The sequence below is a fragment of the Neobacillus sp. plas4 genome (assembly GCF_057221695.1).
The window spans coordinates 2192447-2250117 of the sequence record NZ_CM170152.1 but is presented as its reverse complement, the minus strand read 5'-3'; the positions used below and the strand labels follow the sequence as shown (position 1 = coordinate 2250117).

The 57671-nt window shown below is 37.0% G+C and carries 60 protein-coding genes and 1 pseudogene (2 of these 61 running past the window's edge); 14 read left to right on the top strand and 47 right to left on the bottom strand.

Going from position 1 to position 57671, the window contains the following annotated elements:
- The 9 genes from AC2TFD_RS11185 to AC2TFD_RS11145 form a co-directional block, all read right to left on the bottom strand.
- Positions 1–446, bottom strand: partial view of an exonuclease SbcCD subunit D gene (locus tag AC2TFD_RS11185; RefSeq protein ID WP_484675647.1) — the 5' portion only. 760 nt of this gene lie to the left of the window's left edge; 446 of the gene's 1206 nt are visible here — the first part of the coding sequence; its start codon is at positions 444–446; its stop codon lies beyond the left edge, outside the window.
- Positions 447–615: 169 nt separating this feature from the next.
- Positions 616–816: a cold-shock protein gene (locus AC2TFD_RS11180; RefSeq protein WP_007083969.1), complete on the bottom strand. Its 201-nt coding sequence runs from the start codon at positions 814–816 to the stop codon at positions 616–618.
- A gap of 248 nt (positions 817–1064) precedes the next feature.
- Positions 1065–2879 carry a TIGR04190 family B12-binding domain/radical SAM domain protein gene (locus AC2TFD_RS11175; protein ID WP_484675646.1) on the bottom strand — a complete coding sequence of 605 codons (1815 nt, stop codon included), beginning with the start codon at positions 2877–2879 and terminating at the stop codon, positions 1065–1067.
- 133 nt (positions 2880–3012) lie between these two features.
- On the bottom strand, positions 3013–3369 hold the full coding sequence (locus AC2TFD_RS11170) for an ArsR/SmtB family transcription factor (RefSeq protein ID WP_335515449.1): 357 nt from the start codon (positions 3367–3369) through the stop codon (positions 3013–3015).
- A gap of 22 nt (positions 3370–3391) precedes the next feature.
- Entirely contained in the window at positions 3392–5140 is a 1749-nt protein-coding gene (locus AC2TFD_RS11165) for a SulP family inorganic anion transporter (RefSeq protein ID WP_484675645.1), read from the bottom strand.
- Between the two features lie 435 nt (positions 5141–5575).
- Entirely contained in the window at positions 5576–7036 is a 1461-nt protein-coding gene (locus AC2TFD_RS11160; protein WP_484675644.1) for a DUF4153 domain-containing protein, read from the bottom strand.
- A gap of 70 nt (positions 7037–7106) precedes the next feature.
- Positions 7107–7745 (bottom strand): HAAS signaling domain-containing protein, encoded by a 639-nt coding sequence (locus AC2TFD_RS11155; protein ID WP_335568275.1) that lies wholly within the window; start codon positions 7743–7745, stop codon positions 7107–7109.
- Positions 7726–8073 carry a PadR family transcriptional regulator gene (locus tag AC2TFD_RS11150; protein ID WP_335568276.1) on the bottom strand — a complete coding sequence of 116 codons (348 nt, stop codon included), beginning with the start codon at positions 8071–8073 and terminating at the stop codon, positions 7726–7728. Before AC2TFD_RS11150 ends, AC2TFD_RS11155 begins: the two co-directional genes overlap by 20 nt.
- A 102-nt stretch (positions 8074–8175) precedes the next feature.
- A complete protein-coding gene (locus AC2TFD_RS11145) occupies positions 8176–8343 on the bottom strand; it encodes a hypothetical protein (protein WP_335568277.1) in 168 nt (55 codons plus the stop codon).
- Positions 8344–8853: 510 nt separating this feature from the next.
- Here AC2TFD_RS11145 and asnA point away from each other — a divergent pair.
- A complete protein-coding gene (asnA, locus tag AC2TFD_RS11140) occupies positions 8854–9843 on the top strand; it encodes an aspartate--ammonia ligase (RefSeq protein ID WP_484676296.1) in 990 nt (329 codons plus the stop codon).
- Between the two features lie 75 nt (positions 9844–9918).
- Positions 9919–10272 (top strand): hypothetical protein, encoded by a 354-nt coding sequence (locus tag AC2TFD_RS11135; RefSeq protein ID WP_335520041.1) that lies wholly within the window; start codon positions 9919–9921, stop codon positions 10270–10272.
- 84 nt (positions 10273–10356) lie between these two features.
- On the opposite strand, the gene aspA is transcribed toward AC2TFD_RS11135, so the two are convergent.
- The 12 genes from aspA to AC2TFD_RS11075 all read right to left on the bottom strand — a co-directional run bounded on the left by aspA (position 10357) and on the right by AC2TFD_RS11075 (position 25202).
- Positions 10357–11781, bottom strand: coding sequence for an aspartate ammonia-lyase (gene aspA, locus AC2TFD_RS11130; RefSeq protein WP_335520043.1), 1425 nt, complete (start codon positions 11779–11781; stop codon positions 10357–10359).
- A gap of 196 nt (positions 11782–11977) precedes the next feature.
- Entirely contained in the window at positions 11978–12868 is an 891-nt protein-coding gene (locus tag AC2TFD_RS11125) for a YitT family protein (protein WP_335519631.1), read from the bottom strand.
- A gap of 153 nt (positions 12869–13021) precedes the next feature.
- A complete protein-coding gene (locus AC2TFD_RS11120) occupies positions 13022–13966 on the bottom strand; it encodes a 5-oxoprolinase subunit C family protein (protein ID WP_335519634.1) in 945 nt (314 codons plus the stop codon).
- Complete coding sequence (locus AC2TFD_RS11115; protein ID WP_335519637.1) at positions 13963–14730, bottom strand: 5-oxoprolinase subunit PxpA; 768 nt, start codon at positions 14728–14730, stop codon at positions 13963–13965. Before AC2TFD_RS11115 ends, AC2TFD_RS11120 begins: the two co-directional genes overlap by 4 nt.
- A 4-nt stretch (positions 14731–14734) precedes the next feature.
- Positions 14735–15469: a 5-oxoprolinase subunit PxpB gene (pxpB, locus tag AC2TFD_RS11110; protein ID WP_335519640.1), complete on the bottom strand. Its 735-nt coding sequence runs from the start codon at positions 15467–15469 to the stop codon at positions 14735–14737.
- A 93-nt stretch (positions 15470–15562) separates the two neighbouring features.
- Positions 15563–16246 (bottom strand): TVP38/TMEM64 family protein, encoded by a 684-nt coding sequence (locus AC2TFD_RS11105; RefSeq protein ID WP_335519644.1) that lies wholly within the window; start codon positions 16244–16246, stop codon positions 15563–15565.
- Positions 16247–16369: 123 nt separating this feature from the next.
- Positions 16370–18157: an oligoendopeptidase F gene (pepF, locus tag AC2TFD_RS11100; protein WP_484675643.1), complete on the bottom strand. Its 1788-nt coding sequence runs from the start codon at positions 18155–18157 to the stop codon at positions 16370–16372.
- Between the two features lie 143 nt (positions 18158–18300).
- Positions 18301–20256 carry a lipoteichoic acid synthase gene (gene ltaS / locus AC2TFD_RS11095; protein WP_484675642.1) on the bottom strand — a complete coding sequence of 652 codons (1956 nt, stop codon included), beginning with the start codon at positions 20254–20256 and terminating at the stop codon, positions 18301–18303.
- Positions 20257–20512: 256 nt separating this feature from the next.
- A complete protein-coding gene (locus AC2TFD_RS11090) occupies positions 20513–22393 on the bottom strand; it encodes an AlwI family type II restriction endonuclease (RefSeq protein ID WP_484675641.1) in 1881 nt (626 codons plus the stop codon).
- Positions 22394–22476: 83 nt separating this feature from the next.
- Positions 22477–23331, bottom strand: coding sequence for a DNA adenine methylase (locus AC2TFD_RS11085; RefSeq protein ID WP_484675640.1), 855 nt, complete (start codon positions 23329–23331; stop codon positions 22477–22479).
- Positions 23332–23391: 60 nt separating this feature from the next.
- The gene (locus tag AC2TFD_RS11080) at positions 23392–24471 is read right to left on the bottom strand and encodes a DNA adenine methylase (protein ID WP_484675639.1); all 1080 of its coding nucleotides are present in this window, start codon (positions 24469–24471) and stop codon (positions 23392–23394) included.
- A gap of 98 nt (positions 24472–24569) precedes the next feature.
- On the bottom strand, positions 24570–25202 hold the full coding sequence (locus AC2TFD_RS11075) for a LysE family transporter (RefSeq protein WP_484675638.1): 633 nt from the start codon (positions 25200–25202) through the stop codon (positions 24570–24572).
- Positions 25203–25420: 218 nt separating this feature from the next.
- Between AC2TFD_RS11075 and AC2TFD_RS11070 the strand changes: the two genes are divergently transcribed.
- Positions 25421–25933, top strand: a complete 513-nt coding sequence (locus AC2TFD_RS11070) for a DUF3231 family protein (RefSeq protein WP_335519373.1) — start codon at positions 25421–25423, stop codon at positions 25931–25933.
- A gap of 52 nt (positions 25934–25985) precedes the next feature.
- Here AC2TFD_RS11070 and AC2TFD_RS11065 read toward each other — a convergent pair whose 3' ends face one another.
- From AC2TFD_RS11065 to AC2TFD_RS11025, 9 genes are all read right to left on the bottom strand, one after another.
- Positions 25986–26843, bottom strand: coding sequence for a manganese catalase family protein (locus AC2TFD_RS11065; protein WP_335519364.1), 858 nt, complete (start codon positions 26841–26843; stop codon positions 25986–25988).
- A gap of 98 nt (positions 26844–26941) precedes the next feature.
- Positions 26942–27115 (bottom strand): hypothetical protein, encoded by a 174-nt coding sequence (locus tag AC2TFD_RS11060; RefSeq protein WP_335519367.1) that lies wholly within the window; start codon positions 27113–27115, stop codon positions 26942–26944.
- Positions 27116–27162: 47 nt separating this feature from the next.
- Positions 27163–28374, bottom strand: coding sequence for a GNAT family N-acetyltransferase (locus tag AC2TFD_RS11055; protein ID WP_484675637.1), 1212 nt, complete (start codon positions 28372–28374; stop codon positions 27163–27165).
- Positions 28375–28490: 116 nt separating this feature from the next.
- Positions 28491–29300, bottom strand: a complete 810-nt coding sequence (locus AC2TFD_RS11050; protein WP_484675636.1) for an ABC transporter ATP-binding protein — start codon at positions 29298–29300, stop codon at positions 28491–28493.
- Positions 29301–29312: 12 nt separating this feature from the next.
- The gene (locus tag AC2TFD_RS11045) at positions 29313–30080 is read right to left on the bottom strand and encodes an ABC transporter permease (RefSeq protein WP_335520403.1); all 768 of its coding nucleotides are present in this window, start codon (positions 30078–30080) and stop codon (positions 29313–29315) included.
- Positions 30081–30115: 35 nt separating this feature from the next.
- The gene (locus AC2TFD_RS11040; protein WP_484676295.1) at positions 30116–31150 is read right to left on the bottom strand and encodes an ABC transporter substrate-binding protein; all 1035 of its coding nucleotides are present in this window, start codon (positions 31148–31150) and stop codon (positions 30116–30118) included.
- 26 nt (positions 31151–31176) lie between these two features.
- A complete protein-coding gene (locus AC2TFD_RS11035) occupies positions 31177–31500 on the bottom strand; it encodes a 4Fe-4S binding protein (protein WP_335520405.1) in 324 nt (107 codons plus the stop codon).
- 12 nt (positions 31501–31512) lie between these two features.
- Entirely contained in the window at positions 31513–33138 is a 1626-nt protein-coding gene (locus tag AC2TFD_RS11030) for an FAD-dependent oxidoreductase (protein WP_484675635.1), read from the bottom strand.
- Between the two features lie 120 nt (positions 33139–33258).
- The gene (locus tag AC2TFD_RS11025; protein ID WP_335520411.1) at positions 33259–33474 is read right to left on the bottom strand and encodes a Fur-regulated basic protein FbpA; all 216 of its coding nucleotides are present in this window, start codon (positions 33472–33474) and stop codon (positions 33259–33261) included.
- A 373-nt stretch (positions 33475–33847) separates the two neighbouring features.
- On the opposite strand from AC2TFD_RS11025, the gene AC2TFD_RS11020 reads away from it, so the two are divergent.
- On the top strand, positions 33848–34636 hold the full coding sequence (locus tag AC2TFD_RS11020; protein ID WP_484675634.1) for an alpha/beta hydrolase: 789 nt from the start codon (positions 33848–33850) through the stop codon (positions 34634–34636).
- A 23-nt stretch (positions 34637–34659) separates the two neighbouring features.
- Here AC2TFD_RS11020 and AC2TFD_RS11015 read toward each other — a convergent pair whose 3' ends face one another.
- The 5 genes from AC2TFD_RS11015 to brnQ form a co-directional block, all read right to left on the bottom strand.
- Positions 34660–35619, bottom strand: a complete 960-nt coding sequence (locus AC2TFD_RS11015; protein WP_335568294.1) for a 2-hydroxyacid dehydrogenase — start codon at positions 35617–35619, stop codon at positions 34660–34662.
- 106 nt (positions 35620–35725) lie between these two features.
- Positions 35726–36574 carry a tryptophan 2,3-dioxygenase gene (gene kynA / locus AC2TFD_RS11010; protein WP_335520562.1) on the bottom strand — a complete coding sequence of 283 codons (849 nt, stop codon included), beginning with the start codon at positions 36572–36574 and terminating at the stop codon, positions 35726–35728.
- Between the two features lie 36 nt (positions 36575–36610).
- Entirely contained in the window at positions 36611–37882 is a 1272-nt protein-coding gene (gene kynU / locus AC2TFD_RS11005; protein ID WP_484675633.1) for a kynureninase, read from the bottom strand.
- Positions 37883–37995: 113 nt separating this feature from the next.
- Positions 37996–38241, bottom strand: a complete 246-nt coding sequence (locus AC2TFD_RS11000; protein WP_335518702.1) for a hypothetical protein — start codon at positions 38239–38241, stop codon at positions 37996–37998.
- Positions 38242–38377: 136 nt separating this feature from the next.
- Positions 38378–39703 carry a branched-chain amino acid transport system II carrier protein gene (gene brnQ / locus AC2TFD_RS10995; RefSeq protein WP_335518705.1) on the bottom strand — a complete coding sequence of 442 codons (1326 nt, stop codon included), beginning with the start codon at positions 39701–39703 and terminating at the stop codon, positions 38378–38380.
- A gap of 219 nt (positions 39704–39922) precedes the next feature.
- Here brnQ and AC2TFD_RS10990 point away from each other — a divergent pair, with 219 nt between their 5' ends.
- The 4 genes from AC2TFD_RS10990 (at position 39923) to AC2TFD_RS10975 (ending at position 41040) form a co-directional block, all read left to right on the top strand.
- A complete protein-coding gene (locus AC2TFD_RS10990) occupies positions 39923–40201 on the top strand; it encodes a ferritin family protein (RefSeq protein ID WP_335518708.1) in 279 nt (92 codons plus the stop codon).
- 27 nt (positions 40202–40228) lie between these two features.
- A complete protein-coding gene (locus tag AC2TFD_RS10985) occupies positions 40229–40573 on the top strand; it encodes a spore coat protein (RefSeq protein ID WP_335518710.1) in 345 nt (114 codons plus the stop codon).
- A gap of 25 nt (positions 40574–40598) precedes the next feature.
- Positions 40599–40736, top strand: a complete 138-nt coding sequence (locus AC2TFD_RS10980; protein ID WP_335518713.1) for a hypothetical protein — start codon at positions 40599–40601, stop codon at positions 40734–40736.
- Positions 40737–40887: 151 nt separating this feature from the next.
- Complete coding sequence (locus tag AC2TFD_RS10975) at positions 40888–41040, top strand: hypothetical protein (protein WP_335518716.1); 153 nt, start codon at positions 40888–40890, stop codon at positions 41038–41040.
- A 250-nt stretch (positions 41041–41290) separates the two neighbouring features.
- On the opposite strand, the gene AC2TFD_RS10970 is transcribed toward AC2TFD_RS10975, so the two are convergent.
- Together AC2TFD_RS10970 and AC2TFD_RS10965 are read right to left on the bottom strand one after the other, a co-directional pair.
- A complete protein-coding gene (locus AC2TFD_RS10970; RefSeq protein ID WP_335518719.1) occupies positions 41291–41758 on the bottom strand; it encodes a PTS sugar transporter subunit IIA in 468 nt (155 codons plus the stop codon).
- 183 nt (positions 41759–41941) lie between these two features.
- Positions 41942–42295, bottom strand: coding sequence for a hypothetical protein (locus AC2TFD_RS10965; RefSeq protein ID WP_335518722.1), 354 nt, complete (start codon positions 42293–42295; stop codon positions 41942–41944).
- Between the two features lie 491 nt (positions 42296–42786).
- Between AC2TFD_RS10965 and AC2TFD_RS10960 the strand changes: the two genes are divergently transcribed.
- Both AC2TFD_RS10960 and AC2TFD_RS10955 read left to right on the top strand, forming a co-directional pair.
- Complete coding sequence (locus AC2TFD_RS10960) at positions 42787–43713, top strand: DMT family transporter (RefSeq protein ID WP_335518728.1); 927 nt, start codon at positions 42787–42789, stop codon at positions 43711–43713.
- Positions 43714–43725: 12 nt separating this feature from the next.
- Complete coding sequence (locus AC2TFD_RS10955) at positions 43726–44283, top strand: cysteine dioxygenase (protein ID WP_335568305.1); 558 nt, start codon at positions 43726–43728, stop codon at positions 44281–44283.
- A 79-nt stretch (positions 44284–44362) separates the two neighbouring features.
- Here the strand turns inward: AC2TFD_RS10955 and AC2TFD_RS10950 are convergent, their stop codons facing one another.
- Both AC2TFD_RS10950 and AC2TFD_RS10945 read right to left on the bottom strand, forming a co-directional pair.
- On the bottom strand, positions 44363–44629 hold the full coding sequence (locus tag AC2TFD_RS10950) for an HPr family phosphocarrier protein (RefSeq protein ID WP_335518734.1): 267 nt from the start codon (positions 44627–44629) through the stop codon (positions 44363–44365).
- A gap of 168 nt (positions 44630–44797) precedes the next feature.
- Positions 44798–45490, bottom strand: coding sequence for a hypothetical protein (locus AC2TFD_RS10945; RefSeq protein WP_335516636.1), 693 nt, complete (start codon positions 45488–45490; stop codon positions 44798–44800).
- 166 nt (positions 45491–45656) lie between these two features.
- On the opposite strand from AC2TFD_RS10945, the gene AC2TFD_RS10940 reads away from it, so the two are divergent.
- Together AC2TFD_RS10940 and AC2TFD_RS10935 are read left to right on the top strand one after the other, a co-directional pair.
- Complete coding sequence (locus AC2TFD_RS10940) at positions 45657–46448, top strand: ABC transporter ATP-binding protein (protein WP_335568388.1); 792 nt, start codon at positions 45657–45659, stop codon at positions 46446–46448.
- Between the two features lie 168 nt (positions 46449–46616).
- Positions 46617–47186 carry a biotin transporter BioY gene (locus AC2TFD_RS10935; RefSeq protein WP_335568307.1) on the top strand — a complete coding sequence of 190 codons (570 nt, stop codon included), beginning with the start codon at positions 46617–46619 and terminating at the stop codon, positions 47184–47186.
- A 63-nt stretch (positions 47187–47249) separates the two neighbouring features.
- Here the strand turns inward: AC2TFD_RS10935 and AC2TFD_RS10930 are convergent, their stop codons facing one another.
- Complete coding sequence (locus AC2TFD_RS10930; protein WP_335568308.1) at positions 47250–48506, bottom strand: coiled-coil domain-containing protein; 1257 nt, start codon at positions 48504–48506, stop codon at positions 47250–47252.
- A 308-nt stretch (positions 48507–48814) separates the two neighbouring features.
- Between AC2TFD_RS10930 and AC2TFD_RS10925 the strand changes: the two genes are divergently transcribed.
- Both AC2TFD_RS10925 and AC2TFD_RS10920 read left to right on the top strand, forming a co-directional pair.
- On the top strand, positions 48815–49399 hold the full coding sequence (locus AC2TFD_RS10925) for a uracil-DNA glycosylase (RefSeq protein WP_335568309.1): 585 nt from the start codon (positions 48815–48817) through the stop codon (positions 49397–49399).
- A 40-nt stretch (positions 49400–49439) separates the two neighbouring features.
- Positions 49440–50024, top strand: a pseudogene (locus AC2TFD_RS10920) (hypothetical protein); the annotation flags it as partial.
- Between the two features lie 81 nt (positions 50025–50105).
- Here AC2TFD_RS10920 and AC2TFD_RS10915 read toward each other — a convergent pair.
- The 7 genes from AC2TFD_RS10915 to AC2TFD_RS10885 all read right to left on the bottom strand — a co-directional run.
- Entirely contained in the window at positions 50106–51863 is a 1758-nt protein-coding gene (locus tag AC2TFD_RS10915; protein WP_335568310.1) for an SMP-30/gluconolactonase/LRE family protein, read from the bottom strand.
- A 234-nt stretch (positions 51864–52097) separates the two neighbouring features.
- The gene (locus tag AC2TFD_RS10910; protein WP_484675632.1) at positions 52098–53021 is read right to left on the bottom strand and encodes an AEC family transporter; all 924 of its coding nucleotides are present in this window, start codon (positions 53019–53021) and stop codon (positions 52098–52100) included.
- An 84-nt stretch (positions 53022–53105) separates the two neighbouring features.
- Positions 53106–53243 (bottom strand): hypothetical protein, encoded by a 138-nt coding sequence (locus AC2TFD_RS10905; RefSeq protein WP_335568312.1) that lies wholly within the window; start codon positions 53241–53243, stop codon positions 53106–53108.
- Positions 53244–53285: 42 nt separating this feature from the next.
- Positions 53286–54692, bottom strand: a complete 1407-nt coding sequence (locus AC2TFD_RS10900; RefSeq protein ID WP_335568313.1) for a CitMHS family transporter — start codon at positions 54690–54692, stop codon at positions 53286–53288.
- 68 nt (positions 54693–54760) lie between these two features.
- The gene (locus AC2TFD_RS10895) at positions 54761–55444 is read right to left on the bottom strand and encodes a response regulator (protein ID WP_335568314.1); all 684 of its coding nucleotides are present in this window, start codon (positions 55442–55444) and stop codon (positions 54761–54763) included.
- Positions 55437–56945 (bottom strand): ATP-binding protein, encoded by a 1509-nt coding sequence (locus tag AC2TFD_RS10890; RefSeq protein WP_335568315.1) that lies wholly within the window; start codon positions 56943–56945, stop codon positions 55437–55439. Before AC2TFD_RS10890 ends, AC2TFD_RS10895 begins: the two co-directional genes overlap by 8 nt.
- 142 nt (positions 56946–57087) lie before the next feature.
- A protein-coding gene (locus AC2TFD_RS10885) for a response regulator (RefSeq protein ID WP_335568316.1) crosses the window boundary here: on the bottom strand, positions 57088–57671 show its 3' portion. 127 nt of this gene lie beyond the right edge of the window; the window shows 584 of its 711 coding nt (coding positions 128–711); the start codon falls outside the window, past its right edge; its stop codon occupies positions 57088–57090.

Below are 57671 nucleotides of genomic sequence, written 5' to 3'. Positions count from 1 at the left end.
GACTTAACTTCCTCATCTTCAAACACATAGCGAATAACACTTGGGTCCGCATACGGTATTAAATGAAAATGTACCTCACCATGCTTATCTTTTAGAACAACGGGTTCTAACTGCTTAGAAATCTGACCAACCATATGGTAACCGTTCGACTTCATGATTTTGCTGCCGAAATGAAGCCGGCTCGGACTATCATGATTCCCTGCAATCGCCAATACGGGCGTGTTTAATTTTAAAACGATAGTCTCTAGTACTTCATCTAATAAATTTACCGCCTCTGTAGGGGGCACTCCACGATCATACAAATCCCCGGCAATAATAACTGCATCGGGCTTTTCTTCTTCAATTGCTTTAACAAACTCCCCAAGAACGTGCCGTTGATCTTCCGTCATATACACATTTTGAACCAGCTTTCCTAAATGCCAGTCCGCCGTATGAAAAAATTTCATTTTATTCACCCCATCTTATTAAACTCATACATACTATTATAGCAAAATACCAACTTTTGTGAGATTGGAAAACGAAGAAATAACAGGTAATAGTGGGAGAGTATTATCGTATAAAAAGCAAAAAACAGCCTGACACATTGGTCAGGCTGTTAATAATTAGTTTCATAGATTATTTTTTTGTTACGTTAGCAGCTTGTGGTCCACGAGCACCTTCAACAACTTCAAAAGATACTTCTTGACCTTCTTCTAGAGTTTTGAATCCTTCAGTTTGGATAGCAGAATAGTGAACAAAAACATCGTTTCCGTCTTCAGCTTCGATGAATCCGAAACCTTTTTCAGAGTTAAACCATTTTACTTTACCGTTTTTCATGAAAAAAATCCTCCTATTGGCTTATAAAAGCCATTGTAATTCACCAAATTACAACGTGATAGCTTTACTTTCTCTTTCTCATCCAAACTTCATTTATAACTTTGAACAAGCTTTGTAGCATAAATCTAATCTCGTGCAACGGCTGACTAAAATTTAACATTTTTAAGCGGTTTAGTCAATAAATCACTATAGACAAAAGCCTACAAAATCCGGGCGTTTTCTAGGTGTTTCTGCTGTTATCTGGGGTCTTACTTTTGTCTTTGATGTCCGCTGGTATCAGCAACCATAACCTGATTTCTGTCGATTATTCCTCTTTTACATTTAATGTCTTTTATGACATCTTTAATTAGTAATTCAAGACCAATATAAGTAAGGGATGGAAAGTTCTCAAATAGTTTTTTGACCTCCCATTTTAGTTCATTTTCACCGCAAATACTATGTCGATTAATATGTTCCACTTCGTACTTAATCTTGGAAAGCTCCTCTTGTTTTTTATCTGGCGACAAGGACTCAAGCTCATCGAGTCTGGCAAGGAACTCGACAGACTTTTCTATTTTCAGTTGTACCTCATCGTGTACGTCTTTGGTAATAATTTGATGATTGTATTTAAATTCATTTAATCTTAGTGCTGAATCATAGGTAGCTTGAACAATTTCCTCTCTTGTCATACTGTTCGTTTCATAGCTTAGCATATTTTTCCATGAAGGCTGCCTCATTGCTTCACGAAAGTCCTCTAGTTTGTGACAAAACTTTTTGTAGCCATATTTCTCTGGATTTTCAAAAGCTGGGCTGCCTGGATCTAGGAAAGGAGACAATGGTGCCACAAAATACGAAATGCGAGAATTTCCATCGCATTCTTTGTGAATTATTTCACAAAAATCCACATTCCTCATCGCACTTTCATACGTTTGATTGGGGATACCCGTCATGAAAAACAAATCAATTTTAGCGCAACCATGCTTTAATGCAAATTGAAGCATTTCGATGACTTTGGCATTTGTGCATGGCAGCTTTCCGTTATATTTACGAATATCTTCATCAGCCGATTCTAATGTAAGCTCGATGCTGTATTTAGACATTGACCTGTTTAATTTTTCAAAAAACTTCTCATCTGCATAATTAAATAACTCAAATACGATTTCATTCTTTATCTTCATTTTTGCTAATCCATCCAAAAACTCATCAACGTACTCTTTTCCCCCTTGCCTGATATCATTTAACAGAAAGATTGGAGCCCGAGTGAAACGTTGAATCAAAGCAATATCCTCAAGCATTCTTTTTGGGGAACGCATAACCAGCTTTTTTCGGTTGCAGTTTAATTCGTAGGCATCTCTAGAACCCCCACAGATTAAACAGTTATAATTACACCCCTTAGAGGTTAAGATCGCTGTGTTAGGATACTGCAGCCATCCATTGTAAGGCAATGCATCTAATAGATTAAAATATTTAAAGACTGAACCGATGATATAACGATACCCTGGTAAGTTAAACTCATCGAGACTGTCTGGTACATAGGTTATTTCGTTATAAAAATATTGATTATTTCGTTTCCAGGTTAAATTTGGAATTTCCGAAAATTCCGTTGCATCTTTGCTCTCTAATTTATTAAGCAGCATTAATATTAATTTTTCTGTTGTATCACCACGGACAACAAAATCAATACAAGGGTATTCAATTAATTCCTTGTGAAAATAAGTACTAGACAGCCCTCCGAACATAACAGGAGTTTCAGGGTGGTATTTCTTAATGATTTTGGCTAATTCTACACTGCCATGTGCATGTGGCAGCCAATGGAGATCAATCCCAAATGCCTTCGTTTTAATTTTCCTGATTTTCTTTTCCACATCAAAGTTTTGATTTAGCAACATTCTATTCGCAATATTAATAATTTTTACTTTTAAACCAAAACGTTCAAGATAATCCCCAATACTAGTTAAACCAATGGGGTACATTTCAAAAACAGGAGATGATGGAACAACATCGCTGATTGGACCGGTAAAAAGCATTTCCTTCCTGAAATCATAAACAGTAGGTGGATGCAGCAATACCAAGTCGTATAACATAAGATCACTTCCTAAGTTCTTATATTTGTTCACATCTTTATAGTAATATAAAAAATAGGCAAATGATGGATCAAATTTTACAAATATAATAACAATATTTTCCTAATTAAAAACGTAAAAATACCGAAGAACGTTAATTCTTCGGTATGGTTTCTACCTCTTCATCTTCATCTTTAAATTTATCTAATATCGTAATAGTATTAACAAGATGATTATTAAATATTTGCCGTGCTACCGCTAATAATTCAATGATCATTGGATCATTTAAAGTATAAATCACCTTATTCCCATCTTTTGTACCCGAAACAATATTTTTAGCTCTTAATATGGTTAACTGCTGCGAAACAGCAGATCCTTCACTGCCCACAAGGGTTTGAATTTCATTCACATTCTTATCCCCTTCTGCTAACAGCTCCAAGATGCGGATTCTTAAAGGATGAGCAAGTGCTTTAAAAAATTCCGCCTTAAATTGCTGCATTTCAAGATTCAATCCATTCACTTCCTTAACCAATTTAGTAAGTAGCTGAAAGCTTCGTTTGGCTTCTTTCCATAACACCTGAGGCCGATAGCTTCTTACATTCTCTAAACGCAAAATGTTTACAGCCTAGACATTTATTACGATCCAGCTCCCCAAGGGCGAACTGAATGGCTTCTCCTGTGTGTTCAAAAAAATGTTCCCGGCCAATTACATCATATAATCCTGTTTTCATCATTACATTTTTAGGCTGTTCATTTATTCCTGATATAATAACTATACCATTTTTGGAAAAGTGATTCACAATACTAGCTAAATTGGCTTCACCTGTTGTATCCATAAAGGGAACCCTGCTCATTCGTAATAAAAGAATCTTTGGATGATAGTTAATGGTGTTCATAATGGATGTTTCAAACGTTTGAGCTGCTCCAAAAAACAATGGACCTTCGACGTTAAAAATACTTACCTGCGGACAATCATGTGAGTCAGATACCATTTGAGTTTCAATTTTTTCATTTTTATGCTGGAGGTTCGGCAATGCTTTTGACGTCTTCATCACATCGCTCATTCTCTTTGTAAAAAGAATTGCTGCGAGCAGTAATCCCACTTCAACTGCTGTGGTTAAATTTACAAAAACGGTCAATAAAAAGGTAACCACCAAGACCAGGGAATCAGTAGATTTTGTTTTTAAAATATGGGCAAATACTTTTCGTTCACTCATATTCCAGGCGACAACCATTAATATCGGTGCCATGCTTGCAAGTGGAATATAGGAGGCGAAGGGAGCGAAAAATAATAAAACGAGCAATACGACAACTCCATGGATAATACCTGAAAACGGTGACACCGCCCCACTTTTAATATTGGTAGCCGTTCTAGCAATCGCCCCAGTGGCTGGTATCCCTCCAAAAAGCGGAGTAACCATATTGGCAATCCCCTGACCAATCAGTTCTTTGTTGCTGTTATGCTTGCTATTTGTCATACCATCGGCAACCACTGCTGAAAGCAAGGATTCTATTCCGCCAAGCATCGCAATGATGAATGCCGGTTTTAATAGCGTAATGATCATATCAAGACTCAAATCTGGTATCTTAATCTGTGGCAACGAACTCGGAATTTCCCCATAGGCTGTTCCGATCGTCGCAACGTGGTTTGGGAAAAATAGTGTGGCAATGATCGTTGAAACCATTAATCCAATGAGTGGTCCTGGAACTTTAGGCGCAATCTTTGGGGTTACAATAATAATTGCTAAACAGATAACCGCTGTTAAGATGCTAAAAAAGTTAATGGTATCCAAATGGATGATAATTTCTAGAAGATTATTAATAAATTCTTCATGTTTCTCAATATCCGACAATCCTAGGAAACTAGCAATCTGTCCTGTGAAAATGGTGATAGCAATCCCCGTTGTAAAACCAATTGTTACTGGTCTAGGAATAAATTTTATTAACGATCCGAGTTTAAATATTCCCATTAAAACCAGCATAATCCCGGCTAAAAAACCCGCAATTAATAGGTTTTCATATCCGTAGGTCATAACGATACCAAATAGGATTGGAATAAACGCACCAGTTGGACCGCCAATTTGGTACTTGGATCCTCCAAAAAGCGAGATGAGAATTCCGGCAACAATCGTTGTGTAGATTCCATACTCCGGTTTTACCCCTGAAGCAATCGCGAAGGCCATCCCTAAAGGTATGGCGATGACACCGACAATTAGTCCCGAAAGGACATCTTTTGGCACATTACTTAAGGAATATTGATGGAATCTTTTATCACTAAACATATTCACCCTTCTTATCTTATTAATTTGTATATCTGATTATTTGAATATAGAGGAATTTGAAGTAATAATCAAGTCTTTTGTTTGTATATATTTTTCCAGTTGTAATCTTTTAATCTCTGTGTTATATTAATTGAGCGATGAGCTGAGTTGTGTAAGTCGAGAAACATTCCTTTATGGAGCACACTATGTGGAGTGTGGTTTTTCGCCTCAATACGCAAAGACGTCTGTGTATGCAGACGTCTTTTTTATTTTTATCTACGATAAAAGGAAGGCTCCGAGAGGATGATGAAGACTCTTACACCGTAAAACATCGCTTAAAAGTGTCATCATCACGCTTATGACCCCAATCTGACTTTAACCTCCATCACCGCTGCACCAGAAAGATCTAATATTAGCGGCTTCATCCTGTTCTCTACTTGTTACAACGCACACTACCTATTCCAGAGGTAATTTCTTTAATTCCTGATTTACTTGGACTTTTTTCAAGTTATAGGACTGCCATGGAATGGTATCTAAGTTGACTTCGTTTTTTCGTTCTAGTAAAAGATTCTTTAACCCGGGATGATGACTATTTTTCTCATATAAATCAATTAAACCGATTATTCCGGTGTAAGATAAGCTATTTAAATAGTGGATGTCAATTTTCCCGGTTTCCTCATAGCGTTCAATATTCTTTGTTACAATGATTTTCTCCACATCTATCACATTCATTACAGTATAGTAGAGTAACCCGCTGATAAAATAAAAGTGGAATAATGACAGTTTTTCAATCCATATTTTTAATAATGTATACATAAAAATAACGACTAAAAAAATCATAAACGAATGTGCCATCACTCTGATAAAGGTAAAGCCGTAGGCCTCCTCATACATGCTTAACCGTAAGAAAGCTGAACTTAATAAAACAGCACTGGCCATAACAAGGATTGTCAGGAGCGTTTGCATTACTCTTTTTAAAATACCTTTCGTCTTATCGGCAAAGGTTATTACAAAAACAGTTATCGTTAGATTGATGATGGTCACAAATAATAGTTCAAAAAATCCCTTTCTTGCGTATTCCGCATACGTCAAATTATCTTGCAGTGTCCCGCTAAAAAAGTATTTAAATTGGACAATGGTAAAGAGAACGTACACGGCGTTTATTAAAACAAGAACGGTAATGATAATAATGGCGTCCATTCTAAATTTCTCTTTATTGCTGCTCTCAACCATTGCATTTATTTGTTTCTTCATAAGAGCCTGCATGAGAGCAAAGAAGGCAAGGGTATAGAACAAAACAGCAAGGGTTCGAATGACACTTTCTCCATCGAGTAATTGAAACCACTGTGGAATTCCCCCTAACATCCGTTCAAATTGCGAGTCAGCTGACATTAATAACTGCAAAACCACAAAAAGAACCGGAACAGAAATCAACACCCCAACACTTACTTTTTTCCAAATTTGAAACTTATTTTCGTCGACCCCTTGTTTTAGGAATTTCCCCACTAAAGAAACAAATATAAAATTATACTTTATTACTGCAGCTACTTTTATGAGTAAATAGGTTATAAAGGCTGGGTGGTTCCAACGCATTTTTTTCTGACTCGTAATCAGGACCAAATGAAAAAAAACAAGAGCTGGAATCACGAAAATATTTAATGCATAAAAGAAAAGATTATCGTTCAAAAAATAACTTGCTGCCATTACCCAGATGCAGATTAGCAGTAGATAACCAAATCGCTGGTGGGAGAAGGAAAATCGTCGATAACGATAAAAAAATAAAGCGTAAAAAGCGATTGTAAAAAGGAGATAAGAAATTCCAATTTCAGCGCGAAAAAAGGCTTCCTCTGCTATAATTCCTAATACCAAACACAACAACAAAAAGATCCAATCAGACTTACCAATTTTTACTTCCATGTTTATCCCTCTTTCTATATAGAATATCTATATACATAGTTTTACTAGGTACATAGGTAAAAAAAGCTGCTTATATCGATGCCTTCCTTCCCCATCTATATCCTAGCCAACTAATTGGATATAAGAGCATGGTAAAAATGATACAAGCAAGTATAAATGTTTTTGTTAATAATGGTTCGAACCAAGAATGGGGAATAATTTCAAAAACAGTTAAGACCATTAACAATAAATTTGGTATAAGCGAAAGTAAAAAAGTCTTATTTAGAAGTCTTCTTCCCCCGTGTCCAAAGCCTTTTCCAATTTCGTATCCTAGTAAAGCCCAAAAAAACATATAAATAAAGGCAATCAAGGTAGGGATGGCTGTTATATGAGTCCAAACAATCGAAAGCCATTTCCATTGAAATAAATTATGGAATAGTGTTAATAAGCTTCCTCCCCCAAAGAAGATGATATTGATAAGGATAAAGAGCCATTTCATATTACTTGGTGTTACAGAAAGCTCTTCTCTCCACATTTCTGCTATTTCCTTAGGTGTCCCCAATCTGGAAATAATCAGCTCCATCCTTTCATTCTCATCTTTACAGTCAAAAGACTCAATAAGAATTTCTTCAATATGCGCTTCATATTCCATCAGGATACTAGTCTTATCTTGATGGTTTCCAAGACCTTTTTCCAGCTCTTCTAAAAACTTATTCTTCGGCGGTACCATGCTTTGATCTCCCTATGACCTTGTTCATCACCTTCACAAAATCCTGCCATTCTCGTGTTTTTTCATTCAATAGTTCTTTTCCTGCGTCAGTAATTTTGTAATATTTTCGAGCTGGACCCTTATCCTGCTCCTGCCAATAACATTCAATGTACTCTTGTTTTTCAAGCTTGTGCAGTGCTGGATATAAGGTACCTTCTTTGACACTTAAACCATTATCACTTCGCTGCTCAAGTTCTTTTACCAGTTCATAGCCGTACATATCTCTTTCATTTAGCAATTGAAGCAAAATTAATGATGTACTACCTTTAACCAATTCGCGATTAAACATTTTCTCACCTACCTAGAATTATTAGGTACATAGAAATTCTACACTATGAAAATCATTTTGTAAATTAAAAAAGTGACGATTTATCGATCGCCACTATGTTGATTATTTCTTTATTTTTTTCTGATGTTGGATAAAGTCATTACGTTCCCCACCATCTGATAATTCCTCTGAAAATTCGTGATCAACTTGTTGATCACGGCGTTCAAAAGGTCTGACAATTCTTGGGGGAATATTATTATTAGGAGCTGCTTGTTCATTCCAATCACTCATCGTATCACCTCACTATTAGTTTGGGAATCAAGAGAAAAAACATACACCAATCATTGCTTGCATAAATATTCCATTTTTTCGGCATAATAAGTAAAAATATGGCGAGGTGATAAACATGGGATTAATTAACTCCTTTAACCAATGGCGAGAAACTAGATATCAAAGTCATGTCTCGCACATGAAAACACAGGATAAATGTCCCGATTGCTACGGGAGAGGCTTTACCGTGTATCCGTACAATGAATTTGCTTTTTATAACTCTGTTGAATGTCCTGGTTGTCAAGGCAGCGGAGCCTTTTCCGCTTGGGAGCAACTGAAATAATAAAAAAATTCCTTCATCAGTGAAGGGATTTTTTTTAGTTTGGAACAAAAATTGTGGTAAGGACAGTATAGTTTTGTTATAATTTCAGAATATTCGACTGAGATACGATTGATTGTATAAATAAACATGAACAATACTTAAATTATTTTTACGGAGGTTTTTTTATGTCACATTCACTTTCTACAACAATGAACTACACTTCAAAATTAGAACTACTCCAAACGGAAGTGGCTATAAAACAAACGAAAGACTTTTTCGAAAATTCACTAGCAAAGTCGTTAAATTTAACACGCGTTTCTGCTCCAATTCTTTTAAAATCAGGAAAAGGTTTAAATGATGACTTAAATGGTATAGAAAGAATGGTTTCCTTTGAGGCTTTGGATATTAAAAATTCAAATATTGAAATCGTTCAATCATTAGCAAAATGGAAAAGGATGGCATTAGCAAGGTACGGTTTTGATCTCGGTGCTGGACTTTATACGGACATGAATGCTATTCGAAGAGATGAAGTTTTGGATCATCTGCATTCCATTTATGTCGATCAATGGGATTGGGAAAAAATCATTTCAAAAGAATTGCGGAACTTGGAAACATTAAAAGCAGAAGTGGAAAAAATCTTTCAGGTTTTTAAAAACACAGAATCCTATTTATACGAACTTTATCCTGTTCTGGAGCCAATTTTGCCTGAGAAAATTCATTTCATTACGACGCAAGAGCTTGAGACACTATATCCAGACCTTTCACCAAAACAAAGAGAAGATGCCATTGCCAAGGAATATGGAGCTGTATTCATTATGCAAATTGGGGGTACCTTGCTCTCTGGTGAAAAGCATGATGGACGTTCACCAGATTATGATGATTGGACATTAAATGGTGATATTATTTTCTATTATCCTCCATTGGAGCAATCGATCGAGGTTTCCTCAATGGGAATTCGGGTAGATGAAGAGGCACTAAAGCAACAATTGGCAATCGCTCAGCTTGAGGATAGATTATCCTTAGAATATCACCAAGCAGTTGTCAATCGTGAGCTTCCATATACAATCGGCGGAGGAATTGGCCAATCAAGAATTTGTATGTTTTTCCTTAAAAAAGTCCATATTGGTGAAGTTCAGGTTTCTGTCTGGAATGATCAAATCATCGAGGACTGTAACAAAGCGAACATTACCCTCCTGTAAGTTTTAAGAATAAATTACACCCTTTGCGGAGATTAATAATGCTATGTATGCTGTAAAATCTCTGGGGGTGCTATCATGTCTGTTTTTGTTTATCAGACGTTTATCATTAAGCAAGATAAATTTAAAGAAGCTATAGACAATTTAAGAGAGATTAAAAAGTTTCGAAATGAAAATTATAACCATCACGTTGAGATCCTTACTCCTATTTCTGGGGAAGACCATACCTTTGCACTGCTTACCACTTACGATGGTTTGGGAGAAATGGAATTAGAAAATAAACGGCTATTTGACGATGAAGAATATATAGAGTTAATCGGTCCTTTTTTCCTAGAAAACATCAAAGAAGGCAGCATGTATACGCAAATATATCGGGGATTAAATGATAAAAAGAGCGATAAAAAGGACGACGAGAAAAAGAAAGAAAAATAATATGGTTAATAACACAGAAAGAGGGTTCCGGTTTGACTGGTACCCTCTTTCTGTGCTTTTTATACGATTTAAATTTAATCAACATTAATTCCTATCCAGTAGTTCTTCTCCTGCAATTCCGGGCTCAGTCATTTCATAGACATTCAAAATAATATCTAATTCCTCTTCTGTTAATACATCATATTGTAAACATAATTCCCTAACAGATTTTCCCGTGATAGTTGCTTCCCTGGCAATCCTTGCTGCCACTTCGTAGCCGAGGTGAGGATTGACTGCGGTAATGATTCCCACACTTTTATCGACATATTCCTTTAAGCGCTCTTCATTCGCTTCAATACCTGCTAAGCAATGGTCCGTAAAGACACGGAAGCCATTGTTCATGATACTAATGGATTGAAGGAGGTTAAAGACTAAAACTGGTTCCATTACATTTAATTCTAGCTGTCCAGCTTCAGATGCAAGACAAATGGTATGGTCGTTACCAATTACTTGAAAGGCAATTTGATTAATTAGCTCTGGCATAACTGGATTTACCTTACCAGGCATAATGGATGAACCTGGCTGACGAGCAGGGAGTCTAATTTCTCCCAGGCCAGCGCGAGGTCCCGATGCCATTAATCGAAGATCATTTGCTATTTTCGACATATTCATCATACAAACTTTCAACGTAGCCGATACCTCTGTGTATGCATCCGTATTTTGAGTGGCATCCACTAGGTGCTCTGCATTAACAAGTGGAAAGCCAGTAATTTCAGAGAGCTGTTTTACTACATCTTTAATATATTTTGGATCAGCGTTTAAACCTGTTCCTACAGCTGTAGCTCCCATATTAACTTCCAATAAGTGCCCCCGAGTATGTTTAATACGATTTATATCACGGGTAAGGACCCGGGAGTATGCCTCAAACTCTTGTCCCAAACGAATAGGAACTGCATCTTGGAGATGGGTGCGTCCCATCTTGATTACCTTCTCAAACTGAACAGCTTTTTGTTTGAATACCCTCTGCATATCGTCCATGGTTATTAATAATTTTTCTAAAAGTGTTAATGTGGCAATATGGATAGCAGTTGGGAAAACATCATTCGTGGATTGCGACATATTCACATGTGTGTTTGGACTTAAATGGAAGTAATCGCCTTTTGCCTTGCCCAGCAGTTCAAGTCCACGGTTGGCAATCACTTCATTCATATTCATGTTCATGGAGGTTCCTGCACCACCTTGAATCGGATCCACGATAAATTGATCATCCCACTTACCATCAATTATCTCATCTGCTGCTTTGATAATGACATTTGCTAAGTCTTTATACAATCTTGTTGTATTCATATTTGCAATGGCAGCCGCTTTTTTCACCATTGCAAGCGCTTTAATAAGAGAATCATGAATTCTATATCCAGTTATCGGAAAGTTCTCCACTGCTCTCATCGTTTGAATACCGTAATATGAATCAAACGGTATTTCTTTCTCCCCTAGGAAATCCTTTTCGATTCTTTTCTTATTCGTCACCATATGAATCCCCTTTTCTGATGTCTTTTATTTCTCCACCTAATGTTATAGCATAAAATATAGAATTGTTGTTCTTCTAAATCATAACATGTCTACAAGCTTTTTACTGTATTGGAATATTAAAATCCTGAAATCTTTAAACCCTTCAACTTAAAAAAATCTCAAGGATTTTATTCCATGAGATTTATTATGATATGAATTAATGGATATCTCTTTTCTTGAAGCGTCCGCCTCGAACTTCGGATATATCCGCGATCGCCAAGAAGGCATTAGGATCTATTTCCTCAACAATGGTGGTCAGTTTCGATTCTTCTAGTCGAGTGATAACGCTAAAAATAACCTTCTTATCTTCACCCGTATAAGCACCTTCTCCATTAAGATAGGTAACACCGCGGCCTAAGCGCGCATTTACTGCATTGCCTATTTCTTCTGCAAGATCACTAATAATCCAAACAGATTTTGATTCCTCAAAGCCATCTACTACCGTATCAATGGCTTTAGCAGCAATCACATAAGCCAATAAGGAATACATTGCCCGATCCCAGCTAAAAACAAACCCAGCTGCACCTAAAATAAAGATATTGATAAACATAATAATTTGACCAACCGAAAATGGTACCTTTTTGGTGATTACCAGCGAAAGGATTTCTGTTCCATCTAAAGCGCCGCCATTCCGAATAACAACTCCAACTCCAATGCCCAAGATCATCCCGCCAAAAATAGTTGCTAGAAGGATATCATCTGTAAATGCTGGTATAGGATGAAAAAGTGTAGTAAAAACCGATAAAACAATAATTCCATATACCGTTGAAATAGCAAACGTTTTTCCCATTTGTTTATATCCCAAATAAACAAATGGCAGGTTTAAAATAAATAGGAATATACCAAGTTCAAGCCCCGTTAAGTGTGATAGCATAATGGATATACCCGTTACGCCTCCGTCAATTACTTTATTAGGAACTAAAAATATTTCCAGACCGGTAGCCATTAGAATAGCCCCTAGTGTTATGAAAATTGCCCGAATGATTATTTTACTTAGAGGCAGTTTCCTATGCTGTACCTTTACATGTTCATTTACTAACTCTGTCACAAAACCACACCTTATTAAAAGTTTATTAAAAAAGGACTAAAATGTGTACGATAAGGATTTTCAGATTACGTTATTATTACCAGCATAATAAATATTATTAACATTAGCATTATACCATATAATCTATTGAAACATGAACTTAAGTTCATATTTTTAGTATCTAGATACCATATGTAAACAATTTATCCTCCGCCTATTTTCTATTAGCTCTTTTTGAGCAGATAATAGGGAGGTTTCACTGAATCTTATTTCTGACCCAGGAAGTGCTTGAGCAAGAAACGGTATATCTGTTGAAATCACCGTACCTATTCTAGTATAACCCCCGGTTGTTTGGTGTTCAGCCATTAGGATAATCGGCTGTCCACTGGCAGGTATTTGAATACCGCCTAATGGGATTGGGTCAGAAATGATATCAGCACCACCACGATGTTGAACTTTCGGGCCCATTAGCACGCACCCCATCCGATTTGATTGTGGGGATAGGATATAAGGCTCATTCAGAAATGTCTTGATACCAAAAGAAGTAAATTTATCTTTATGGGGTCCTAATACAACTCTAACTGATATGTGCTTCTGGTATACAGGTATTAAATGATTGTCCAGGTATCTGTTCCTTCTAATTACTGGATTCCCAAACAAAATATCTCCCACTTTTAGTGCTCTGCCTTTATAACCGCCAAATTTTCCTGTCAAATAAGTAGATTTACTGTTAAGGACGGATGGAACATTGATTCCTCCAGCTATGCAAATATAAGACCTAGATCCTTCTTTGATCTGTCCAAACGAGAGAGTCTGACCCTTTTTAATTACCATACTTTTCCAAAGAGGAATCTCACTCTCATCAATCATGGGTGTAAGATTGCCTCCGCAAATCGCTATCGATACGTCCGTTAATGCCAACAGTGCTGGTCCGATTATCGGTGCTTCAAGCCCTGCTTCACACAATTCGTTTCCAACTAATAAATTTCCCATCTGTAAAGAATAGGAATCCATAGCCCCTGACAGACTGACCCCGAATTCACGGAATCCATTTCTGCCCAGATCCTGAACGGTTGTTTGCATTCCTGGTTTAATAACTCTAAAGATGGGAGTCTTCATTTTTTAGACCAGCTCTTACCGATCACTATATTTTCTTTTGTCAAAGCCGACTTTAATTCCATTATGAATTCCAATGCGGCAGGTTCATCGCCATGAACACAGACTGTATCTGCTGTTATATCAATATCCGTTCCATCTGTTGCAGTTACCTTCCCTTCTTGTACCATCCGAATAATTCTCTTTACAGCAAATTTCACATCATGAATCATCGCGTTAGGATCGGTTCTAGAAGTTAACGTTCCATCTGACTGATAGGTTCGGTCAGCAAAAACTTCAGAAGCTGTCAGTAAACCCTTTTCTTTTCCTGCTCGGATTAGTTCACTTCCCGATAAACCAAAAAGGATCAAACTTGGATTGTAATCGGTTACTGCCTGGGCAATAGCACCTGCGATTGAACGACTTCTTGCTGCCATATTATAAAGTGCACCATGTGGTTTAACATGCACCAACTGTGTTCCGTGTGCTTGAGTGATCGCAGCTAAGGCACCGATTTGATAGAGAGTAAGATGATAGATTTCCTTTGGAGAGATGTTCATTTCCCTCCGGCCAAACCCTAGTAAATCTGGTAGTCCTGGGTGTGCACCAATGTAGACGTTATTTGTGTTCGCCAATTTCACTGTTTCGACCATAACATTATGGTCCCCGGCATGATAACCACAAGCAATATTGGCAGATGAAATATGCTTTATGACTTCCTTATCATTCCCTATTTTATATAGCCCGTAACTCTCTCCGATATCCGAATTAAGGTCAACACATTTCATGCATTTACCCTCCCTTTTTGTATGTAACGACTTCATACTTATTAGCGGCTAATTGTTCTTTTATTGAAAGGTACTCTTCGTATTCAATAGGTAAAAAGGAAACATAATTTCCTGAGGATAATAAAGATGGTTTTTTATTATTAATATTAAATAGCAGCAATGGTGTAATGCCAATAATTCTCCAGCCTGAAGGGACCTCTGCAGGATAAATCCCTGTTTGTTGACCGCCGATTCCAACCGATCCCGCTGCAATTTTAGTTCGCGGCTTTTCTAAACGAGGAGCTGCAAGTTTTTGCGGAAGTCCACCAAGGTATGGAAAACCTGGAACAAATCCTATCATATGGATTAAATATTCTCTGTTTGCATGTAAGTCTATTACTTCTTGTTCAGTAGAATGACTATACTCCGCAATAAATGGTAAATCTGGTCCTGTTTCTCCACCATAATACACAGGAATTCTATAGACAATTGCTTCTATTTTAGGAGTTTCCATAGCAGATTGATAAATGGAAAATACCTTTTGCTCTAATTGGCTATATGGTATCAGCATAGGATTATAAAAAATGGCTACAGATGTATAGGCTGGAACAAATTCAATAATCCCAGCGATTTTTGACTTTCTAAAAATATGTAAAAATTGATTGATTTGTTGATGTATATGTTCATGAATCTCATCGCCAAAAGTAATCGTGATCGCAGAATCCCCTAATGGACTGATTTCAACACTTATATCCCTCACCCTTTTCCTACCAAACTTGTTCTATATTTACTTTATTTAATACATCGCTATAATGCAATAAAAAAATACTCTGATCTACATAGACCAGAGCCTCTAATTTTCAAACTGTCTATTCGCCTCATCTACTTGTTTCATTCTCTTCCGTTTTTTCTTAACTCGGTAGAAAAATACTAAGCCTACCAGGATGATCGCTATACCGAAGAGAATATTTTGCTCCATATTCCCTTCCATTAATCCTGCAGGTATAAGTGATAACACAAAGAAAAAGATTAGATTTCCAAACATCGTACCCATAATAAAATGTTTAAATGTAATTGAACTTAATCCACTAAGAATATTGATTAAACTTGTAGGAACGAATGGAATAATTCTTGCTTGGAACACAAAAAGTAACCCATTTTGCTCCATCTTCTTTAAAATTTCAGGATTTGCCTTCTTCTGAACCCAATCATTAAAGAGATATCGGCTTCCAAAAAACCAAATACCAGCAGCCATAATACTTGTGAACCAACTCCAAATAAGTCCATTTACAAAACCAAATAATGCAAAATTTACAGTTATAATAATAATAAGAGGAATGATTGTAAATGAATTTTGAATCAACATGATGATAAATGTAAAGAAGAATTTTGAGAATGTGGTATCCTTCAATGAGAGAATAATTGAATCTATATCCCCATTTCTAAGCAGTTGAAATACTTCGGAGTTTTGAACAACTAAAAAAATGACCACGATGATTGCGATGAGAGAAATTAATTTTTTCCAAATTGTAATCACCTATTTTCTTTTAAGGTAATCTCATGAGAGTAATTATATTCCTATCCCAATCATACCATGCAAAAATAATCTGGGATTAAAAAAAAGATGCCACAAGATAGATTTTGTGACATCCTTGAATCATTATAATCTTGAGAACTCCTCAACCAGCTCGCCAAACTTTTTCATAGCATTTTCAATTGGTAATGGTGTGGTCAAATCTACACCCGTCTTCTTTAACAACTCCAATGGGTAATCGCAGCTGCCACTTTTTAAAAATTGGAGGTATGTTTGGAGTGTTTCCTTGTCACCTTCAAGAATTTTCGCTGCCAGATGAATAGCGGAGGCAAAACCTGTTGCATATTTATAAACATAAAATGGACGATAAAAATGTGGAATTCTAGACCAGCCAAACTTTACTTCGTCATCAAACTCCACTACTTCTCCGTTATATTCCCTAAACAAAGATTCGTAGGTTTGGTTGAATATCTCCACGTTTAATGGTATACCCTTCTCTGCCAGCTCATGGGTGATTTTCTCAAATTCTGCAAACATCACTTGGGTGAAAAATGTCCCCTTAAATTGGTCAATAAAATGATTTAATAAATGTTTTCGCGCATCTGGATTTTTTTCATGATTAAGCAAGTAGTTAATTAATAGCACTTCGTTAACAGTCGAAGCAACTTCAGCCACAAAAATACTATACCTTGCCGTAATCTGCGGTTGATGCTGTGAGCTTAATTTGCTGTGAACTCCATGGCCACACTCATGGGCGAGGGTAAATAAACTATCTAAATCATCTTGATGATTTAATAAAATAAATGGATGGACCCCATATATGCCCAAATTATAGGCCCCTGAGCGCTTGCCAGGTGTCTCCCGGACATCAATGTATCTTGCGTCTTTGAACTCCTTTAGAATGGCTGTATATTCCTCTCCGAGAGGTGCTAGAGCTTTTATCATGGTTTCATACGCTTCCTCATAAGGAATAACCTGTTTTACTCCCTGCACCAAAGGAACAGACATATCGTATTGCCTTAGTTCATCTACCTGAAGCTTTTTCTTGCGGATTTCAGAGTACCTGTGAAGTGCTGAGATATTTTCCTTTGTTGTAGTGATCAGGTTTTCATAAACTTCTTTTGGTACCATGTCACCAAATAGAGCTTTCTCTAATGCAGAAGGATATTTGCGAATTTTAGCTAAGGTAACATTATTCTTGATCGCTGCGGAAAGGGTGCTTGCAATCGAATTCTTCCATTCAACATATGGCTTATAATAGGCTTTATAGGCCTCCCTGCGTTTTTCGCGGTCTTCATCCTCGACTAATTTTGCGTACATCCCTCTTGTCAATGGAACCTTTTCACCATTGGCAGTTGTGACTTCACCAAACTTAATATCTGCATTATTCATCATACCAAAGGTTGTGCTGGGTGCAGAAAATGCTTCCCCTAATTGGGATAACACTTCTTCCTGGTCTTTTGTAAGTACATGGGCTTTGTACCGGAATGATTCAAATAAATCCTCCTCAAAGTACTTCAGGCCTGCCTCTTCAGCAATATAGCTGTTTAATGTTTCTTTATCTAATCCCAATAAATAAGGCATAAAAAAAGATGTTGAGGCACTTACCTTCACACTAAGTCCCTTAGCACGGTCTAATAGTGATTGAGAACCTGCGTCTCTCGTATCTTCATCAACCCTTAGCATGGCATAGGCGTAGACATGATTGAATTTATAAGATAATTCCTCTCGTTGTTTTAAATAGTGATAAAGACTTTTCCCATCGTGGATTGCACCATCAAATTCCTTCAACTTTCCTGCCATATCCTCAACAAGCTGAAGATCGCTCTCCCATTTGCTAACATTAGAATATATGTCTTCAAGGTTCCATTTTTCATTTTGTGGTACTTCGTTTCTGGAAGTATAGGCAGTCATTGTTACCCCTCCTTAAAAAATAATCATAATTAGAAATTATTCCTAATTTTTAGGTTCTAGACCTTAACTATAGCACAAGATTACAACATAAAAATAGAAAAAGGCTGCTTAGGAATTTTCCTAAACAGCCTTTAATTTATTGCCTATTCTTTAGATTCTCCACTAATTGGAGATAAATTATAGTTGTATTGTGTTCGGTCAATAGGAGTAAAGTTTTCAGGTGTGTAAAAGCGTAATAAGTCTCCATTAACCACTTTATCAGAGAGCATTAATTTATTTTCTACTATGCCCTGAAGATTTATTGCCTCTTCCATCCTATTCTGATCAATTTCTAGTCCTGTTGTAGAGTCGTAGAATTTACCATCAACAGCTGAAATCGTCGGACTCATAAAGCTGCCATCACGGAAAGGAATAAGATCATCATGCTGTTCAGATAATAGGTCGGTACCGAACTGAACATAATCTTTTGTTTCAATCCCTAATAAGTGTAGGACAGTTGGAAGGATATCAATTTGTCCTCCGTATTCATGGTTGACTCCACCCTCAATGCCAGGAACACGGATGAAGAATGGTACTCTCTGTAAACCAGCACTATCAAAATTTGTAATTTCTTTTCCTAGAACTTTTTCCATAGCTTTATTGTGATTTTCTGAAATACCATAATGATCACCATACATGACAATGACAGAGTTATCATATAAACCTGATTCTTTAAGGTAATCAAAGAATTGTTTTAATGCTTCGTCCGCATAACGTGCTGTTTGGAAGTAAGTATCAACTGACTTATCCCCCGTCGTATGTGGTGCAATCGTCGCTTCTTCTTCAGCAAGCGGATAAGGATAATGATTGGAAACAGTGATAAACTTTGTATAAAAAGGCTGCGGTAATGTTTCCAGCATTGGAATTGATTCCTCAAAAAACGGCTTATCCATTAAACCGTACTCCGCAAGTTCTTCTGGATTCATATTATAAAAGCTTTCATCAAAAAAGTGATTATATCCAAATGATTTATAGATTTCATCACGATTCCAGAAACTGCCTGAATTCCCGTGGAATACAGCTGATGAATAACCTTGCTGGCCTAAAATTGCTGGTGCTGCTTGATACGTATTTAGTCCTTTTGTTGTAAAAGCAGAACCCTGCGGTAATCCATATAATGAATTTTCAAGAATAAATTCAGCATCCGCCGTTTTACCTTGCGCTGTTTGATGGAAGAAGTTATCAAAGTAAAGTGTGTTTTGATCCTTTGTTAAGGAATTTAAAAACGGCGTTACTTCTTCTCCATGCAGTTTGTAATCAATTAGGAAGTTTTGCATGGATTCAAGGTGTAAATAAATTACATTCATACCTTTTGCTGCACCAAAGTAAGCTGGATTTGGCTCGGCATAGTTAGCTTTCGTATAGTTAATGACTTCAGTCATATCATCACTATCTGCCATAACTCTTTGCGCTGACGCTTTTGTACTTTTTACTGCGTCATAAATGGTGTAGTTGTACATCCCTAAATATTTCACAATATAATTACGGTCAAATCCTCTTGTTAACAATTGAGGACGATCGGTTTCAGCTAGTCCTAAATTACCACATGAAATCGCTAAGGATAATGAAAATAAAGCAGCTACTTTACGGCGGTTCATATCTTTAAACTCGATCTTAACAACCCGAAAAGCAAGTAAGGCAATTAACAGAAAGATGTCCACAAAGAATAGGAAATCAAATGGTCTTAAAAGAGTTACCACACTGCCGCTTACATCACCAAAATTTTGTGTCTGAGTTAATGTCGGTAATGTAATAAAGTCATTAAAGAATCTGTAATACACGACATTAGCAAATAAAAGGAAGGTTAAAAAGAAATCAATCACTATTAAAGCAATATATTTCTTGCGTCCTTTAAATAATGAAGCCAATCCTAAAAAAAGTAATGACGACCCTAATGGGTTAATAAATAATAGTATTTTTTGCAGCGTATTCTCAATACCTAAATCAAATTGCGTTAATTGAGCGATATATGTTTTCATCCAAAGGAAGAATACAGCCAAAAAGAAAAAGCCAATATATTTATTAAAAATACCCTGACTCTTTTGAGTTAAGTTATTCATTTTCTGCACCTGCCTTAAAAAAAATAAGTAGTTTTTAGTTTACGTTAATTTTAAATTAGTTTTTAAATCCATTAATCTATTATTTATCATAACAGTTAAGTATGAACAATGTATGAACAATCCATGAACACTCGATAAAAATAAAAACAATGTAACACAAGAATAGTATTATACGGATTTTTTCCAAAATGTCAACTTTTCTCTCTTCTAAAACAAAACGACATGTGGATCTCACATGTCATTGTACGATTATTTATCATTGATTACAGAAACTTTCTATATATTGGTCAATAGCTGCTACCCATTGTGTGGAATTATCAATTTTTTCAGTTGCTATTTTATGTAAATCCGATAACAATTTTGATAGGTCATGATGAGTAAAAGGGGCACCATTATCTCGTATCAAGTAAATTTTATGGATCATCCTCGCATAATTCTTTAATGTTAAAGGTATTATCGATAAGGTTTGACCCTCAAAAATTGGATATTTTACGTTACCGAAAAATGTATTGATTGTATCCCTATGTAAAGATGGGGCCAAAAATAATCCGTGGGTTTGCTTCGCTGCTTGATTTGCTCTGTCTGCCACATGCCGCATAACAGGTTGTCCTTCGTTAATCCATTGATCTCGACCTTGCATCATCGTAACTTCTCCAACAAGTTGGAAGTCAGGATAATCAGCAAATAAATCTTCTACATTCCCCCTAGCTGTCCACAGAGGGAGTCCATCATCACCAACATTATAATTTGGTTTAATCAGATTTGCTGATCCTATCGCAACAAGGCTTTCAGCAAATAGCCATTCCAAGCGAACCGATGGCTTTTGTACTTCAGGGAACTTCCGAAAACTTTGCGTTCTTCCGCTCATCTCCTCGATTGCCAGCGAAATATCCTTTAATTTAGTGAATTGGTCTTCCTTGAACATTGTTAATGTTCTTGTTGATTGTCGAATGTGTTGACGTAATGACTGAACTTCATCAGCTAACATATTAATATCAGAAAACTTTTCTATATAGGCAACTTTCGTGACAGCCTTTGGTTTGATCTTGGAAATGGCACGCTGTAAGCTATCATACGTTGAAAATAAATTATTGTATTCACTATCTAATTGACTATACGTTTCCCATGGAAGTTCCGGGGTTTTTGTGTCACTTAAGTAATCAATATAAGCATCCACGTCTTTAAAGGATTCTGCTTCTGCTGAGAATTCCTCGGCAATGAAATTTGCCTCTCTTGTTCTGCTGGGTGATAGATCAATATACCTGCCCCCGCCGCGTAAATAAAGGATTCCAGTTTCACGAAAATACCTGATTGTGGAATCGGCATAATCACGAAGATTGGATTTTTTCGTTTTGAGGCTTTTTTCACTCTTGGTGTTGAATAACTTTTCAGTAAAGTCTGTAAAGAATTGGTGCTTAAATTCTTCCTGATTCAACCCGCCCATACTTTTTACTTTTAATCGATATTCAATAATATTTTCAATGGTCTGATCAATGTTTTTCGCATTTACTAAAGTAGGAATAAACATTTTCATTTCATCAAAAGAAATTCCCACTTGGCGCAGCCCTAACTCCTCTGCTCTTTTGTTAACCCCTGCTATAACTTTAACTGTAGCTACAAAAGGTTTAATATTGAATCCATTTTTTTCGGTTGGGTTATCAAGCTGCCACTTTAGGAACATCCTTAAAAACATATTTTCAGTATTAATTCCTTTTGAAAATGCCTCACCAAGTGGAGTTAAAGCCACCTTCCCATCCTTGTCTCTGTTTCTTACAAACCCAAAGTTGGTCAACGGCGAAAAAGCAGTTCTTCCACGAAAGGCATATATTTTAAATTGATCATCTTGATAGGATTTATTCTTGTATACTACTGTAGACATTAATTCAATTACTTCATCTTCTGTTAGAATATAACTATTATCTTCATTTGGTAAAAAGTTGTTTACCCGCTTTTTCCATGCAGGATCCTTACTGGTAGGCTGATATAACCCTCTTCGAATGGTTTCAAAAAAGAAATCTTTTTCGAACTCCTCGTTCCTGGTCCTCCCCTGCATAATTCGGACAATTTCGATATAGCCTTGCAGGCGGTCAGGGGACCGCAATGTGGTATTAATACTCCAGACACTTTCCCTAGCCATTCATTTCTCTCCCTTTTACGGCACAATTCTATTTACTTATATCTTTTTCATTTTATTCGAAAAGATGTAAAAAGAAGTGCTAATCAATAATTCGTGATTAGCACTTCTCGCTCTAATATGACTGTCTGCTTTTTCTTTTGATAATTCGAATTACTATAATTCATTTTCAGGTTATGGATATGATAGTTAGCAGCCCATTTTTCTAAGATTGTATTTTTCTTCTCGCTTTTTTCTAGTACATTTGATAATGCAAATTTAACTTTGCGTTTATTTAATGTATCTAACAGCTCTAGCAACTTTATTTCATGTTCTTCCGTCCAGCCATTCTGTTCATTATACGTAGCCGTAGTAATTAAATAGGGTGGATCAGCATAAAGGAAATCACCAGGTCCCAACAGTTCTAAATCGATTTCTTGGAAATCCTTGTGTTGAAATTCAATATTTCTGATTTGTAAAGCCTGCATAAACTGAAAAAGATTTTCCCTTACGTTATTATTAAAATCCCTTTTTCCAACGGGAATGTTATATCCTCCCGACTTATTAAAACGAATTTGGTTATTAAAGCCAAAGATAATTAGTGTAAAAAATAATAAATCTAAAGGAAATTTCTTTTCCAGCCGATTATAGTCATTCCTCATTAGGATGTATTTTTCTTTATTAAATGGACCAACGCCATCCGCACTATTTGCTTGATAATACTCATACCCATTTCTCATTGTGTCACTTAACCCATAATATTCGACAATGGCTTCAATAACCGAAGCTACTTGATCATAGGAATGAGCCTTTAAATAGTTAAAAAGAGAGATCAGGCGTTCATTTATGTCAAAAGCATATGTTTTTTGCGAATCAATATTTACGGCTACATTTGCTCCTCCCGTGAACAAATCCACAAAAATTTGGATATTTGCAGGGAACAGATTTGTTAGCTGCGGCAACAGTTTATGTTTTCCTCCGGTATAATTTAATGGCGATTTAATGAAAGTCATATTCTCACCTTATTTCCCAACATGACACACAAAGAGCCGTTCTTGGTAATTTTCAATATCTTTCAGACCTGTAGTAAAATGCTTATAATCTTGTTCATAGCTAATCGTTTTACCGCGTTTTTCTAAAGACGAGATCATTTCCACATCGGATATCTTTGCATTTGAACGGCCATCGCCTTTCTCTGCCATATTACTGTAAGAAACCACAATTAATTTAGCGCGGGCATGTTGAACAAGATCGTCAAATGCTTCTGGTGCTGTCTTCAAACAATATTTACTCTTCCCATATTGACGGACTTCTGAGCTCATTTTCTTCGCAACACCTTCAAGTTCCGGCTTGTCCCACATCGCAAGGTTCTCCAATAGATGATAGGAATCCACATACTGTCTGGAGTTATAGGGTGTATCAATATACAGGATGTCAGTCTTAATTTCTCTCACTAATTCATTGGCGTCACATTGATAGATTTTATTTAATCTATTCGTTTCATTGTCAGCTATAGCCGGCATGAGAAATCGAACTGGATTGTACATGTCAAGTTTCTTACGATACGCTTCATAATGTCCCACCGTATTTGCAGCCTTATCTAGAGCATACAAAAGTGAAGTAAATAGAATCGAGAATTCTCGGTTACTCAGGTATCCTTTTTGTTGTAATTCTTCCATATTTTCTCGTACATACCCAATCTTACGAGCATTCTCTAAAGTGAAATATTTATCCCCATAATTGATTGAAAAGTAATTATCGTCGTGAACCTTTCTTTCATTATAAGAATGCAATAGATTTATGATTTTATCTCTTTCAAAAGGTTCTGGAGAGAAAAAAGTGTTGTAACTGTGAATATTTGAGTAAAGCAAATCATTTATGATTAATTCTTTGCCTGGTTGATTAAAACGATTCCCAACAACACCAGTCCCTCCAAATAAATCTGTGAAAGAATGCCATTCTTTAATAGAGTCATTGATCACATCTTCGATTAATGGGAGCAGTTTGGTTTTAGCACCTAAATATCTTCGGCTATGGATGGCAAATTCCTTTATCTCATCATTTTTGGTATGATTATTTTGTGTTTTATCATTTAATATCATGTCGATCTCCTCGTGTTGTGATTCAGACCACCGTCATTTTCTAATCCCCATCTATTCTATCATGACTTTTTCAAGCGTGATAATAAAAAACTTTACGCTTAACCAAAGAGCGCTTGAATCCCCTGATATCCAAAATAAAGACCAAACAAAACTAATGAAGCCCCTGAGATAATCGATATGGCAATTAGACTTTTAATCGTTAGGAGTTTTCGGAAGCCTGTCGTAAGGGCTGCAACGAAGACATCCCAAATGGCTAATCCAAGAAAAATCATACTGCTATAAATGAACAATGATTCCGTCCCATTTGTCTGAGCCGTTTTAGCCAAAACAGAGCCATAAATCCCTAACCAGAAGAGAACCGATAACGGGCTTGTGATTGATATAATAAATCCTGTAAAAAAGCACTTCACTAATGATTCTTTTCCTCTACTGTAGGTTAGGGTAATCGTATTTGCATTTTTGATACTTTCTACCCCTGAATAAATTAAAATAAATCCGCCAAATAACCAAAGAAAGATTTGAATAATCGGAATCCCTAGAAATTGAACCATTCCTAAATAAACGAGCAGCATAAAGAAACCATCTGCAACCATCGAGCCAATACCTACAACCCATGCATGCCAAAAGCCATTCTTAATCCCTTTATCTAACCGGGCAGAATTTACCGGGCCAATTGGAGCTGCTAGCGTAAAGCCCAATATGATGTAACTCACTAATATGCTAATATTCAAAAAAACACCACTCCACTTCACTTCACCAATCTCTTAACTTGTACATTTTATGTTCGTTATACAGTCACATGTCCAAAATTTTTTATAGGGCAAATGAAATAACTAAAAACGATAAAAAAATTAATGAGAAGAGCTCGGAATGGAAACCCTATTGATGTGCTTCAAGAAAGGTGGCACTGTTAATGAATAAACTAGCCTATACACTAAGGAGGGCAACAATGGGAATTTTAAGCGGGAATCCTAAGGAAGAGCCTTTACATTATGGAGAAGTATTTGATTTATGGTCTGCTGCATTGGTAAATAACGGGAAGATTGCAGGATATCATACCATGTTAAACCATGCAGGTGATGAGGATTTAAAGAAGTTATTAGTAGAAGCAAGTGAAATTTGTCAGGGCGAAAACAAGCAATTAGAGGAACTTTTAAAAGAAAACGGCATTGGCTTACCGCCTGCGCAACCAGAGCCTCCTGAAGCATGTTTAGAAGATATTCCAGTGGGTGCTCGAATCATAGACCCTGCCATTGCTGCTGGACTTTCTGCTGATATTGCCGCTGGACTCGTAGCCTGCAGTCAAGCAATAGGTAAATCAATCAGGGAAGACTTAGCTTTGATGTATACGCAATTCCATGCGCAAAAGGTCGCACTTGGAGGAAAAGTCCTCCGTTTAAATAAAGAAAAAGGCTGGCTCATTCCTCCCCCATTACATCTCAATAAACATGGCGATTGTTAATTTGACACCATAAAAAAGGATGAACACGTTTTGTGTCTCATCCTTTTTTACATTATCGATTTAAATCACTAATTCCAGGGCTATGCTCATTCGGCATTTCAGGCATTACTGGAACAGGATAACCTTGCGGCGGTGGTACGACTTGTAATGTTCCAGAATCCCTGCTAGGTGATTCACCTTGGAATATCGTACCAATTAGGGTTTCATCTAATCTAAAATTAAATTGAGCATTATGGAAACCCATTTCTACATATTTTCGGCATTCTGGATACTTATTTATATCATAGTTCGGTACTGGGAAAATCTTACCCCAGTTCACACCCAGCGTTTCCAATGCTTTTGCAAATGCATTTTGGTGCGCATTATCACGGACAATTAAGAACGCTAATGTTTCCCTAAAAGTTTTATTTGAGCTCATTTCATAAATTCGTGTCTTTTGCAGAACCCCTGTAGATTCTAATACGACGTTATCTAATAAATCACTTATCAAGTTTCCATGGCTATATACATAGTTACCACTCCAGGGATTCCCTCCTGCATCGACTGGAAGTGAACTCTGAGCACCCATAATAAAGTGATGAGGGTTTGCGTGTTCTTTAACGGCTTCTTCCAAAGGAGCACCCATCGTTCCCCCTGCCCCAACGGCCTCTTCTCCCGACCCATTCAGGAGTTGATTAATGGTTGTTTGAACGAGTTCTACATGGCTAATTTCCTCTAGGAAAATACCTCTGATTAAATCGCGGTATTGCTTTTGGTTTCCTCTGAAGTTTGAGCTTTGGAAGAAAAACTGCATCATTGTTCGCATTTCACCAAATCTTCCACCCAATGTTTCTTGAAGTACTTTAGCAGCCGCCGGATCCGGTTTATCTGGAACAATCATATTAATTAGGTCTTCTCTATAGAAATACAATTGATTACCTCCTATATAATGTTTGATAAAATATTAGCACCTAAATAGGTTTTCCAAATACGCATCACTTATCCAATAACCTTTTGGGAGGAATCCAACTATTCATTATCAGCAGAATCCTCTTGATAATGCTCATTTAAAATAGCATTTTCAGGTGGAGCGAAATTAGCTGTTAACAAGCTCATTTCCGGATCAATTCCATACATTTCTTTAAATGAACTATATATTTTCTTAGAATTGGTATTTTTTGATTCTTTTTCTTCTTCGTTCATCGGTTTCACCCTCTAATGAATAATTTATTTGATTTACTTTTACTTGCTCAATAGTAATCTGAAAAATATGGTGTTTGCATGTTAATTACTTTTTCAAGCAACTCCACAGACTTTTTATCACCGTTAATTCTCGTGATAGTGGCTAAATACGTTGGTCTTTTGTAACTTAGCAGCATAGTTGTTAATGTCTGGATATCTAAAGAAAAGGTCGGTTGCTCCATACTTTGAACCAACTCTCCCTTACCCTCGGGAGAAACTTGAAGTGTAAATATCCCTTTATTCCACTCTAGCATTGGATCATCCAGCCTAAAGGTAAGATTTATATCTTTTCCTGTAGCTATAAAAGGGTATTGGGCAATAAATTGTTTAGCATCAACAATCCTTGCCATAAAATAAGGAGAGATTTTTTCTTTAATATCTGCATCTTCCAGCCAAAAAGCTAGTGGCTCATTCATAAAAATATTTCCGACAACTTTTGAGACCATAGAAAAATGTGCACCAATGAAATTCCAAAGCCCTACCCGCGCCTCCTGATCGATATATATCATTTCTTTAATATGCAGCACATCTTCAGAAATCCAGTACAACAAATACCCCTGTGGCTCGTGAGAATGATTATAATATACCGCAGCCGTTTGTTCATCTACATCCCATCGCCAATACTCCTCCCAGGCTAATTCATTTCGAATCATGGCCGCATGCATTTTACTTGAAACGAGTTCGTAAACCTTTTTAACATCTAGGTGCTCGATATTCATCCTTTCCACATATCCAGGTACTTTTTTTATCTTTGGTAATTGGATGTCTTTAACTTCAAAGGTCATCTTGTCCGAAATAATCTCCCAGCCTCTTCGACGGTAATAGGGAATGGAATAGGGAAAAAGATAGGAAATAGATTGTTTTCTTTGACGCATATCTGCTAGTGCCTGACGCATCAATTTATTCATCAGTCCCATATTGGCGTATTCTGGATACGTCCCGACTCCCGTCAACCCGCCCATTTCAAATGTCTGTCCAAAAATATTCACTTGAAAAGGATAAACAGCCAACTGCGAGACAAGTTTCTCTCCATCAAACCAGCCAATCACATCCGCCTGATCCAATACAGGTTTTTTTGCTAAAGCAATTTCTCGTTCTTCCCAGCCTACCAGTTGTAAATCTTTCTTGGTAACTTGAAACACATACCGTAATAACTCATTAAACTGTTGGAAGTGATTTGTTTCCACTTTCCCCATTTTGAGCCTGTCTAGTCGACTCATCCGTATACCTCCAAAAATTAACTTACTTTATCTAATTTCTAGTGTTTACATTAAGGTGGAATAGAATTCCAAAAAAAGAAGCTGCTCATCTTTGTGAGCAACTTGTTTATACATATTTATATGGAATAGTCTTCTTGTATTTTTACTTTTTCATTTTCGAAGAATAAATGAAATATTTGTTCACGAATTTTTAAGAAATCATAACTATTCCTATCGCGTGGTCTCGGTAAATACACCGGAATTGTCTTTTGGATGCGTCCTGGTTTCTTTGACATGACAATGACTCTATCCCCTAATAAAACAGCCTCATCAATATCATGCGTAACCAGGATCATTGTAATATTGGATTGTTCTCTAATTCTAAGGATCTCGTGCTGCATTTGAATTCTTGTCAATGCATCAAGAGCACCAAAGGGTTCATCGAATAAAATGATATCTGGTTTTTTTACTAAAGTACGAGCGATGGCAACACGCTGAGACATACCTCCAGAAAGTTCTCCAGGCTTCGCATTTTCAAAGCCTTTTAATCCGACTAATTCAATATGCTCTTGCACGACTCTCTTACGCTTCCTTGCAGAGAGATGCTCCAGACCAAAACCTATATTTTGCTCAACATTCATCCATGGAAACAGCCGATGATCCTGGAATACCATCCCCCGATCTTGACCAATTCCAGAGATGATTTGATCATCAATCGTAATGGAGCCTTCGAATAATAAATCAAGACCGGCTATTAAGCGTAATAGCGTGCTTTTTCCACAACCGCTTGAGCCGACAATGGTCAAAAACTCTCCTTCCTGAACTTCTAAATCAATATTATTTAATACCTCAAGTTTTTTGTCTCTCTGATTATATGTTTTTGATAAATTAGATATTTTGATTTTCGGTTTATAGGTTTCATATTGAACTCTTTCTTGGGTAAGCATCTACGTAACCTCCTAAGATTTAATCCCTGGCTGCCAGGAAAGGACACGCTTTTGAATCAACTTTATGAATGCATCCATTGATACTCCAATCAGTCCTATCATCGCCATTCCAATAACCATGACATCTGGCTGTGAAAGTTCTCTACCTTGAGTGATTCTAAATCCCAATCCCGATTCAGAAGCAATTAATTCAGCTGCTACAACCGCCATCCATGCAGTACCAAGCCCTAATCGTAGACCAACAAATATGGAAGGCAATGCAGCTGGTAAAATCACCTGAAATAACACTTTCCTCTTACTTACTCCCATCAGTTTAGATACCTCTAAATATCCTTTTGGCACCCCTTCTATTCCTTGAATACTGTTTAAAAGAATAGGGAAAAATGCGCCCTTAAAAATAATAATTACTTTAGAAGCCTCACCAATTCCAAACCAAAGGATAATGATTGGAATCCAAGCTAATGGCGGGATTACCCTTATGGCATTAAATACACCTGCAAAAAATTGATCGATACGAGTGAACAACCCCATAATAATTCCAAATATTAAACCGGTGACCACTGCCAATGAAAAACCTTGCAGCATTCTACTAACACTGGTCCAAGTGTCACCTAAAAGAGTACCATCTCCCAAAAATTGAATGAATGTATCGATCACCACTAATGGTGATGGAATTAAATAGGCCGCAATAAATTCTTTTTCAGTTAAATAGATCCATACTAAAACAATCAATATCGGTAGAACAATGGGTAAACTATATCTTACGAATGTCTTGTTCACATTAACACCTCTGATCTATAGGCTATCGATAGCTATTATTCTCGTAAAATCCAATCCTCTAATTCAAAGTCTTTTTTGATTAATTTTTGTGCTACCAAAAACTTCTTCGTTCCTTCTAATAACTTGATGCCCTCATCAGGAAAACTCTCTTCCCTAATGTTATCTAAAGGAATACTTTCCTTCACTACATCTAAATCCTGCTGCGATACATCCGCAACATATTGGTAATATTCTTCACCGTGTTCCTTTAAGTCTTTTACTGCATTTGACCTTATAGCATCCCAGACGGATAAGAATTCTGGATTCCCATCCAAGTATTTTTCAGTCGCCACAATAACAGAAGTCCCTGTTAATTCTGGAGTTGTTTTGCTTGCCTGTAATACGAGCGGAAATCCAAGTTTTACATGTTTTGGACCCATGTAGGTGGGGAATGCATAGGCTTGTATGTCACCATGTTCTAGTGAAGCTAACGCCTCTGGCGGGAATAAGGATACAAATTTGACCTCATCCAGTAACCCCTCTTCTTTTAGTAACCCTTGAATATAGCGAAACATATAAGAACCATTTGCTGTAGCTACTGTTTTCCCTTTTAAATCTTCCAATTTAGAGATTCCGTTTTTCTTATTGGTTACAAGCCAAATATCCTGATAAATACTTGCTAAACCAATTAATCTCGTTTTTTGGCCGGCACCCCTAGCTAATAACGCTGGAGTATCACCAAAAATCCCTAAATCTATTTCTCCAGATGCCATGGCTTCATTTAGGTTTGGCCCATTTGGAAAAGCATAATATTCAATTTCGGTAATACCGATTTTTTTCAGCTCCTCTTGTAAAAATCCCTTTTCAATCGCCCAGCCTTCTGCACCTGATACTGCTGGTTTTCCTTCACTCGTCGAACCTGTGGCGTTTATATAACCTAACCGAAGCGTTTTTCCACCATTTTCTTTGTTCGACTCAGTGCTATTTTCTTTTTTAGCTTCCGCGTTAGTAGCAGCACCATTTGAGTTGCAAGCTGTTAACAGCAGGGTAAATAGCAGTACTACAAAAACCAAGTATTTTATCTTTATCATCTTCTTCAATTCTGTCCACACTCCAATTATTTTAGATAAAATTTATATGCTAAGTCTTGTTTAGCCGTGGATTTTTGCCCCTTCTCCCAGCCAATATTAGAACGATAACTTCCTATTAAATCTGTTTCCTTCAATTCTTGCTCCGTTATACCAATAATCTCATCAGCGTTTGGTGCTACATAAAGAGCCTTAACTGGACAATAAAGTTCACACATATAGCAGGTTTGACAATCATCCTGCCGGGCAATTACCGGTGCTGCTCCTTCTCTTCTTTCAAAAACGTTCGTCGGACATACTTTTACACATAAATTACATTCCACACACTGGTCTTCTAGTAAAACTTCAATCAAGTTTTTTCCTCCTTACGTGTTTTGCAGTTTGGTAGTTGGGTTCACTTTTATCTCATCTAATCCACTCGTAATTAATCGATAATGTTGATTTTCATCCAGTACAGGGTAGTCTAATCTTTTGTGCATCCCGCGTGTTTCTTTTCGTTCTAGTGCCGTTGTGTACATCCATCTGGATGTCGCTAACATGGCGGCTGATTCTCGTACCTTTAATAGATTCCCCTGATTTTCCTGGAGACTATTCTTTGACTCATTCCATAAAGTGTTAAGTCTTAATAATGCAGGTGTTAAAATTCCTTCAGTTCTGAACAGGTTTTTGTCAAAAGGAGTAACTTCTGCTTGCACCCTCCTGGTCACTTCTGACGCATCGAGAAGATCTTTACCAATAGAGTGTTCGTTAATCCCGATTACCTGTTTTCTTGTTAGGACTCTATCTCGTTTATCTCGGTTGAAACTAGAGGCATACTTTGCAGCTGCTTCCCCTGACCAGTAACCAGAAGATATCGCCCAAGCTGCGTTATAACTTCCTCCTCCCGTAAATCCGCCGCATATCATTTCCCTGGTTGCTGCGTCACCTGCTGCAAATAGACCTGGCACTGATGTGGCACATGTCTCATTGACAATACGAATCCCTCCCGTTCCACGTACCGTCCCTTCAAGCCGTAACGTCACTTCGAATCGATCCTCAAAGGGATTAATTCCCATTCGATCAAATTGAACAAAGAAGTTCGGCTGCGCAATTCTCATCCATTTTTGTAAGTCGTAATCATCCTTTGCTTTCACTAATTGAGCAAATACTTTTTGACCTCCCTGCAATTTTTTTGCTATTACTGAACGACCTCTTTGGGAGCCTGCACCTTCTATAATCGATCCGTCCTCATAGGTGAAAACTGCCCAATTATAAAAAGCTGTTTTTGTAATCGAAGAGAATTTTGGCGTAATCGCATACGCATTGGAAAACTCCATTCCGGAAAAATCTGCTCCAGCTTCAGAAGCTAGTAAGTAGCCATCTCCTGTTAATACATTGCACCCTAATGCCTTGCTTAGGAATGCGCAACCCCCAGAGGCAATCACAATGGAACTTGCCTGTACAGACCATGTTTGGGTAGTTTGTTCGTTGATACCAGCTGCACCTGCAACACCGTGACTATCGTACAAAAGCTCAAGCGCAGGACTATGGTCAAGGATTGTAATCTTTGCTTTATTCAATTTCCTCCGCATTAATCTCATGTATTCAGGTCCTTGCAGACTTCTTTTATGAGCTACCCTATTTTCATCTATTGGAAAAGGATAACCCCAAGCTTCTAATTGATTCATATTTTCATAGGTTGTATCAAGCACTCGTTTCATCCATTTTCGCTCTGATAAGTACCCGCCTAAAGCTTCACGACTTTTCATGGCCTCTTCTCTTTTTTCTTTGTCAGGCTGTATGTACCAAACACCACTGCCTGAAGGAGCAGTCGCTCCACTTGTTCCACAATAACCTTTATCTACTAAGATTACCGAAGCACCATTTTGTGTTGCAGTAATGGCAGCCCAAGAACCAGCGGGTCCCCCGCCAATAACAAGAACATCTGCTTTAAGACTTAGATCATACAATTGATTTGCTAATTTATAAGATTGAGTTAACTCAATCGCCATTTCCATCATCTCCTTAAGATATTGTGTTTTTCTTCTATTTCGTTAATCTTTCTATAAAACCACCTCCTTGAATGAAACAAAAAAGAGACCTCCATAATAAGGAAGTCTCCAGTCGTCTGGTCAACTTAAGTTATTAATTTTTTTAACCCAATGGATGGATTCTATTTCACTATGTGGATGTTGATCCTCTACAAAATTTCTAAATTCATTTTCTAGATCTGTTAGTGATAGCTCCAAAAGATGCTGCTCCTCTTTTTTATAAACACCGAATGCAATTAGTTTGTTAATCAATTCCAATCGTCGTTTTTCTACAGCTTGTCGAAGAATTTTTCCCATTTTCAACTCTCCTTTATCATTAGCGCTAAAAAAGGAATAAAAAAAGCTCCTCTATTTTGCTTATTATGCAAAATTTAGAGGAGCCATTGGTTGACCAATAGGCTTACTATTAATATATTCCTTCTCTTACATTACCCACTTGTTTACTAGGAATTAAAACTATAGCTAAAATATACTTTGTAACCTAATTCTTGTCAATGACTTTTTTAATTTTTTTGATTTTATTATAAAACCAACTTGACACATCGGAATTATAGGTATATCTTAAAGGTAATAATTCGCCGATTTGACAGCAAAAGGCACCTCACTTTAGACAGGAGGTGTTTTTTTAAATACTTACTTCTATTAATTCATAAAGAAAGGAGTTTTATTAATGATTGAACAATATTCGGTATTACCAGGAGCTGGATCTTTTTTCTTTAAAGGAAATGAAATTGGAATTTTAATTTCACACGGTTTTGTGGGTACCCCACAGAGTGTCAAATATTTAGGAGAATACCTTGCAGCTGAAGGATTCACAGTTTACGGAGTTAGATTAAAAGGACATGGTACCCATTTTGAGGATATGGAAAACTGCACCTACCAAGATTGGATTCAAAGTTTAGAAGATGGTTATTCATTTCTTCAACAACATTGCAGTGAAATCTTCGTGATCGGTCAATCGATGGGTGGAACCTTGACGTTAAATTTAGCCAACAAGTACAGAGATATCAAAGGTATTATGTTAATTAACGCGGCAATTAATTCCATCCCTCCTATGGAAAGGTTTAAAAATAAACGTTTCCCCCGTTTTGTTCATGAAGGAGCGGCAGATATAAAAGCTAAGAATGTTCATGAAATAACTTATACAAAAGCACCTGTCAGGTCCATAAATCAGTTATTTTTATTGATGAGTGAAACGAGGGATAAACTTCCAGGTATTTCTTGCCCCGTTTTGGCATTTCGATCAGAAGAAGATCACGTCGTCCCACCTGAGAACACGAATTTTATTTTGTCTGCCGTTCAATCTGAAATAAAAGAAGTTGTTCCATTATACAATTCGTATCATGTTGCCTCAATGGACTATGACAAAGAGTTTATAGGTGAACAATGCAGCTTATTCATTAACAAACTAACAAGTAATGTATTTACACCCAGAAGAATAAAAGAACCTCGCCATTAAAAATAGGCGAGGTTCTTTTATTCTTAATTAATTAAGTTTGGTGGATTTCCATCTTTTAGCCCTGTCACTAAGTTTGTTGCTGCTGTCATTGCCATTTTAAATCGAGTCTCATATGTAGCTGATCCAATATGAGGCAGCGTAACAACATTCTTCATGGAAAGCAGCGGGTTATCCTTTTTCACTGGCTCTTGTACAAAAACATCTAGTCCAGCACCATATATTTGTCCGTCTTGAAGCGCCAGAATCAAAGCTTCCTCATCAACTGTTTTCCCTCTCGAAGCATTAATAAAGATTGCTGACTCTTTCATCAGCTCAAATTCTCTTTTTCCAATCAAATTTACGGTTTCAGGAGTTAAGGGTGTCATTAAACATACAAAATCAGAGTTCTTTAATAATTCCTCAATCGAGCAGTAGGTTGCCCCAAACCTTTGTTCCGCATCCTGATTACGTGAACGGTTATGATATAAAATCTCCATATCAAATCCAAAATGTGCCCGTTTAGCCACAGCAGAGCCGATACCACCCATGCCAATAATCCCTAGCACCTTATGATGGACATCGATTCCAAACCATTTTTCTTCAAGGCCAGAATTCCACTGTCCGGTTTTCACCCATTGATCTAATTCTGGCATTCTTCTAGCAGTGGAAAGAATTAATCCCATAATCGTATCCGCTACCGTATCATTTAGAACATCTGGCGTATTGGTCGCCATAATCCCTCTCTCTGCTAACGCAGCTAAATCAAGATTATCGTAACCAACAGCTATATTGCAGACTATTTTCAACTGAGGGGCAAGATCTAATAATTCATGATCTACTTTCAGACCAGAACCTATTAATCCTTCCGTATCTTTCAGTTCTTCAATAAATTCTGGATAGATATTAGAATCAAGTTTTTCAAAATAAACAACTTTGCATGTGTCTTCAATTAATTCTAAAACTTTTTTATCCACTTTCTTATACACAATTACTTTAGGTTTCATTATCCCTGCTCCATTTCGTAAACTATCATAATAAAATTATAAATGAATAAACTTTTTATTTAAACAACTACTGAAGGATATTCACGAATGTTTCATCAAATAAAATTTATAATTTCGTTCGTACGCTCCAAAGTTCTGGAAAGAAGTGCTGATCGAGTACCCTTTTTAAATAGGTTACACCAGATGACCCCCCTGTTCCTTGCTTATGACCAATAATTCTTTCTACTGTACTCATATGATTAAATCGCCATAATTGTTGTTGGTGGCCAATGTCAACTAACTTTTCAGCCAGCTCATATAAGTCCCAGTATTGGTCAACATTTCGGTATACGGTCAGCCATGCTTCTTCAACACTTTCATTAGGTTCATACTCTTTTGACAAATCGCGTTTTAAGACATCTTCATCAACTGGGATGCCGCGAGCAGCCAAAGCATGGATGGCGGCATCATAAATACTCGGCTTATGAAGAGACTCATGCATATTTTTATATAGTTCAGTTTGATGCTGATAGACTGTTAGAGTATGTGCACGTTTGTGACCTAAGGCAAATTCAATCAAACGGTTTTGAAAAGACTGAAATCCGGAAGATTGACCAAGTTTATTCCTAAATTCCAAATACTCAGAAGGAGTTAAGGTGGAAAGAACACTCCATGATTGAATCAATTGCTGTTGTATTCTTGAAACACGCGACAGAATTTTAAAGGAAGGCTCCAAATTATTTTGGAGAATATACTGAATCGCCTCTGTTAGTTCATGAATAATTAATTTCATCCATAATTCACTGGTTTGATGAATAATGATAAATAACATTTCATCATGGTGATCAGAAAGCCGGTGTTGACTAGATAAAATTTTATCAAGATGAAGGTAATCTCCGTAGGACATTGCTTTTTGGAAATCTGTTTGAATGTTTTTTTCTAATTTCAGTTCCCTGTTTTCTTCGGGTGATTTCATGATTAGCGCCCCCCCATGGTTTAATCCATTCTCCCTCTACGCTACAACATCACGTACATTTTCAAACTTCTCGTATTGCTTTTCCACCATGATTTGCTTTAGAACCTCAACTGCATCCCAGACCTCTGAATAGGAGGTATATAACGCAACAGGAGCAAGTCGAATAATATTAGGTGCTCGGAAGTCAGGAATAATTCCATTTGCTTTTAAGGCCTTACAAATACGCGCGGCTTCCTTATGTTCAAGGCTTATATGCCCTCCACGACGTTCATCTTCATAAGGGCTGCCAATACTAAATCCCATATTGGATAATTCTTGGTCCATCAAATCCATCAAGAACCGATTTATTTTTACAGACTTTCCCCTTATTTTTTCAATCCCTGCCTCTGTAAAAATCTCTACAGCGCCAAGTAAAGGGGCTAAACTCAGCACATGCGGTGTTCCAATTTGATACGCACCTGCTGATTCTTCAGGTGTAAAGGAATACTCCATATCAAATTGCTTCTCTTTTTTAGAACCAAACCAACCCGTTAAACCAGGAGCAGTTCCAAAGTGTTTTTTATTTATATATAATCCGCCTACACTTCCTGGTCCACCATTTAAATACTTGTAATTACACCAATAAGCAAAATCAACTCCCCATTCACTAAAGGAATGCGGTATGGCACCGATAGAGTGACATCCGTCGAAACCGATTAGGATACCTCTTTTATTCGCCTCCGCTGTTAATCGTTTCATGTCCAAGATTTGACCACTGCGATAAAGTACCGTCGGCAGAATGATGAGTGCAGTTTCATCCGTCATACCTTCGATGATATCCTCTTCCTTTAAGAATCGCCCATCTCGGCTTTTTACCATGATAAGATGTGTATCTGGGTCAAAACCATGTAATCGCAGCTGACTTTGCAGCGCGTAAATATCAGATGGAAAGGTTAATTCATCAGCGAGAATTTTTGACTTCTTTCCTTCAGGCTTATAAAATGTAGCAACAAGCTGGTGTAAATTGACCGTAGTTGAGCCAGTAACCATCACTTCGTCAGCTTCTGCTCCGACAAGTGGTGCAATCATCTCTCCTAATCTTTCTGACATAAAAAACCATGGGTGTTTCCCTTTTGTCCAGCCATCAATTCCATATTCCTTCCAATCGTTTAAAGATTTTAAGAGGCTGCGTTCTGCTCTTTTTGAAAGAAGTCCCAAAGAATTCCCATCTAAATAAATGGTATTTGGTTTTATGTAGAATTCTTCTCGAAATCTGTATAAGTGGTCTTCTTTATCTAATTTTTTGGCATATTCCGCTGTCAAAGGCATATCTATCCCTCTCTCCATCATTTATCGTCTCTCTAATTCTATTGTACTCGGAGCGAAATTAGAAATAGCCGCTCTATATAGGAAAGCGGCTTTTATTAGTTGATACAATTAACTTATTCAAGAACAAGAACATATTGAATTTGATTTGGTGAAATTGCTGTACTAGCTTGGATACGATATCCGATACTTAGTAGTTGCGATAATGTTTCAGCACAGTTTTCGCTGGGAGGCTCAATTGGTGCGTGGTAGCTTTTATACAAATGAATAAGTTGATTATTCGTTGTACAATGAAGCAGGACCACGTGTCTCCCCGTCCACGCCTGCCCGATCATTGGTTGTACTTGTCTCATCCTTTTCATGACAGACACCCTTATAGTTTTGATACCATAGTCTATGCCTCACCCATCTGTAGGTTCAATATCTGTTATTCATTTCTTGGTTTAGAAAAGACGAAAAAACGAGAAACTCATATTATCCGTTTCTCGTTTAACCAACCTATAGAATTGTCCTTTTAACAGGTGATGTACCTCTAAACTTGCCTAGCAGGTATCCAAATATCAACCCAATAACTGCAGGTGTCAGCCAGCCGATTCCTTCGATATAGAATGGAAGAATTTCAAATCCCCCACCCCATATGTTATTCAAAAATGTTTTATTAATGGTGTCCAATAAACTAAATATAGCTACAAAACCTATTACAGTGATATAGATATATGGATTTTTTTTAATCATATCATCAAAGAGCCCTAAGAAGATAAGAACGATGGCGATCGGGTAGATCATACCTAGGATGGGTACAGATATTTGAAGGATTTGCGTTAATCCTAAATTTGCTATGGCAGTACTTAAAACAGCTAAAATGATTACCCACATTTTGTATTTCACTTTTGGGACTGCAGTAGAAAAAAATTGGCTGCATGATGTAATTAAGCCAATGGAAACACAGAAACATGCTAGTGTAAAGACGATTCCTAAAATGAGGTTTCCGCTTTTTCCAAACAGGATCGTCATGATGGTAGACAAAATAATGGCACCATTCTCTGCTTGTCCTAATGAAGAACTCGCAGCTCCTAAATATCCTAAAATTAGATAGATCACTGCTAATAACACTCCAGCACCCACACCTGCATACATCATATAGCGTGATTTCTCTTTTGAATTATTAACACCTTGCGCCGTCAACGTGTTAGCAATGACAATTCCAAATGCCAGGGCTGCTAAAGCATCCATGGTTAAATACCCTTCTAAAATCCCTTGGAATAAAGGATTGTCTTGATAATTTCCTGTCGGTGATTCAAATGAACCGATAGGATCTAATAAGCTCTTTACAAAAATAATGGCAATGAGAGCTAATAGGATGGGGGTCAATAACTTCCCGAAAAGACTAATCAGTTTTGACGGATACATACTCAACCATGCGGCTAAGCCAAAAAAGACGATAGTATAGATCAATAAAGAGAGCGGACTTTCAACCAAATTCTCTGGCAGGAAAGGGGCGGCACCCATTTCAAATGCAAGGCTCCCTGCACGAGGAATCGCTAGACCTGGACCAATTGCGATGTAAATTAAAAATGGAAAAACGAGTGCAAAACCAGGGTGAACTCTAAGATTTAACGCATTTAGACTACCTGCCTTAGCTACGGCAATGACGCCTAATATCGGTAATCCGACGGCAGATACGATAAAGCCTGCAAGTGCAGTCCATAAATGGTCACCTGCTGATTGACCTAGGTATGGGGGGAAAATTAGATTACCTGCTCCAAAAAACATTGAAAATAACATAAAACTGATAAAAACAACTTGTTTTGCAGAAAAATTCATGATGATGTATCTCCTTATGATGTGAAAATATTCATTGATTCAAATTTACTCTTTCTGAATTCTTTTAGTGTTCCTCAAATTGAAGTGATTTCATCCCAAATAGTTATTACTATAACATAATCTTGGGAAAGCAAAGATAGATTATAAAAATAAAAGCATATAATGGTTCCATTTTGCAAAATATAGATTTGTTGGAAGTAAACTGAAAGGAGTTTAACTATGCAAAATAATCAACCACCAATCCCCAACCCGCCAAGGGCTATAACGACTAAGGATGCGCTTTACTTAAAGGATGCCTTATCATGGGAGCTTTTAGCATTTAAAAAATTTCACTTTATGGCTAATCAGATCCAAAACCCTCAATTGAAGGATGCCCTAAATAAAGTAGGTCAAATGCACCAAAATCATTATCAACGATTAATTACTCATCTGCAGATTGATAACAACGCTGCATTATCTAATCTTCCTAAAACCCAGCAGATGCAGCAGCAGCAGTAACAATTTTTAAGGAACGGAGGAATAGTAATGTCAAATCAGCAGAGTCAAAACAGCAACCAAATTGCGAACCCTCAGACAGGAGAATTACCTAAAGTAAAAACTCCCGATATGAACGATCGCGATTTTGTTAATGACGCACTTAGCACATGTAAATATTTAACAGACAGCCTCAATATTGCCGTTAGAGAAGCAAGTCACGAGCAGCTTCATTCTGACTTTTTGCAAATTTTGAATGAAACACATCAAAGCTGCCGGGAACTTTATAACCTCATGTTCCAGCATGGATGGTACAAACTTGAAGCCGAAGAACAACAAAAATTAGACCAAGCCTATCAACAATTTAATAACTATTCATCGCAATTTCCATATTAACATCATCCTTTGGGGGTCATTCGATTTGAAAAAGGTCGAAAGAGTAAAAGTAACAAGGCTTATGAAATCGAATAAAACAAATAGACTTACAGAAAGCCATAATAAAACTGAAAATGACACGATTAAAGACTATGATAGGGCATGGGAAGATGACCGACTCTAATAAATAACTTTAGGGTAAAATTTCGGTAAAATATAAAAACTCTCAAGGATTAGCCCTTGAGAGTTTTCATTTATCCAACTTCGAGTGAGGAACACTCTGGGATATTTTCTGAAACATGATTTGATATCCATAACGAACTGAGGTCCTAACAATGGTTAAACCAATCATGGTGGCTAATAATGGCCATAACAAACCTGTATTTCCACCAAACATGACATCATCGACGATTTTCCTGCAAGATAAGGATTTACCATATTTAGAGCGGATACTGCTAGCGCCAACAGCAAACCCATATATAACCTAATTTTATGATTCCGTATATAACTCCATGCCCAACATAAGCTCTGAATAAACTTTGCCTCCTACCAAACATAAATCAATCATATTTTTTAACCCTGATAGTTATGAATAGTAGACAAGTTATTTCTTGGTACTAATCTAAGGTAAACGATTGCTTTAATTCAGTGGAAACTGGGCTGTTAATGATTTATACAAATTTTCCAATATAAAAAAGAGCAAGCTCTTAAAAGCTTACTCTTTAACAGAATGTAAAATTATTTACTGATTTTTACCTCTTGGTCTTCGATAACCACTCTTTCATTCTCCGCCAAGTTTGTAAAGATGACTGGCGTAATAATGGAAGGTACTTTTTCTTTAATAAAATCAAAGTCAGCTTCGAGCAGCTTTTGACCTTTTTGGACACGTTGGCCGTCACTTACAAATGAAGTAAATCCTTCCCCATTAAGAGATACTGTTTCAAGACCAACATGAATTAAAATTTCTCTCCCTCCCGTAGATTTTACGCTAACCGCATGTTTGGTCGGAAATACACTGATTACCTCACCATCTACGGGAGATATAACACTGCCATTTGTTGGTTTTACAGCAAAACCATCACCAATCATTTTTTGAGAAAATACTGGATCGGGAACCTCTTCTAGTGGGACGATTTCCCCTTCTAATGGCTGTAAAATCGTAGGATCGTCTTCTGCCTTTTTACCTTTAAATAAGTTTTTAAACATGTACTATACCGCCTTTTTGAATCGTATTAAATAACTATTCATAAATAAGTTATTTCCTTTTATTATTTTCCCCTAATTTTATTCCTTTATCAAAACATACGCTTAAAACAGATTTTTTAAAATTTTCCTTATTTTTCAATCCCTCCAAAAAAATAATCCCCACAAGGTGATTGTTGGGAATGTTTACGAAGTAATCTTACTGAAACTGCTATATAGGTTCTTTAATGTGTACAATCTAGCCGTAACGATAAATAATTCATTGTAGTTGTTTTTTACATATTCATCAATGATGGTAATTCCTTTCTGAAATTCGTCCACTAAGTAAAGCGTGTATTTTTCATTCCAATCAAACTGATTAATTCTGATTAGTTCATCTGCAATAATTTGAAACTTATATTCTTCAATCAGAAATTTAATTTGTAATAATTTATTATTGTCAATCTTAAAGTTATTTTTTGTTCTTTGATACTGAACAAATTTTATAAAATCATTGATATTTTCTGCCAAAATAATCGCTTTTTGCATTTCGGGCTGCATGTCATCCTCTCCTCAGTCTCTAAGCTCAATTTTATCTCTATAGAAAGTTTATGTTTTGGGATAAAAGGATGACACTTTGATATTGTTTACAAATCACTTGTTAACCCTCGATCTTTTTCTTGCTTTAAACTCTTCATATTTTGATGGCCTGCGATGTGAATGCAAGGCATTAATCGATGCTCTAACACTTGAGCAATAACCACAATTTGTACATTTTCCGTCTTCGAACAATCTTAATTGCCTACACTCTGGGCATTTTACTATTTCCATCGACATCCCCTCCACATCTTCATTACTGCTAATAGTCCTATTTTATGAAGGGGCGAGAGAATATATATTTATCGTTACCGAATAATCAAAAAAATGTCCAAAAAAATATTTCTCTTAAGGATTCCAACATAAATATCCATACTGCAAAGAAGCATCATCTTCTAGCAGGACAAGCATAAAATAGATTATCTGTATTTTTTATTCTGAAAGGATACTTAATCATGACTTTTTTTAAATCGAGATTAACAGCATCCATGTTTGCAATGATGTCGATTAGTTTTTGGGGCGTTTCATTTGTATCTACAAAAGCTGTTCTAGGAAAGTTAGACCCCTATTCGTTACTCGTCATTCGTTTTGGAATAGGTGCCATATTTTTACTTTTGCTATTACTGCTGCAAAGACATCGGTTATTTGTTTCTATTAAATATATTCCGCATTTAGTAGTTCTCGGAATAGTTGGAGTATTTGTTCATCAATTGCTTCAAGCAACAGCATTATTGACGATTGATGCCTCTTCTGCTGGATGGCTCATTTCGATTTCCCCCATTTTCACAGTGATCCTTTCAATTCTTTTTTTGCATGAAAAGATAAGTTTTTCAAAGGGAATTGGAATGGTACTGGCAATACTCGGTGTATTGCTGGTCACAACAGCAAGAAATGGACAATCCTTTCAGATCACATTAAATTTAGGCTTCCTTCTAATGATTTTGAGTACATTAAATTGGGCTGTATATTCTGTGTTATTAAAAAGCCTAAAGATTCCATATCCGCCCATTGTCATCACCTTTTACATGAGCTTATGCGGCTTGATACTCACGACCCCTTTTCTTTTCCGTAACAGAGGCTGGGAAGCACTCTCCCTCCTAACGAAATCAGAGTGGGCCCATTTGTTGTTTCTTGGTGTCTTTGTTTCGGGCGTAGCCTATTGGTATTGGGCAAAAGCACTTGAAGTTTTGGAAGCTGTAAAAGTTTCGATGTTTCTATATTTGGAGCCAATCGCAACGTTAATTGCCGCAGTTTTACTTTTACAAGAAAAAATTTTCCTTCTAAGTGTTGCAGGTGGAATCATAATTATAATTGGGGTGATTATTGTTAATGGTCAGCTTGTGCCTATGTTGTTACGTTTCTTCAAGAAAAAACGACTATAGGAGGGTAGTATAATGACTTTGATAAGCAGGATAAAGGATGTTTTAGATCCATTAAAGAACCCATCTAAAGCAGAATTAAAAAAAGCGCTTTTACAACTAAATATAACAGTTAATGATCTAGCCGACTTGCCAGAACCATCTGCAGGAAAACCGTACAATCGAAAGCTTCTATATAAAAATGATGAGGTTGAGCTGCTCGTAATGAATTGGTCACAGTTAGAATGTGCCCCTCATGATCATGGCAATTCCCACGGCTGGATACATGTACTTTCGGGAATTTCCCTTAACTCCGTTTATGAAGTAAAAGGAACAGGGTTACCAACAGAGTTGTTTCATGAGTACCATCTTCAAGGGAATTCTTTTTTTGCACCGAAAAAGGCCATTCATAAAATGGAGGCTTCTAACCATTCAGCTTTGGTTACTCTCCACCTTTATTCCCCGCCTATAACAGGAATGATTGTCTATGACTTAGATAAATGTGCTGCATGTGTAGTATCGGATGATTGCGGGGCATGGTGGCCTGATGAACAATACCAAAAGGTAAAAGAAATAAAAATAAAAAAGAATTAAATTTCAAATACTGTCAGACAGACGAAAGGCAACTGCCATGGAAAATGGTAGTTGCCTTCTTCAAATTTTAAATATAATTCTATTTTACAACACTGGAAATTTTCAGAACTGCCTCCGTTTCTTGAAAAGCTTCTTCCTCATCCGGCCCTTCAACAAACACTTTAATTTGATCTCCCTCACCTGCTCCTAGAGTCATCAGGCTAGTAATAGATTTTAAATTAACTTGTTTTCCCTTATATTCTACTATTACTTCAGACTTAAATTTGCTAACTGTACTTACTAGGATTGCTGCAGGTCGTGCATGGATTCCATCCTTGTCAATAATTGTGAAGGTTTTCTCAATCATAATTACTCTCTCCCCCTATTGATTCTATTTTTCTGTTAAGTGTATAAATCTTATTTTATAATAATTTTCTGATTTATCCTATAAAAACTTTTTCCAATATACTGTAAATAGTAAACCCTTCGTAAATAATCCATTTACGAAGGGTTCAACGTATTTACCAGCCTGTTATTACGGGATAAATTTCTTTGCAATTTTGTTATGGGTAACTTCAATTTTTCCTGGCAGGACAAAAAGATATTCAATAATGTTTTCTAGTAAATCCATTAATAAAGAAGTTGTCTCATAATCCATTTCGGATTCTAGTTCAAGCATTTTATGCAATGATCCGTCGGTAGCAAGAAGCTGTCCAAGGGATTGTATCGGCTTGGTCAAATCCACATGATTAGGCAGGATTTCAAGTTGCTGTGCCAAGGGCTGCCCTTTACTTTTTTCTTTAAGAAAATGTTTTAAAATACTTTCTATTACGCGTTTAGACATGACAGCTGTTGCTGAATTTTCTCTTGATTGATGTACATTTAGTGCAGATCGATAAGCTCTGACTAGATCCTTTGGTATATTAGGAAGACATTCTATTTGATTGATTGGATGCTTTGAAGCTTGGATATCATAAATATATGTATCTGCATGTTCACCCTGTTCATCTAGAACATCCTTGGTCATAATGACAAAAACCGCTGATTTTTTACAAGTAGGACAACTGGACTCAGTTACCAGCCCATTCTTGCTGTTTTGGAAATTCGTATTTACCATAAATTCAGTTGTTTGTCGACATTGTGGGCATTCACTTTGAATACTCTTTGGTATTTTTATATTCCCATATCTAATGTAAGAATTGACGGAACCAGGATTTATTCTTCTCATTTTCTTGCCTCCCGATTATTCCATTTACTAAATATTCATAATATAATTACGATAAGCACTTATAAAAATTAAAACGATTGTTATCTTGCTTCTAGATTAGTTATCCCCTAAAAAGGTAAATAACATGATAGAATTTGGTAATGAAATCGGTGAAAGGAGTAATAATTTGGTTCTACAATTAAAGAATATTTCATTAAAAAGAGGAGAAAAGTGGATTTTAAAGGATCTTAATTGGAAGGTTGAAAAAGGACAGAACTGGGTTTTATTCGGGCTAAATGGCGCTGGGAAAACGTCTCTCTTAAATTTACTTAATGCCTTTTATTTCCCCACAAAGGGAGAAATCAGTGTACTAGGAATGGAATTTGGAAAAACATACCTTGCTGAACGACTTCGGAAGCAAATTGGTTTTGTTTCATCGTCTTTACAGGAAAAATTCCATCGGGATGATAATGCTTTCGAGGTTGTGTTGAGTGGAGCATTTGCTTCTATCGGTCTTTATGAAACACCTTCTGAAACAATAAAGGAAAAGGCAGTTAGCTTACTCGAAAGGCTTGGATGCCTCGATTATGCCAACCGAGAGTATGAAACACTTTCGCAAGGAGAGAAACAACGGGTACAGATTGCTCGTGCTTTAATGGCTGACCCTCCATTGCTTATCCTCGACGAACCTACATATGGATTAGATTTTATCGCACGGGAGAAATTATTAGACTCCATTGAAGAAATCGCAAAAGATCCGAATGCACCTACCATGATTTATGTCACCCACCATGTAGAAGAGATTTTACCTGTATTCAAGAAAACATTATTACTTAAAGACGGACAAGTCTTTGCTTCCGGAGATACAAATGATTTAATTTCAAGTGAGCAGCTCTCCCACTTTTTTGAACTTCCTGTACGTGTAATATGGACCAATAATCGGCCATTGCTATCCAAAGTCCAGATGGTCAAAAATTAATATAAATAAGCAGCGTATCAACCTTAATTTTAATTAAGTTACACGCTGCTTTTTTTATATTTTGTATTTTCAGAAAAAGGATTGACAAAGAGTTAATGAACCTTTTATACTTTAATTGTTAACCAACACATAAAATAAGTTAACTTAAAATTAACTGGGGGGATACCAATGCTTCAATCACACAATCAACTAAAAATGTGGATTACCAGTGCTTTATTTGCTGCCATTATCGGTATTTTAGCACAAGTTACAATCCCATTGCCACTAGTACCGATTACAGGACAAACACTTGCAGTTGGTTTAGCTGCTACCATTTTAGGCTCACGATATGGCACTCTTTCTGTTATTTTTTACGGCTTAATTGGCGCTATCGGAATACCTGTATTCAGTGGAATGTCAGGCGGACTCGGGGTTATCATCGGTCCTACTGGAGGATTTATCATTGGATTCATCCCGGCGGCATTTTTAACAGGGCTTTATTTAGAAAAAACTAGCTTTACTGTTATCAATGCTATGATTGCAAATACAATCGGTATGCTTGTTACTCTTTCATTTGGTACTGTTTGGCTAAAACTTGCAATTGATACGACTTGGGCGGGGGCTTTTGCAGCAGGATTTTTCCCTTTTATAATTGTAGGGTTAATTAAAGCATTTTTAGCTTCATGGATTGGTATAACTGTCTACAAAAGACTGGTTTCAGCAAAGTTGTTATCGTCTCCTCAGCATGTTTCTAATTAAACCAAAAAGGTAGAAACCATATTTTTTAGGGTTTCTACCTTTTTTATTTTGTTTATTAATAACTTATTCAATAATCCGGACAACTTTACCAGCAAAGTTGTTTGCCCAATAACCGCTGGACATATTAGCAACAGCAACACCGGTAGAACTTTGTGAGCCGATGAACTTGCCCCCGCCTAAATAAATTCCAACATGGCCATCCGTTTTATAAGTATTAAAGAATACTAAATCACCGGGGCGCATTTCACTTGTTGAAACTTTACGGCCATCATTTTTTAATGAATCTGTGCTTGCTCCAACACTAATTCCCGCTTGAGCAAAAGCCCAATGAACAAATCCAGAGCAATCAAATCTTCCATTCGCTACATCATAAGCCGTTCTTCCGCCACCAAAGACATAAACAGAGTTTCCGATATATCTATTGCCGACTGTAGTAACGATACTAACTGCTCCTCTTCCTTGAACTGGTGCAGCAGGAATGTAACTTGATGTTGTAGTTGAACTTTTTGTGCTAGTAGGACTGGTTGTACTAGCAGGACTTTTTGTACTAGTAGAACTTCCTGTAGTGGTAGCTACTAGGGGTACTAGATTAGCAGCCAATTGTGCTTCTTGCGATGCAAGGCTACTATCTTGTTGTTGTAGATCGGCTTTAGAAGCAAGCCCTGCTGCTTCTTTCTGCTTAAGCTCTTCTCTTAATAACTCGTTTTGCTGGTGCTGCTCAGTAATCTGAGCACGCATTCCATCTAGCTCCGTTTTCATATTGGTTAATTCAACTAGTTTTGTTTGTATAGAAGCTTGCTTCTCTTCGACAACTTTCTTATCAGCCTCAAACTTGTCCATGAGATCCTTATCAGCATTCATAAAGGTAACAACAGCTCCAACACGATCAACAAAATCACTAAAACTTGTTGAACCAAGTACGACTTCTAGATACTTAACTTCTCCCCCAGTTACTTGGTAGGACCGTGCTCGTTCTTTTAATATCTCATTTCTCTTTGCTATTGCTTCTTTTAAACTAGCAACCTCTTCCTCGAGCTTTTGAATCTCAAGATTAGCTGCAGCGATATCAGACTCAGTTTTAACAATCATGTTTTGATTATCTATTATTGCTTGTTCAGCACGTTTTAATTGTTCATTCAACTTTAAAAGTTCATCCTGAACCAAACGGATTGCTTCATTCGTCTCATTTATATTTGCTTGAATACTAGAACGCTGTGATTGTATGTTAGAAATTGTATCTGCCTTTACGTTTGGAGGTGCAAAAACACTTCCCAGTCCAAGCGTCATTGTAATATTGAGGACTACAAACTTCTTTTTCATTATTGGTTCCTGCTTTCATTTTCGTTCTATGTATCAAAATACATCTATTATTAATCTACTTTTCATAATGAAAGTCGTCATAAGCTTTGAAAACATTTTCATTGTATAATTTGAAGTATAACAGCGAATTTTGTCATTTAGGTAATAAAAATATTACAATTATATTTCAATCACAACAAAATACGACATTTTCACTAATTTTTCACATTTATACTACGTTTTTCGGAATAAAACATTAACTCTAGAAATATTTAAATATGTGCATGGGTATCTTATTGGATGATAGAAAAGCCCCGGAGGTGTCGCCTTTGTCAAAGTTTGAACCTACACTATGGCCAGAAGAACCAATCCCAAAGTGTGTAGAAGACTGCCGAGAATGTGGTCTTTATAAACACGGAACAAGAATGATTTGGGGAGAGGGAAACCCAGAAGCACCGATTATGATTATCCTTGATAACCCAGGTGCCCGCGAAGATTGTGATGGCAACCTGTTTGTTTGTGGAACAAGGCAAACCTTACAGCAAGCAGCTAATGAGGTAGGATTATCAGTTAATGACTTATATATCACCTACATATTAAAAAGAAGGCCCACCCGTGCCTACGAAAAGGAAACGGTTAGAAACATTTGTATGAACCATCTAGAGGACCAGCTTCAAGTTAAGAAACCGAATGTAGTATTTTGCCTTGGAAACGTTGCGATACAATCGTTCTTTCAAAATCCCGATGTAGATGTAAAGTCTTTACGTGGGACCGTCCAAGAGGTGAGAGGTTTTCGAACTTTAGTTGCCTATCATCCATTAGCGGTAAGGCGCCGCCCAAACTTATGGCTACTCTTTATTAATGACTGGACGGAACTTGCCGAACTTTATCGCAGCTATCATCACTTAAGTTAAAATCAATAGGTTTGGGAGATGATCTAATAATGGAGGGCAATTAATGATTGTTTATCATGGTTCTGTAAGAAAATTTGATCAGTTTAATAAAGAAAATGTTGTTCAAAACCTAAGTAACGAAATCAGTACTATTGGATTTTGGTTTACTTCTGATATTGAGTCTGCCAAGCCTTTTGCAATTGGGAGCGAAACGGTTATCGAGAAATCTGAAAATGAGTACTGGGAGGATGGAGAACCAAAGGTAGTGCAATTGGAAAGGCTAGTTCGTGGCTATATCTATAAAGTATATATTGATGAGCCAAATCTTAAGATTTACGAATTTAATTCAGAGGATTCATATGATTTGTTTATGGCAGAACGCGACAAATTTTGTGATTATTTGGGAGCAAAAAAAAGAAACCTTACCTGGAAGGATAATGCTCTTCTATTAAATAAAGAAGAAGCCAATACAGCATTTCGAAGAAGTCTTATTAATCAGGGTTACGAAGGTTTAATGCTACGAAACACTAAACTTCATGGCAGCATTACAGACTTGTATTGCATGTTTTCGGAAGAATCTCTCCAAATTGCAGATGTCTTTTCTTTAGATGTTTTGGACAATAAATCACTAAATGAGCACACCTAATTTGATAAATGATTAATCCATAAGCTTACGGGTAATAATCATCCTTGTTACATGCATCTCCTAAAAAAAACCGACCTTTTCTTATACCAAGGTCGGTTTATCAATAGCCCTTAGATCCAGTGACAGCAAAGCTTCCTCCTCAACGCCAGCTAGATACAAAAAACCGTTATACTCAGCTACACCTGTAACCCCGTGATAGTTAGATAGAGTGTCCTGCAAATCCAAAAGAACATTCCCATTTTCGTCAAACAACATTGCCCAAGTAGTTCTGACACCGGCAGGCTGCCAACGGTCAGGGATTCTCCAAATAAGTTGGCGAATGAAAGTTGGTGCTTTACCAAGTGAGTCTAGCAACTTATTACGTGGAGTAACCATCGCAACCCAAAACTTCCCATCTTGTAAACGAGAGACATTGTCGGGGAAACCAGGTAAGTTACCAGCAATTATCTCTCTCTTTCCTGCATGTGGTCCGCGAATCCAATAACGGTTAAGTCGGTAACCATCCGTTTCGGCAAAGAGGATGGCTGATTGATCACCTGATATAGTAACTCCATTAGCAAAATGCAGCTGGTCAAGGATTACCTCTACACGGCCATCAGGGTCACGTCTAAACAGGCGTCCGGAAGGCCTGTGCTCGTACAGAGCACCCATATACTGCTCAAAATCGTATCTGTTAGTGGATTCGGTAAACCAAATCGTTCCATCACTAGCAGCTGATGCATTTGAGCAAAAACGCAGCGGTAGATGATCAACGTATTGAACCAAAGTCTCAAGTTTACCAGTTTCTATATCTAGACGGAGCAGACCCTTATGAGCGTCGCAGATAAGTAAACGCCCGTCTGGCAGTACTTCAAGACCAAGAGGACGGCCACCCGTATTCCCTACCGTTTCCTCTGAACCGTGCTCGGGATCTATCCTTAGTATACGTCCCCCTTTGACACCACATAATAGGCGGCCTTCGGCATCCACAACCACATCCTCTGGTCCATACCCGCTAATCGGGATTAACCGAGAAGGCGGGAACGGTGTGGTTCCTTTCTTAAGAGAGGCACGCGCGGGTGCAGGTGGGAGTTCACGTTTAACCGGTTCTAAACGAGGCTTCTGCTCTGGTTTTACTTGAGGGAGAGAAGGTCTTCCATCTATTGTAAAAATATATGTCTGGTAAACTGAATGAGCAAGTATCGCCTCACAATGCAGGCTCTGTGCATTCCATGTCGCAGCCAGACCAGGTGATATGATAGACTGTTGTAACTTATTCCTGTCGCAAGCACCTAGAACGAGCAAGGCGTGATAGTTACCTATCGATTTAGTTTCTTCCCTTTCCGGCAGTAATACCTGGTATCGAACTTCAGATAATAATTGTGTCTTTACTAGCGCCGGGACCAAAATATTTTTGATAAAATTTTCGAAGTCACTTATCGCGATATCTGCTTTTCGCCGAATCAGCACGACTGTACGAAAGCCCACCTTATTACTGCTATTAGAATACTGCAGCCAATGGTTGTCTTTATCACTAGCTATGCAATGATAAGTCTCCTTAAAGACATGTGACTCATACGCCTTCATCTGTTTTAGTTTAAAAGGGTAAGCACCTTTCAATAAAAACTCCTCTATCCCATCGATTCTGTAATAGGATTCGTCAATTGTTGTGTTCACACCTTGTAATGTTGGCCATAATCCTTTACTATTCAAATCAAAATGGTGCTGTCGATACTCCTGAATCCCCTTAAGCCGGGCCATCACCTGTGCATGGGAGCCAAGTAAATACTTAAGACCTTGTTCACGCGGATGATTGTCCCGTAACCAAAAGACCATTGAAGAAGCGGATAAACGTTGCACTACTAATCCTTCCCCCTTTCTAGCCCGGTTGATTTTTAATTTCTTTAACTAATTTCATCTTATGCTTCAAATAACCCCAACATTTTATCCTACAACATTTAACAGAAAAAACACCATTATCAAGCTGATTTTTTCGATGAAGGACAAATCTTGATTAATTTTCATAGGTTTTGTCCTTCATAACGCTTAAGAAAGATAAATGTCTAAATTCTTCAAATAATCATGGACTATAGATTAAAAAAGTAATTTCGAGAGATAAACGACAACCGCAACAGTCACACTGCTTAAGATAGTAGTCAGCAGGACAGCTTGTGAAGCATATTCTGGATAATTATTATACTCGAGAGCCAGTAGTGCACTATTTCTTGAAGTAGGAAACGAGCTTGCAATGAATAGTGCCTGTGCCGTTATGCCTGTTAATCCAAGAATATTTATAACCAACAACCCTATAAGAGGAGAAATTATCAGCCTCCCGATTACAATCCAAACAATTGGTCTAGAAATTCTTGTAATCTTTAAAAATGCTACTTGTGCTCCGAGTGTTACTAGGGCAACTGCCAGAAATGCATTTGAGGAATTTTTAATTGGCCTCCAAATAAATTCAGGAATTTCAATATGGAAGTATTTTAACAATATGGAAAATAATAAAGCATAAATAACCGGAAGGCGCATAATTTTTCGTAAGATATCTCTACCGCTACTCTGGGCAGAGACACTGTTGAAAAAACCATATGTGAACGTAAGGAGATTTTGAAAAATTACCACTATAATCTGGATCGACATACCTGCAGGATTAGCAGCAAAAACTAGTTCACTTACAGGGAGACCATAATTACCAGAATTGCTCAAAACCATGCTATTTTTAAAAGTAGCTGACAATTTACGGTCAAACCTGTTTGCTCTTGCAATTAACATGCTAGTTAGGATAAGGACAATATTAAAAAGCAGTAAAAATAGTAACGTTTGGCTAATTAACCCACTTGACATCTTGCTCTCATATATATTTACAAAGCAAACAGCAGGCAATAAGAAATACACCGTCAATGTTGACAGTGTAGATAAATCAAGTCTAATGAAATGCTGAAGTAAAGCACCTGCCCCTATTAACACCAATATCGGAAAAATAATATCAAGCAATATATGATACAAAATACTCATTCAACTTACCTTCTTTCTATAATGAAAAAAGGGAAAATGCAGTTTATTACTAAATAAATTGCATTTTCCTAATTATTACACTATCTAATCATTAAAATAAATAACCTCTGAAAGAATCTTACAGCCTGTAACCTTTTTAAAAGCCTCTTTAGCTTCTTTTTCAGAATTAAATTCAAACATTGAAATATTGTTTCCCTTTGAATAGACAGTGATTATCCACATAAACATTCATCCCCCATTGATTTTCCTTTGTTTTACATTTAATTAAGAAGGAATAATTGACAATATAATTGCAACAATTATCATAACCAAAGTCGAACCGCAAGCCCATTTAAGGAATGTCCGTTGTAAGTCCCCAAAATCTTCTCCCACCATACCGACTAATAAGTACGTTGAAGGTACAAGAGGGCTTAATAAATGGACAGGCTGCCCCAGCAATGAGGCACGCCCGATAAACTCGGGGTCAATTCCATATACACTTGCTGCTTTAGCAAGCAAAGGTAAAACACCATAGTAAAAGGCATCATTAGACATAAAGAATGTTAAAGGTGCACTAATAATCGCAGTGATAAGTGCAAATTGGGAACCAAGAACATCAGGTATATAGGAAATCATGGAGCTTGCCATGGCATCGACCATTTTCGTACCAGTCAGAATACCTGTAAAGATCCCTGCAGCAAAAACCATAGAAACTACCGATAAAGCATTATCTGCATAATTAACAATTCGTTCTCTTTGGTCACTAATTTTTGGATAATTAATCGTAATAGCCAATGCAAATCCAATCATAAACAAAACAGTTGCTGGAAGAAGCTCATTGACTAGTGCTACCAATAAAATAATCGTTAGAAAATAGTTTACTAGTATTAACTTCGGTCTTTTAAGATAAGCAGCTTCTGAAGTAGCAGCCACCTCAGCATTAATGCTGAAATCAACCTTCAGGATACCAATCCGTTTCCGTTCTTTTCTTCCTAGGCAGTAGGCCATGAACAAAACAAACGCCACTCCACCCAGCATGCTAGGAATAACTGGAATAAAAATATCTGACATCTCAAGATGTAAGGCGGTCATTGCTCTTGCAGTAGGTCCACCCCATGGAAGAAGGTTCATGACACCTGAAGCAGAAACTGCAATTCCAGCTAGTATTAAAGGTTTCATGCCAATCCGTTTATACAATGGCAGCATGGCAGAAATCGTAATCATGTATGTAGTTGTCCCATCTCCGTCAAGAGATATCAAAAGCGCAAGAACTGCGGTTCCAATTGCTATTTTTACCGGATCTCCCTTTACAACCTTTAAAATAGTGGAAATTATCGGATCAAATACTCCTGCATCAATCATAATACCGAAGAAGAGAATAGCGAAAAGGATCATAATACCCGTTGGGGCAACACTTTTTATTCCTTCAAGCGCCATTGGACCCATTTTGTTTCCAAATCCGCCAATTAATGCAAAAATAACCGGAATAACGATAAGTGCAATCATCGCGGGTAGGCGTCTGGTCATAATTAAAATCATAAATGTAAGTATCATCAAAAAACCTAATAATGCTAGCATCATTCTCACCCCTTTTGTTTGTAAATTAAATATAATCGAAATATTCAGTTGTGAAAACGTTGCCAAAATAAAGTTATTATCGTAAATTAAATTGATTTTGTACTTTTTGTTCATGTGAGTATGATTTTCCCAAACTTCAATATAAAAACAAAAAAAAGAGGCAGGCAGTGTTTTGCCATCCTCTATAATGGGTAATACTTCCTTTCCGGTCTTCCAACAATGCCATATACTACTTCTGCTTTAACTTCCTGTTTAGAAGAGAGATATTCCAAATATCTGCGTGCTGTGATTCGGGAAGCCCCAATTTTCTTCCCTACCTCCTCTGCTGAAAGTCCCTCTCTTCTTTCAGTGATTACACCCTTAATTTTTCCTAAGGTGATTTCATCAATACCTTTTGGTAACCCCGTGGTCTTTACTGCTCCTACGCTTTTATCTTTACGAAAAAAGAGGTCAACATAATCTTGATTTACTTCTTTCGTGGTTGAAAGAAGCGAGCGTTTTTTTATATACTCCTGAATGACGTCATCAAACCGTTCCATACTTACAGGTTTGATCAGATAATTCTCCACCCCATAGCTTAAAGATTTTTCTAGAAAAGCTTTATCCGTTGCAGCCGTTATCATAATTATATTAACTTTGGGAAACGTTTCACGAATGATAGGGAGAAGATCCGAACCTAGCATATCCGGCATATACACATCTAGCAGGAGCAAATCGGGAGTTTTCTGCTCCAATAATTGCAGTGTCTCCTCACCTCTTAATGCTTTTCCAACCACCTGTATATCTTTAAACTTATTCAGAAACTTTTCATGTATATCAGCGATTCTAAAATCGTCTTCTGCAATAGCCACTTTTATTCTATTCAATATTCTCAACCCCTTGCACTTTCTTCGGCAGGTAAACAGTAAAAACAGTCCCACCATTCTGGCTGCTTTGTACTTCGATCATACCATTCAATTCCTTTACAGCCTCTTCTGCGTTCGATAAGCCAAACCCCCTTGGTTCATTACTGTTTTTGGAGGAATAACCCCGTTCAAATAGAAGGAATGGTTCTACTTCCCCTATTCCTTTACCGTTATCAGAGACTTCAAAGATGATATCATTTCCGATGTCCGTTACAAAGAAACTAACGGTTGGAGTTTTACCATCATAGACAGCTTCAATGGCATTATCAATTAAGTTTCCAAGGATTACGATTAAGTTAGAGAGTGTAATATGGGGTGGTAGTATGTCTAAAAAGCTATCTGCATTTATTTCAAACTTTATCTTCTTTTCTGATGCTATTCCTATTTTCCCTAATAATATCGCCTGAACTTTAGTATCCTTAATCTGGTTAAAAACGACTGAATGCTGGAATTGTAATGTTTGTGTTTCGCTTTGTATCATATCGACCGCCTCATTATATTCTCCGAGTTGAAGTAAACCCATTAATACATACAACTTATTGGTAAATTCATGTGTTTGGGCACGGAGGTCCTCCGAATATCGTTTTACCTCTGAGATTGTATTTAACATCTGATTAATTTCTGTTTTATCACGGAAAGAAGCGACAACTCCCTTAACACCAGTATTATCATAAATGGGGCTGCTATTTACAATCACTGTTTTATCTTTCCAAACCATTTCTTTATCAATTTGGGATTTTCCTGATTTTAATACTTCATACAAATAGTTTGAAGGAAACAGTCCATCCACTTTCCTATTTCTCACTGTTCCTTTAATATCGAGAAGTCTCTTCGCCTGTTGATTCATTGTCGTAATGTTACCTTTGTTATCAATTGCTAGGATACCTTCTTTTACAGCATGTAGGATAGCGTTTTTCTCCTTATAAAGATTGGCAATTTCATATGGTTCGAGGCCAAGTGTATCCTTACGAATGTTTCTCCCAAGCAAAATGCTTCCTACGAGGGAAATTAACAGAGCAAAGAAAGATACGATAAGTACACGGAAAATTTTATTCATAATTTGCTCATGAACATCTTCAAGAAGAAAACCTACAGAAACAATCCCGATAATTTCCCCTTGTTCATTTAAAATAGGGGATTTTCCTCTGATAGATGGTCCGAGTGAGCCCGCAGCCTTAGAGACATAATATTCTCCTTTTATTAAGGCCCTATCATTATCTCCACCCGTCATTTTCTGCCCAATCATTGCTGGAATTGGATGGGAAAATCTAATCCCATCTTTATTACCAATAACGACAAATTCAGCCCCTGTTTCTGTGCGAATCTTTTCGGAAAGGGGTTGTATAGTTTTAGAAGGATCACTCATTTCAAAAGCATTAATGATATCAGGGATAAAGGATATCGTTTTCGATATTTCTAGTGCTAACCTACCTCTATTTTCCTCGATTTGTTTCCCTTCCATATAACTATAAAAACCTGTCATTAACAGGATCAATAACAAACCTAGTGAAAGAACCAGCCCGAATATTTTTGTCTGCAGCGATACCTTGATAGATTTCAGGCTGAACACCTCCTACATAAAATTCATTATTGTAATATATTTTTTATATACTACTGGTTACCACATAAACCCGCTCTGGCCGTCCTACTGTTCCATACGATAAATCAGCATCAATTTTTTCCATCGAAACTAAATGTTCAAGGTAACGTCTTGCGGTTGTTCTGCTAATCCCAATTTCTTTGGCCACACGTTCAGCTGTCAGACCCATTCCTGTATTACCTAGAACCTCGACGACTTTTTCAAGCGTCAGCGGGTCAATCCCTTTAGGCAGGTAAGATTTTTCACTAACAGCTTCATCTACTTCTCTTCGTAATAGCTTGTCTACCTGCTGCTGGGTAACATGGATATTTTCTACCCCTAGTTTTGATAGTTTAGCATGATAATCCTGATATCTTAGCAATGATTGCTTAAAACGGTCAAAAACGACTGGTTTAATAATATAATCGAAGACACCTATACTGATTGCCTCTTGCACTTTATGTATTTCTTTTGTTGCTGTAATCATAATAACATCCATTTGTTTCGTTTTCTGTTTGGTTTCTTTAAGTAAGTCAAGCCCATTCATATCGGGAAAATAAACATCGAGCAAGAGCAAATCCGGCTTCAATATATCTATTAATGTTTTAG

What these genes read in the sequence shown, in the direction of transcription:
- AC2TFD_RS11015 (WP_335568294.1), bottom strand. Translation starts at nt 35,619, where the DNA reads ATGAAACCTAAAGTAATTGTGTATAAGAAAGTGGATAAAAAAGTTTTA.
- kynA (WP_335520562.1), bottom strand. Translation starts at nt 36,574, where the DNA reads ATGAAATCACCCGAAGAAAACAGGGAACTGAAATTAGAAAAAAACATT.
- AC2TFD_RS10910 (WP_484675632.1), bottom strand. Translation starts at nt 53,021, where the DNA reads ATGAGTATTTTGTATCATATATTGCTTGATATTATTTTTCCGATATTG.
- AC2TFD_RS11175 (WP_484675646.1), bottom strand. Translation starts at nt 2,879, where the DNA reads ATGTTATACGACTTGGTATTGCTGCATCCACCTACTGTTTATGATTTC.
- AC2TFD_RS11145 (WP_335568277.1), bottom strand. Translation starts at nt 8,343, where the DNA reads ATGAGTGATTGGAATGAACAAGCAGCTCCTAATAATAATATTCCCCCA.
- AC2TFD_RS10945 (WP_335516636.1), bottom strand. Translation starts at nt 45,490, where the DNA reads ATGAGAAGAATAAATCCTGGTTCCGTCAATTCTTACATTAGATATGGG.
- aspA (WP_335520043.1), bottom strand. Translation starts at nt 11,781, where the DNA reads ATGGTGACGAATAAGAAAAGAATCGAAAAGGATTTCCTAGGGGAGAAA.
- AC2TFD_RS11060 (WP_335519367.1), bottom strand. Translation starts at nt 27,115, where the DNA reads ATGAACGAAGAAGAAAAAGAATCAAAAAATACCAATTCTAAGAAAATA.
- AC2TFD_RS11180 (WP_007083969.1), bottom strand. Translation starts at nt 816, where the DNA reads ATGAAAAACGGTAAAGTAAAATGGTTTAACTCTGAAAAAGGTTTCGGA.
- AC2TFD_RS10965 (WP_335518722.1), bottom strand. Translation starts at nt 42,295, where the DNA reads ATGCAGCCCGAAATGCAAAAAGCGATTATTTTGGCAGAAAATATCAAT.
- AC2TFD_RS10900 (WP_335568313.1), bottom strand. Translation starts at nt 54,692, where the DNA reads ATGAACAAAAAGTACAAAATCAATTTAATTTACGATAATAACTTTATT.
- AC2TFD_RS11160 (WP_484675644.1), bottom strand. Translation starts at nt 7,036, where the DNA reads ATGGAAGTAAAAATTGGTAAGTCTGATTGGATCTTTTTGTTGTTGTGT.
- AC2TFD_RS11115 (WP_335519637.1), bottom strand. Translation starts at nt 14,730, where the DNA reads ATGAAATGTGTTGACCTTAATTCGGATATCGGAGAGAGTTACGGGCTA.
- asnA (WP_484676296.1), top strand. Translation starts at nt 8,854, where the DNA reads ATGAACTACACTTCAAAATTAGAACTACTCCAAACGGAAGTGGCTATA.
- AC2TFD_RS10950 (WP_335518734.1), bottom strand. Translation starts at nt 44,629, where the DNA reads ATGATTGAGAAAACCTTCACAATTATTGACAAGGATGGAATCCATGCA.
- AC2TFD_RS10985 (WP_335518710.1), top strand. Translation starts at nt 40,229, where the DNA reads ATGTCAAATCAGCAGAGTCAAAACAGCAACCAAATTGCGAACCCTCAG.
- AC2TFD_RS10890 (WP_335568315.1), bottom strand. Translation starts at nt 56,945, where the DNA reads ATGGAAGGGAAACAAATCGAGGAAAATAGAGGTAGGTTAGCACTAGAA.
- AC2TFD_RS11050 (WP_484675636.1), bottom strand. Translation starts at nt 29,300, where the DNA reads ATGCTTACCCAAGAAAGAGTTCAATATGAAACCTATAAACCGAAAATC.
- AC2TFD_RS11070 (WP_335519373.1), top strand. Translation starts at nt 25,421, where the DNA reads ATGGGAATTTTAAGCGGGAATCCTAAGGAAGAGCCTTTACATTATGGA.
- brnQ (WP_335518705.1), bottom strand. Translation starts at nt 39,703, where the DNA reads ATGAATTTTTCTGCAAAACAAGTTGTTTTTATCAGTTTTATGTTATTT.
- AC2TFD_RS10905 (WP_335568312.1), bottom strand. Translation starts at nt 53,243, where the DNA reads ATGTGGATAATCACTGTCTATTCAAAGGGAAACAATATTTCAATGTTT.
- AC2TFD_RS11165 (WP_484675645.1), bottom strand. Translation starts at nt 5,140, where the DNA reads ATGTTTAGTGATAAAAGATTCCATCAATATTCCTTAAGTAATGTGCCA.
- AC2TFD_RS11025 (WP_335520411.1), bottom strand. Translation starts at nt 33,474, where the DNA reads ATGGGAAAAATTCTTCGACAAGCTGTAGAAAAACGACGATTGGAATTG.
- AC2TFD_RS10960 (WP_335518728.1), top strand. Translation starts at nt 42,787, where the DNA reads ATGACTTTTTTTAAATCGAGATTAACAGCATCCATGTTTGCAATGATG.
- kynU (WP_484675633.1), bottom strand. Translation starts at nt 37,882, where the DNA reads ATGCCTTTGACAGCGGAATATGCCAAAAAATTAGATAAAGAAGACCAC.
- AC2TFD_RS10970 (WP_335518719.1), bottom strand. Translation starts at nt 41,758, where the DNA reads ATGTTTAAAAACTTATTTAAAGGTAAAAAGGCAGAAGACGATCCTACG.
- AC2TFD_RS10975 (WP_335518716.1), top strand. Translation starts at nt 40,888, where the DNA reads ATGGTTAAACCAATCATGGTGGCTAATAATGGCCATAACAAACCTGTA.
- AC2TFD_RS11155 (WP_335568275.1), bottom strand. Translation starts at nt 7,745, where the DNA reads ATGGTACCGCCGAAGAATAAGTTTTTAGAAGAGCTGGAAAAAGGTCTT.
- AC2TFD_RS11055 (WP_484675637.1), bottom strand. Translation starts at nt 28,374, where the DNA reads ATGAGTCGACTAGACAGGCTCAAAATGGGGAAAGTGGAAACAAATCAC.
- AC2TFD_RS11150 (WP_335568276.1), bottom strand. Translation starts at nt 8,073, where the DNA reads ATGTTTAATCGCGAATTGGTTAAAGGTAGTACATCATTAATTTTGCTT.
- AC2TFD_RS10930 (WP_335568308.1), bottom strand. Translation starts at nt 48,506, where the DNA reads ATGAAAAAGAAGTTTGTAGTCCTCAATATTACAATGACGCTTGGACTG.
- AC2TFD_RS11090 (WP_484675641.1), bottom strand. Translation starts at nt 22,393, where the DNA reads ATGGCTAGGGAAAGTGTCTGGAGTATTAATACCACATTGCGGTCCCCT.
- ltaS (WP_484675642.1), bottom strand. Translation starts at nt 20,256, where the DNA reads ATGAATAACTTAACTCAAAAGAGTCAGGGTATTTTTAATAAATATATT.
- AC2TFD_RS11135 (WP_335520041.1), top strand. Translation starts at nt 9,919, where the DNA reads ATGTCTGTTTTTGTTTATCAGACGTTTATCATTAAGCAAGATAAATTT.
- AC2TFD_RS11080 (WP_484675639.1), bottom strand. Translation starts at nt 24,471, where the DNA reads ATGATATTAAATGATAAAACACAAAATAATCATACCAAAAATGATGAG.
- AC2TFD_RS10955 (WP_335568305.1), top strand. Translation starts at nt 43,726, where the DNA reads ATGACTTTGATAAGCAGGATAAAGGATGTTTTAGATCCATTAAAGAAC.
- pepF (WP_484675643.1), bottom strand. Translation starts at nt 18,157, where the DNA reads ATGACTGCCTATACTTCCAGAAACGAAGTACCACAAAATGAAAAATGG.
- AC2TFD_RS11020 (WP_484675634.1), top strand. Translation starts at nt 33,848, where the DNA reads ATGATTGAACAATATTCGGTATTACCAGGAGCTGGATCTTTTTTCTTT.
- AC2TFD_RS10935 (WP_335568307.1), top strand. Translation starts at nt 46,617, where the DNA reads ATGCTTCAATCACACAATCAACTAAAAATGTGGATTACCAGTGCTTTA.
- AC2TFD_RS11030 (WP_484675635.1), bottom strand. Translation starts at nt 33,138, where the DNA reads ATGGCGATTGAGTTAACTCAATCTTATAAATTAGCAAATCAATTGTAT.
- AC2TFD_RS11040 (WP_484676295.1), bottom strand. Translation starts at nt 31,150, where the DNA reads ATGATAAAGATAAAATACTTGGTTTTTGTAGTACTGCTATTTACCCTG.
- AC2TFD_RS11120 (WP_335519634.1), bottom strand. Translation starts at nt 13,966, where the DNA reads ATGAAGACTCCCATCTTTAGAGTTATTAAACCAGGAATGCAAACAACC.
- AC2TFD_RS10990 (WP_335518708.1), top strand. Translation starts at nt 39,923, where the DNA reads ATGCAAAATAATCAACCACCAATCCCCAACCCGCCAAGGGCTATAACG.
- AC2TFD_RS11000 (WP_335518702.1), bottom strand. Translation starts at nt 38,241, where the DNA reads ATGAAAAGGATGAGACAAGTACAACCAATGATCGGGCAGGCGTGGACG.